The sequence below is a fragment of the Rhodococcus sp. BP22 genome, from assembly GCF_014281965.1.
In the GTDB taxonomy this organism is placed as follows: Bacteria; Actinomycetota; Actinomycetes; order Mycobacteriales; family Mycobacteriaceae; genus Rhodococcoides.
On record NZ_JACFTB010000003.1, the window covers coordinates 285,217 to 341,943 of the forward strand.

57 protein-coding genes (2 of these 57 cut by a window edge) are annotated in these 56,727 nt (G+C 62.8%); 31 read left to right on the forward strand and 26 right to left on the reverse strand.

Features of this window, described 5'->3' with window-relative positions:
* The 9 genes from H2510_RS08690 to tuf form a co-directional block, all read left to right on the forward strand.
* A protein-coding gene (locus tag H2510_RS08690; protein ID WP_186627908.1) for an acyl-CoA dehydrogenase family protein crosses the window boundary here: on the forward strand, positions 1 to 239 show its final stretch. It extends 922 nt beyond the left edge of the window; the window shows 239 of its 1,161 coding nt (coding positions 923–1,161); the start codon falls outside the window, past its left edge; it ends in the stop codon at positions 237 to 239.
* Positions 239 to 1,003, forward strand: coding sequence for an enoyl-CoA hydratase family protein (locus H2510_RS08695; RefSeq protein ID WP_186627910.1), 765 nt, complete (start codon positions 239 to 241; stop codon positions 1,001 to 1,003). Before H2510_RS08690 ends, H2510_RS08695 begins: the two co-directional genes overlap by 1 nt.
* A gap of 5 nt (positions 1,004 to 1,008) precedes the next feature.
* Positions 1,009 to 1,644 carry a TetR/AcrR family transcriptional regulator gene (locus H2510_RS08700; RefSeq protein WP_186627912.1) on the forward strand — a complete coding sequence of 212 codons (636 nt, stop codon included), beginning with the start codon at positions 1,009 to 1,011 and terminating at the stop codon, positions 1,642 to 1,644.
* Between the two features lie 33 nt (positions 1,645 to 1,677).
* The gene (locus H2510_RS08705; protein WP_186627914.1) at positions 1,678 to 2,196 is read left to right on the forward strand and encodes a DUF3558 domain-containing protein; all 519 of its coding nucleotides are present in this window, start codon (positions 1,678 to 1,680) and stop codon (positions 2,194 to 2,196) included.
* Positions 2,193 to 2,711: a DUF3558 domain-containing protein gene (locus H2510_RS08710; protein WP_315901300.1), complete on the forward strand. Its 519-nt coding sequence runs from the start codon at positions 2,193 to 2,195 to the stop codon at positions 2,709 to 2,711. The genes H2510_RS08705 and H2510_RS08710 overlap by 4 nt, the downstream gene beginning before the upstream one ends.
* Before the next feature lie 305 nt (positions 2,712 to 3,016).
* A complete protein-coding gene (rpsL, locus tag H2510_RS08715) occupies positions 3,017 to 3,391 on the forward strand; it encodes a 30S ribosomal protein S12 (RefSeq protein ID WP_072805599.1) in 375 nt (124 codons plus the stop codon).
* On the forward strand, positions 3,391 to 3,861 hold the full coding sequence (rpsG, locus tag H2510_RS08720) for a 30S ribosomal protein S7 (protein ID WP_072805598.1): 471 nt from the start codon (positions 3,391 to 3,393) through the stop codon (positions 3,859 to 3,861). Before rpsL ends, rpsG begins: the two co-directional genes overlap by 1 nt.
* 132 nt (positions 3,862 to 3,993) lie before the next feature.
* Complete coding sequence (gene fusA, locus H2510_RS08725) at positions 3,994 to 6,096, forward strand: elongation factor G (RefSeq protein WP_186627918.1); 2,103 nt, start codon at positions 3,994 to 3,996, stop codon at positions 6,094 to 6,096.
* 121 nt (positions 6,097 to 6,217) lie between these two features.
* Positions 6,218 to 7,408 carry an elongation factor Tu gene (gene tuf / locus H2510_RS08730; RefSeq protein ID WP_136171228.1) on the forward strand — a complete coding sequence of 397 codons (1,191 nt, stop codon included), beginning with the start codon at positions 6,218 to 6,220 and terminating at the stop codon, positions 7,406 to 7,408.
* A 160-nt stretch (positions 7,409 to 7,568) separates the two neighbouring features.
* Here the strand turns inward: tuf and H2510_RS08735 are convergent, their stop codons facing one another.
* Genes H2510_RS08735 through H2510_RS08755 form a run of 5 tightly spaced genes read right to left on the reverse strand, consistent with a single transcriptional unit; the run spans position 7,569 to position 9,978 of the window.
* The gene (locus H2510_RS08735; RefSeq protein ID WP_186627920.1) at positions 7,569 to 8,129 is read right to left on the reverse strand and encodes a hypothetical protein; all 561 of its coding nucleotides are present in this window, start codon (positions 8,127 to 8,129) and stop codon (positions 7,569 to 7,571) included.
* Entirely contained in the window at positions 8,126 to 9,061 is a 936-nt protein-coding gene (locus H2510_RS08740) for a DUF6286 domain-containing protein (RefSeq protein ID WP_315901301.1), read from the reverse strand. Before H2510_RS08740 ends, H2510_RS08735 begins: the two co-directional genes overlap by 4 nt.
* Entirely contained in the window at positions 9,054 to 9,239 is a 186-nt protein-coding gene (locus H2510_RS08745; protein ID WP_186627922.1) for a DUF2273 domain-containing protein, read from the reverse strand. Before H2510_RS08745 ends, H2510_RS08740 begins: the two co-directional genes overlap by 8 nt.
* On the reverse strand, positions 9,236 to 9,538 hold the full coding sequence (locus H2510_RS08750; protein ID WP_186627923.1) for a hypothetical protein: 303 nt from the start codon (positions 9,536 to 9,538) through the stop codon (positions 9,236 to 9,238). The genes H2510_RS08745 and H2510_RS08750 overlap by 4 nt, the downstream gene beginning before the upstream one ends.
* The gene (locus H2510_RS08755) at positions 9,535 to 9,978 is read right to left on the reverse strand and encodes an Asp23/Gls24 family envelope stress response protein (RefSeq protein WP_084346097.1); all 444 of its coding nucleotides are present in this window, start codon (positions 9,976 to 9,978) and stop codon (positions 9,535 to 9,537) included. The genes H2510_RS08750 and H2510_RS08755 overlap by 4 nt, the downstream gene beginning before the upstream one ends.
* 145 nt (positions 9,979 to 10,123) lie before the next feature.
* Between H2510_RS08755 and H2510_RS08760 the strand changes: the two genes are divergently transcribed.
* The 4 genes from H2510_RS08760 (at position 10,124) to H2510_RS08775 (ending at position 14,453) form a co-directional block, all read left to right on the forward strand.
* Positions 10,124 to 11,269: an NAD(P)/FAD-dependent oxidoreductase gene (locus H2510_RS08760; RefSeq protein WP_186627925.1), complete on the forward strand. Its 1,146-nt coding sequence runs from the start codon at positions 10,124 to 10,126 to the stop codon at positions 11,267 to 11,269.
* The gene (gene ilvA / locus H2510_RS08765) at positions 11,262 to 12,476 is read left to right on the forward strand and encodes a threonine ammonia-lyase (RefSeq protein ID WP_222438464.1); all 1,215 of its coding nucleotides are present in this window, start codon (positions 11,262 to 11,264) and stop codon (positions 12,474 to 12,476) included. Before H2510_RS08760 ends, ilvA begins: the two co-directional genes overlap by 8 nt.
* Positions 12,477 to 12,693: 217 nt before the next feature.
* A complete protein-coding gene (locus H2510_RS08770; protein ID WP_186627929.1) occupies positions 12,694 to 13,662 on the forward strand; it encodes an ATP-binding cassette domain-containing protein in 969 nt (322 codons plus the stop codon).
* A complete protein-coding gene (locus tag H2510_RS08775; protein WP_084346093.1) occupies positions 13,659 to 14,453 on the forward strand; it encodes an ABC transporter permease in 795 nt (264 codons plus the stop codon). The genes H2510_RS08770 and H2510_RS08775 overlap by 4 nt, the downstream gene beginning before the upstream one ends.
* On the opposite strand, the gene H2510_RS08780 is transcribed toward H2510_RS08775, so the two are convergent.
* The 3 genes from H2510_RS08780 to H2510_RS08790 all read right to left on the reverse strand — a co-directional run bounded on the left by H2510_RS08780 (position 14,443) and on the right by H2510_RS08790 (position 16,957).
* A complete protein-coding gene (locus H2510_RS08780; RefSeq protein ID WP_186627930.1) occupies positions 14,443 to 15,696 on the reverse strand; it encodes an acyl-CoA thioester hydrolase/BAAT C-terminal domain-containing protein in 1,254 nt (417 codons plus the stop codon). The two genes, H2510_RS08775 and H2510_RS08780, sit on opposite strands and share 11 nt — an antisense overlap.
* A 106-nt stretch (positions 15,697 to 15,802) precedes the next feature.
* Positions 15,803 to 16,297, reverse strand: coding sequence for a transcription elongation factor GreA (gene greA / locus H2510_RS08785; RefSeq protein WP_084346091.1), 495 nt, complete (start codon positions 16,295 to 16,297; stop codon positions 15,803 to 15,805).
* 237 nt (positions 16,298 to 16,534) lie between these two features.
* Positions 16,535 to 16,957: a DUF4307 domain-containing protein gene (locus H2510_RS08790; protein ID WP_186627932.1), complete on the reverse strand. Its 423-nt coding sequence runs from the start codon at positions 16,955 to 16,957 to the stop codon at positions 16,535 to 16,537.
* A 136-nt stretch (positions 16,958 to 17,093) separates the two neighbouring features.
* Between H2510_RS08790 and mca the strand changes: the two genes are divergently transcribed.
* Genes mca through H2510_RS08805 form a run of 3 tightly spaced genes read left to right on the forward strand, consistent with a single transcriptional unit; the run spans position 17,094 to position 20,290 of the window.
* The gene (gene mca / locus H2510_RS08795; protein ID WP_186627933.1) at positions 17,094 to 17,969 is read left to right on the forward strand and encodes a mycothiol conjugate amidase Mca; all 876 of its coding nucleotides are present in this window, start codon (positions 17,094 to 17,096) and stop codon (positions 17,967 to 17,969) included.
* Entirely contained in the window at positions 17,970 to 18,278 is a 309-nt protein-coding gene (locus tag H2510_RS08800) for a hypothetical protein (RefSeq protein WP_186627934.1), read from the forward strand.
* A 2-nt stretch (positions 18,279 to 18,280) separates the two neighbouring features.
* Positions 18,281 to 20,290, forward strand: coding sequence for a thioredoxin domain-containing protein (locus H2510_RS08805; protein ID WP_186627935.1), 2,010 nt, complete (start codon positions 18,281 to 18,283; stop codon positions 20,288 to 20,290).
* A 6-nt stretch (positions 20,291 to 20,296) separates the two neighbouring features.
* Here the strand turns inward: H2510_RS08805 and H2510_RS08810 are convergent, their stop codons facing one another.
* Positions 20,297 to 20,962: a hemolysin III family protein gene (locus tag H2510_RS08810; protein ID WP_186627936.1), complete on the reverse strand. Its 666-nt coding sequence runs from the start codon at positions 20,960 to 20,962 to the stop codon at positions 20,297 to 20,299.
* Between the two features lie 126 nt (positions 20,963 to 21,088).
* Between H2510_RS08810 and H2510_RS08815 the strand changes: the two genes are divergently transcribed.
* On the forward strand, positions 21,089 to 21,871 hold the full coding sequence (locus tag H2510_RS08815) for an isoprenyl transferase (protein WP_084346085.1): 783 nt from the start codon (positions 21,089 to 21,091) through the stop codon (positions 21,869 to 21,871).
* Positions 21,872 to 21,879: 8 nt separating this feature from the next.
* Here the strand turns inward: H2510_RS08815 and coaA are convergent, their stop codons facing one another.
* Positions 21,880 to 22,803 carry a type I pantothenate kinase gene (coaA, locus tag H2510_RS08820; protein ID WP_186627937.1) on the reverse strand — a complete coding sequence of 308 codons (924 nt, stop codon included), beginning with the start codon at positions 22,801 to 22,803 and terminating at the stop codon, positions 21,880 to 21,882.
* 169 nt (positions 22,804 to 22,972) lie between these two features.
* On the opposite strand from coaA, the gene H2510_RS08825 reads away from it, so the two are divergent.
* The 3 genes from H2510_RS08825 (at position 22,973) to H2510_RS08835 (ending at position 27,197) form a co-directional block, all read left to right on the forward strand.
* Positions 22,973 to 24,169 carry a DUF885 domain-containing protein gene (locus H2510_RS08825; RefSeq protein WP_186627938.1) on the forward strand — a complete coding sequence of 399 codons (1,197 nt, stop codon included), beginning with the start codon at positions 22,973 to 22,975 and terminating at the stop codon, positions 24,167 to 24,169.
* Positions 24,170 to 24,213: 44 nt separating this feature from the next.
* Positions 24,214 to 25,497 carry a serine hydroxymethyltransferase gene (glyA, locus tag H2510_RS08830; RefSeq protein WP_186627940.1) on the forward strand — a complete coding sequence of 428 codons (1,284 nt, stop codon included), beginning with the start codon at positions 24,214 to 24,216 and terminating at the stop codon, positions 25,495 to 25,497.
* 374 nt (positions 25,498 to 25,871) lie between these two features.
* On the forward strand, positions 25,872 to 27,197 hold the full coding sequence (locus tag H2510_RS08835; protein WP_186627942.1) for a PhoH family protein: 1,326 nt from the start codon (positions 25,872 to 25,874) through the stop codon (positions 27,195 to 27,197).
* A gap of 41 nt (positions 27,198 to 27,238) precedes the next feature.
* On the opposite strand, the gene H2510_RS08840 is transcribed toward H2510_RS08835, so the two are convergent.
* Both H2510_RS08840 and H2510_RS08845 read right to left on the reverse strand, forming a co-directional pair.
* On the reverse strand, positions 27,239 to 27,646 hold the full coding sequence (locus H2510_RS08840) for a limonene-1,2-epoxide hydrolase family protein (protein WP_186627943.1): 408 nt from the start codon (positions 27,644 to 27,646) through the stop codon (positions 27,239 to 27,241).
* The gene (locus tag H2510_RS08845; RefSeq protein WP_186627945.1) at positions 27,643 to 29,271 is read right to left on the reverse strand and encodes a serine hydrolase; all 1,629 of its coding nucleotides are present in this window, start codon (positions 29,269 to 29,271) and stop codon (positions 27,643 to 27,645) included. Before H2510_RS08845 ends, H2510_RS08840 begins: the two co-directional genes overlap by 4 nt.
* A gap of 129 nt (positions 29,272 to 29,400) precedes the next feature.
* On the opposite strand from H2510_RS08845, the gene H2510_RS08850 reads away from it, so the two are divergent.
* Positions 29,401 to 30,258, forward strand: a complete 858-nt coding sequence (locus tag H2510_RS08850) for an acyl-ACP desaturase (RefSeq protein ID WP_186627946.1) — start codon at positions 29,401 to 29,403, stop codon at positions 30,256 to 30,258.
* Between the two features lie 117 nt (positions 30,259 to 30,375).
* Here the strand turns inward: H2510_RS08850 and H2510_RS08855 are convergent, their stop codons facing one another.
* Together H2510_RS08855 and glpX are read right to left on the reverse strand one after the other, a co-directional pair.
* Complete coding sequence (locus tag H2510_RS08855; protein WP_186627947.1) at positions 30,376 to 31,779, reverse strand: class II fumarate hydratase; 1,404 nt, start codon at positions 31,777 to 31,779, stop codon at positions 30,376 to 30,378.
* 64 nt (positions 31,780 to 31,843) lie between these two features.
* Entirely contained in the window at positions 31,844 to 32,884 is a 1,041-nt protein-coding gene (gene glpX, locus H2510_RS08860) for a class II fructose-bisphosphatase (RefSeq protein WP_186627948.1), read from the reverse strand.
* Between the two features lie 122 nt (positions 32,885 to 33,006).
* Here glpX and H2510_RS08865 point away from each other — a divergent pair, with 122 nt between their 5' ends.
* A complete protein-coding gene (locus H2510_RS08865) occupies positions 33,007 to 33,576 on the forward strand; it encodes a DUF4245 domain-containing protein (protein WP_186627949.1) in 570 nt (189 codons plus the stop codon).
* Between the two features lie 19 nt (positions 33,577 to 33,595).
* On the opposite strand, the gene H2510_RS08870 is transcribed toward H2510_RS08865, so the two are convergent.
* The 3 genes from H2510_RS08870 to H2510_RS08880 are packed head-to-tail and all read right to left on the reverse strand — an operon-like array spanning position 33,596 to position 35,647.
* A complete protein-coding gene (locus H2510_RS08870; RefSeq protein ID WP_084346075.1) occupies positions 33,596 to 33,811 on the reverse strand; it encodes an exodeoxyribonuclease VII small subunit in 216 nt (71 codons plus the stop codon).
* A gap of 10 nt (positions 33,812 to 33,821) precedes the next feature.
* Complete coding sequence (gene xseA, locus H2510_RS08875; RefSeq protein ID WP_186627950.1) at positions 33,822 to 35,075, reverse strand: exodeoxyribonuclease VII large subunit; 1,254 nt, start codon at positions 35,073 to 35,075, stop codon at positions 33,822 to 33,824.
* Positions 35,072 to 35,647, reverse strand: coding sequence for a lipid droplet-associated protein (locus tag H2510_RS08880; protein WP_186627951.1), 576 nt, complete (start codon positions 35,645 to 35,647; stop codon positions 35,072 to 35,074). Before H2510_RS08880 ends, xseA begins: the two co-directional genes overlap by 4 nt.
* Positions 35,648 to 35,743: 96 nt before the next feature.
* Between H2510_RS08880 and H2510_RS08885 the strand changes: the two genes are divergently transcribed.
* Entirely contained in the window at positions 35,744 to 36,754 is a 1,011-nt protein-coding gene (locus tag H2510_RS08885; RefSeq protein WP_186627952.1) for a 4-hydroxy-3-methylbut-2-enyl diphosphate reductase, read from the forward strand.
* A gap of 27 nt (positions 36,755 to 36,781) precedes the next feature.
* Here the strand turns inward: H2510_RS08885 and H2510_RS08890 are convergent, their stop codons facing one another.
* Complete coding sequence (locus tag H2510_RS08890) at positions 36,782 to 37,783, reverse strand: DUF6542 domain-containing protein (protein ID WP_186627954.1); 1,002 nt, start codon at positions 37,781 to 37,783, stop codon at positions 36,782 to 36,784.
* 20 nt (positions 37,784 to 37,803) lie between these two features.
* On the reverse strand, positions 37,804 to 38,970 hold the full coding sequence (locus H2510_RS08895) for a DNA recombination protein RmuC (RefSeq protein ID WP_084346071.1): 1,167 nt from the start codon (positions 38,968 to 38,970) through the stop codon (positions 37,804 to 37,806).
* 136 nt (positions 38,971 to 39,106) lie between these two features.
* On the opposite strand from H2510_RS08895, the gene H2510_RS08900 reads away from it, so the two are divergent.
* Entirely contained in the window at positions 39,107 to 40,306 is a 1,200-nt protein-coding gene (locus H2510_RS08900) for an exonuclease SbcCD subunit D (RefSeq protein WP_186627955.1), read from the forward strand.
* A gap of 10 nt (positions 40,307 to 40,316) precedes the next feature.
* On the forward strand, positions 40,317 to 43,307 hold the full coding sequence (locus H2510_RS08905) for an AAA family ATPase (protein ID WP_186627958.1): 2,991 nt from the start codon (positions 40,317 to 40,319) through the stop codon (positions 43,305 to 43,307).
* On the opposite strand, the gene H2510_RS08910 is transcribed toward H2510_RS08905, so the two are convergent.
* The 5 genes from H2510_RS08910 to H2510_RS08930 all read right to left on the reverse strand — a co-directional run bounded on the left by H2510_RS08910 (position 43,286) and on the right by H2510_RS08930 (position 49,055).
* The gene (locus tag H2510_RS08910) at positions 43,286 to 44,497 is read right to left on the reverse strand and encodes an AI-2E family transporter (protein ID WP_315901302.1); all 1,212 of its coding nucleotides are present in this window, start codon (positions 44,495 to 44,497) and stop codon (positions 43,286 to 43,288) included. The genes H2510_RS08905 and H2510_RS08910 overlap by 22 nt on opposite strands.
* A gap of 68 nt (positions 44,498 to 44,565) precedes the next feature.
* Positions 44,566 to 45,090: a methylated-DNA--[protein]-cysteine S-methyltransferase gene (locus H2510_RS08915; protein ID WP_315901303.1), complete on the reverse strand. Its 525-nt coding sequence runs from the start codon at positions 45,088 to 45,090 to the stop codon at positions 44,566 to 44,568.
* Positions 45,087 to 46,532 (reverse strand): AlkA N-terminal domain-containing protein, encoded by a 1,446-nt coding sequence (locus H2510_RS08920; protein WP_186627961.1) that lies wholly within the window; start codon positions 46,530 to 46,532, stop codon positions 45,087 to 45,089. Before H2510_RS08920 ends, H2510_RS08915 begins: the two co-directional genes overlap by 4 nt.
* A 65-nt stretch (positions 46,533 to 46,597) precedes the next feature.
* On the reverse strand, positions 46,598 to 46,795 hold the full coding sequence (locus H2510_RS08925; protein WP_397517338.1) for a YbdD/YjiX family protein: 198 nt from the start codon (positions 46,793 to 46,795) through the stop codon (positions 46,598 to 46,600).
* Positions 46,770 to 49,055: a carbon starvation CstA family protein gene (locus H2510_RS08930; protein WP_186627963.1), complete on the reverse strand. Its 2,286-nt coding sequence runs from the start codon at positions 49,053 to 49,055 to the stop codon at positions 46,770 to 46,772. Before H2510_RS08930 ends, H2510_RS08925 begins: the two co-directional genes overlap by 26 nt.
* A gap of 175 nt (positions 49,056 to 49,230) precedes the next feature.
* On the opposite strand from H2510_RS08930, the gene H2510_RS08935 reads away from it, so the two are divergent.
* The 3 genes from H2510_RS08935 to ychF all read left to right on the forward strand — a co-directional run bounded on the left by H2510_RS08935 (position 49,231) and on the right by ychF (position 51,429).
* The gene (locus H2510_RS08935; RefSeq protein ID WP_136171259.1) at positions 49,231 to 49,557 is read left to right on the forward strand and encodes a CD225/dispanin family protein; all 327 of its coding nucleotides are present in this window, start codon (positions 49,231 to 49,233) and stop codon (positions 49,555 to 49,557) included.
* A 93-nt stretch (positions 49,558 to 49,650) separates the two neighbouring features.
* Positions 49,651 to 50,196 (forward strand): pyridoxamine 5'-phosphate oxidase family protein, encoded by a 546-nt coding sequence (locus H2510_RS08940; protein WP_186627965.1) that lies wholly within the window; start codon positions 49,651 to 49,653, stop codon positions 50,194 to 50,196.
* Positions 50,197 to 50,349: 153 nt separating this feature from the next.
* Complete coding sequence (gene ychF / locus H2510_RS08945) at positions 50,350 to 51,429, forward strand: redox-regulated ATPase YchF (protein ID WP_084346062.1); 1,080 nt, start codon at positions 50,350 to 50,352, stop codon at positions 51,427 to 51,429.
* Positions 51,430 to 51,680: 251 nt separating this feature from the next.
* Here the strand turns inward: ychF and H2510_RS08950 are convergent, their stop codons facing one another.
* A complete protein-coding gene (locus H2510_RS08950) occupies positions 51,681 to 52,025 on the reverse strand; it encodes a cupin domain-containing protein (RefSeq protein ID WP_186627967.1) in 345 nt (114 codons plus the stop codon).
* 269 nt (positions 52,026 to 52,294) lie between these two features.
* Here H2510_RS08950 and H2510_RS08955 point away from each other — a divergent pair, with 269 nt between their 5' ends.
* Positions 52,295 to 53,299 carry an NADP-dependent oxidoreductase gene (locus tag H2510_RS08955; RefSeq protein ID WP_186627969.1) on the forward strand — a complete coding sequence of 335 codons (1,005 nt, stop codon included), beginning with the start codon at positions 52,295 to 52,297 and terminating at the stop codon, positions 53,297 to 53,299.
* 3 nt (positions 53,300 to 53,302) lie between these two features.
* On the opposite strand, the gene H2510_RS08960 is transcribed toward H2510_RS08955, so the two are convergent.
* On the reverse strand, positions 53,303 to 54,469 hold the full coding sequence (locus tag H2510_RS08960) for a winged helix DNA-binding domain-containing protein (protein WP_186627971.1): 1,167 nt from the start codon (positions 54,467 to 54,469) through the stop codon (positions 53,303 to 53,305).
* Positions 54,470 to 54,531: 62 nt separating this feature from the next.
* Here H2510_RS08960 and H2510_RS08965 point away from each other — a divergent pair, with 62 nt between their 5' ends.
* Positions 54,532 to 56,433 (forward strand): alpha-amylase family protein, encoded by a 1,902-nt coding sequence (locus H2510_RS08965; RefSeq protein ID WP_186627972.1) that lies wholly within the window; start codon positions 54,532 to 54,534, stop codon positions 56,431 to 56,433.
* 67 nt (positions 56,434 to 56,500) lie between these two features.
* Positions 56,501 to 56,727 carry the 5' portion of a VOC family protein gene (locus tag H2510_RS08970; RefSeq protein ID WP_186627973.1) on the forward strand. 136 nt of this gene lie beyond the right edge of the window, so 227 of the gene's 363 nt are visible here — the first part of the coding sequence; its start codon is at positions 56,501 to 56,503; its stop codon lies off the right edge, out of view.

Consider the following 56,727-nt stretch of genomic DNA (forward strand, 5'->3'; position numbering starts at 1 on the left):
GTGGCGATGACTTCGGCGCTGCGGAGGCCGCGAACATGGCCAAATACTCTGCAGCAGAGGCGAGCATCAAAGCGCTCGATCAGGCTATTCAGACCCATGGCGGCGCAGGCCTGACCGAGGAATACGGACTGGCTGCAATGCTCGGTCAGGCCCGCATCGGTCGCGTTGCGCCGGTCAGCCGGGAGATGATCCTGAACTTCGTATCCCAACATTCGCTGGGCCTGCCGAGGTCGTACTGATGGCAGTGCAGGTTCACACCGAAGATGCAGTCACCACGCTGACGCTGGACACGCCACACAATCGAAACGCGTTGTCCACCGTTCTGGTGGACGAGCTCACCGCCGGACTGGTCGATGCAGGCAAGGACACCGGTATCCGTGCAGTCGTACTCGCGCACACGGGCAATACTTTCTGTGCCGGAGCCGACATGTCCGAGGCGGGCGGTTCGGTAGAGGGCAGAACCGCCCAGATGCTCGGACTGCTACGTCTGATCCTCGAGACACCCAAGCCGGTCATCGGGAAGATCGACGGCCATGTGCGCGCCGGAGGAATGGGACTCGTCGGTGCCTGTGACATCGTCGTGGCCGGGCCCGCCAGTACGTTTGCGCTGACCGAGGCGCGGCTCGGGCTCGCCCCGTCCGTCATCTCGCTCACCGTCCTTCCTCGACTCGCTTCGCGGGCGGCGAGCCGATACTTTCTGACCGGTGAGAAGTTCGGGGCCCACGAAGCAGAGGCCATCGGGTTGATCAGTGCAGCCGGTTCGGATCCGGAGTCGATGATCGAAGAACTTGTGGCATCGATTTCTCAGGCGTCACCGCAAGGGTTGGCGGAGTCGAAATGGTTGACCACCGCCTCGATACTCGCCGAATTCGATCGTCGAGGTGAGGAGCTCGCCGCACATTCGGCGAGGCTGTTCGAATCGGAGGAGGCGCGGGAAGGGATGATGTCCTTTCTACAAAAGCGTCCACCGAGTTGGGCGATACCGAACACAGGGAAGAAGTAGTAAAGATGGCGTCGCCGCGTGAACCCAAGCAGGACCGAAGTAGGGCCACGCGGTTGAGGCTGCTCGAAGCAACGATCGACTCCCTCGCCGAGCAGGGTTGGGGCAGCACCACGGTAGCCGTCGTGGCAGAACGAGCAGGGGTGTCCCGCGGTGCTACTCAACACCACTTCCCGACGCGCGAAGACCTGATCACCGCCGCCCTCGAGTACATGTTCGATACCCGAATGGAGCATGCCGGACGTGAATCGGTGGCCCTGCCCGTCGGGCCGGCCAGAACCGAGGCCGTGGTGGATCGGCTCGTGAACTACTACACCGGCCCACTGTTCAAGGCAGCGCTGCAGGTGTGGACCGCGGCCGCCGCGGATCCAGAGATGCGCGCAAGAGTCCTGCCACTCGAGGATAAGTTCGGTCGCGTCGCACATCGCACTGCCGTCGCACATCTCGGCGTCGATGATCGCGATCCGCAGACTCATCGGTTGGTACAGGCGACGCTGGACCTGGCCCGGGGCCTGGGGTTGGCAGACGTGCTCAGCGACGACTCGCGAAGACGAGCGGAGATCGTTCGGGCCTGGTCAGGCGTGCTCGACGCGTCCCTTCGGATTCGCCAGGACGACACGGCGGCCGCCCTACACGAGGGTTAATTCTTCCGACGGACATTCAGTAGAGTCCTGGGCATGCGGGGGAGAGTGGCCATCGGCCTGGCGGTGTGCGGCATGTTCCTGGGCGGCTGCGGAACCGGTGACGACGCTGCGCCGTCGAGCCAAGATTCGGCCGAAGCCTCCGCCGCTGAGCCTGGACCGTTCTTCGGCCAGTGCGGTTCGGTCGCGGACGAGGAAGTGCGTGGAGCGTTCGCGGTGACGGCGTTCACGATGATCACCCGTAACTCGGTGGGATGCGAATGGGAGGTTGCGGGTTTCTCCGGGCCGTCGGTCAGCTTCTCCTGGTATCGGGGCAGCCCCATCGACAGGGAGCGCTCCGGATCGGAATTGATCGGTAGACCGGCCGAGGACATCGAGATCGACGGTCACCCCGGATTCTCCGCCGCCACGGAGGGCTCCCTGTGTGAAGTCGGCGTGCAATTCGGTAAGGACTTCATGCATTGGTCGGTCTCGTACGGGGACCTGCGACCGTCGGCCGACCCATGCGGTGTCGCCGAACAACTCGCGACCCTGACCGTGGAGAGGTCCCAGTGAAAAAAGTCTTGATTCTGGCAGCGGCTCTCCTTCTCGCAGGCTGCAGCACAACCGTGCAGGGGACTCCGCGGGCGGCAGGTTTCGACGGTTCGGGAGGCGGGGATCTGCCCAACCTGTTGACCGAATGCGATTGGGTTCTCGACGACCAGATCGCGGCAAGCGTCGGCGGCGACGCCATCGCGCGTGGATTCTTCGGAGCCATCTGTCGCTGGGACGTCAGTGGCCCCAACGGCATCGTGAAGGTCACGTCCAACTGGTTCGAGAATGGATCGTTGGCCACCGAACGTGAAACCAACGAGAAGATGATGTACAGCGTTACCGACATTTCGGTGAAGGGACGCAACGCAATTCGTAGTCAGCCGCCCAAGGATCCCGACTCGTGCGGTGTCACGGCAGGCGGGCCCGACGCAGGCATCGTGGGGTGGTGGGTCCAGTACCTGCCAGGGTCGGGTCATCCGGACCCTTGTGCGGCGGCGACCGAGTTGATGGAACTGACTCTCGACCTGAGTCAGTAGATGTCCAAGCCCAGCCAGTAGCACAGCGGGGGTCGTTTTGACCCGAGGCGACGCCGCCGGGTATCGTAATGCGTCGTGTCCGGCATGCCCGGGCCGTCTGTGTGCCTATGCGAGGTACAGCCGTGCTCATGTTCGGATTCGAGCAAGCGATACGGCTGCCGTGTGGGGGTATGCGACACACCCGACCGCGGGGTGCAAGAGACCCGCGGAGGTAGTAAGGGTGAGGAGCAGTGTTCTCTTGCTCCAACTGCTAGATCCCTGAGTCTCGATCAAGATGAGACTCGTAACACGAAGAAAGCCGGTTCATGCCAACTATCAACCAGCTGGTCCGCAAGGGTCGCACCGATAAGGTGCGGAAGCTCAAGACCGCTGCCCTCAAGGGAAGCCCACAGCGTCGTGGCGTGTGCACTCGCGTGTACACCACCACTCCGAAGAAGCCGAACTCCGCTCTCCGTAAGGTCGCGCGCGTGCGCTTGACCAGTGCGGTCGAGGTCACTGCCTACATCCCCGGTGAAGGCCACAACCTGCAGGAGCACTCCATGGTGCTCGTTCGCGGTGGTCGTGTGAAGGACCTCCCGGGTGTGCGCTACAAGATCATCCGCGGCTCGCTCGATACCCAGGGCGTCAAGAACCGCAAGCAGGCTCGTAGCCGCTACGGCGCCAAGAAGGAGAAGAGCTAATGCCACGCAAGGGCCCAGCACCCAAGCGGCCGCTGATCAACGACCCGGTTTACGGCTCCCCGTTGGTCACGCAGCTCGTCAACAAGATCCTCATCGACGGCAAGAAGTCGACCGCTGAGCGCATCGTCTACCAGGCACTCGAGCAGGCGCGCGAGAAGACCGGCACCGACCCCGTCGTCACGCTCAAGCGTGCACTCGACAACGTCAAGCCGGCCCTCGAGGTTCGCAGCCGTCGCGTCGGTGGCGCCACCTACCAGGTGCCCGTCGAGGTTCGCCCCGGCCGTTCCACCACGTTGGCATTGCGCTGGCTGGTCACCTTCTCGCGTGCTCGTCGTGAGAAGACAATGGTCGAGCGTCTCGCCAACGAGTTGCTCGACGCCAGCAACGGCCTCGGTGCCGCTGTGAAGCGTCGCGAGGACACGCACAAGATGGCAGAAGCCAACAAGGCGTTCGCGCATTACCGCTGGTGATGCTTGTCGGGAAGGCGCGGAGCTTCACAGTCCGCGCACTTCACCGGCGCTTTACCTAGTACCTGGCCCCGTGCGAGAAATGCAGCGCTGGACCAGCCCCACCTCTTCGACTTATAAGACGGGATGAATTCCGTGGCACAGGAAGTGCTGACCGACCTTAACAAGGTCCGCAACATCGGCATCATGGCCCACATCGATGCCGGTAAAACCACTACCACCGAGCGCATCCTGTTCTACACCGGGGTGAACTACAAGATCGGTGAGACGCACGACGGTGCGTCGACGACAGACTGGATGGAGCAGGAGCAGGAGCGTGGCATCACGATCACGTCCGCTGCTGTCACGTGCTTCTGGAACAAAAACCAGATCAACATCATCGATACGCCCGGCCACGTCGACTTCACGGTCGAGGTCGAGCGTTCACTCCGCGTGTTGGATGGCGCCGTAGCCGTATTCGACGGCAAAGAGGGCGTCGAGCCTCAGTCGGAGCAGGTGTGGCGTCAGGCAGACAAGTACGACGTTCCGCGTATCTGCTTCGTCAACAAGATGGACAAGCTCGGTGCAGATTTCTACTACACCGTGCAGACCATCAAGGATCGGCTCGGTGCCACGCCTCTGGTCATCCAGCTGCCGATCGGCTCAGAGAGTGAGTTCGAGGGCGTCGTAGACCTCGTAGAAATGCGGGCACTGGTCTGGAGTGGCGAGACCAAGCTGGGCGAGGAGTACGAGGTTCGCGAGATCCCCGCTGACCTCAAAGAGCGCGCAGACGAGTACCGCACGTTGCTGCTCGAGACCGTAGCCGAGTCCGATGAGGCGCTTCTGGAGAAGCACTTCGGCGGCGAAGAGCTGACAGTCGAAGAGATCAAGGGCGCCATCCGCAAGATGACGGTCAACAGCGAGCTGTACCCGATTCTGTGTGGATCCGCGTTCAAGAACAAGGGCGTCCAGCCCATGCTCGACGCGGTCATCGACTACCTGCCGTCACCGCTGGACGTCGAGTCCATCACCGGCCAGGCAGTCGGCGATGAAGAAAAGTTGCTCACTCGCAAGCCTGCAGCCGACGAGCCGTTCGCGGCTCTCGCATTCAAGATTGCGACGCACCCGTTCTTCGGCAAGCTGACCTACATCCGGGTTTACTCCGGTCACGTCGAATCCGGAGCTCAGGTCATCAACTCGACCAAGGGCAAGAAGGAGCGTCTGGGCAAGATCTTCCAGATGCACTCCAACAAGGAAAACCCGGTGCCGTCTGCCAGCGTCGGTCACATCTACGCCGTGATCGGTCTGAAAGATACGACTACGGGTGACACCCTCTGTGATCCGCAGAACCAGATCATTCTCGAATCCATGAGCTTCCCGGATCCGGTCATCCAGGTCTCGATCGAGCCCAAGACCAAGTCCGACCAGGAACGTCTGGGAATGGCTATCCAGAAGCTGGCCGAAGAGGATCCGACCTTCTCCGTCAAACTGGACGAGGACACCGGTCAGACCGTTATCGGCGGTATGGGCGAGCTGCATCTCGATATCCTCGTCGACCGCATGAAGCGCGAATTCAAGGTCGAGGCCAATGTGGGTAAGCCGCAGGTCGCGTACCGCGAGACCATCCGCAAGACGGTCGAGAAGCACGATTACACCCACAAGAAGCAGACCGGTGGCTCCGGCCAGTTCGCGAAGGTCGTCATCAAGCTCGAGCCTTTCGAAGGCGAAGACGGCGCGACGTACGAGTTCGAGAACAAGGTCAGTGGTGGGCGTGTGCCGAAGGAATACATCGGTTCGGTCGACGCCGGAGCTCAGGACGCCATGCAGTACGGCGTTCTTGCCGGATACCCCCTGGTCAACGTCAAGCTCACGCTCCTCGACGGTGCGTACCACGACGTCGACTCGTCGGAAATGGCCTTCAAGGTCGCCGGCTCACAAGCGTTCAAGGAAGCCGCTCGCAAGGCCGGCCCTGTCATTCTCGAGCCCGTCATGGCCGTAGAGGTCATCACGCCCGAGGATTACATGGGTGAGGTCATCGGCGACTTGAACTCCCGCCGTGGTCAGATTCAGGCCATGGAGGAACGCAGCGGTGCCCGTATCGTCAAGGCACAGGTTCCGCTGTCGGAGATGTTCGGCTACATCGGAGACCTTCGGTCGAAGACTCAGGGCCGCGCTAACTACTCCATGGTGTTCGATTCCTACGCTGAAGTTCCTGTGAACGTCGCGAAGGAAATCATCGCGAAGGCAATGGGAGAATAATTTCTTCCTAGCTGGGCACGCTGTATCTGTTCCACCGCACGACCCCTGCAGTTCACAAGAGCTGTACGAGACAACCGCACTGCTGCATTAACGCAAGCACCAATCAGTCCAGGAGGACATAGTGGCGAAGGCGAAGTTCGAGCGGACGAAGCCGCACGTCAACATCGGAACCATCGGTCACGTTGACCACGGCAAAACGACGCTGACGGCAGCAATCACCAAGGTTCTGCACGACAAGTACCCGGACCTCAACGAGGCCTCGGCCTTCGATGAGATCGACAAGGCTCCGGAGGAGAAGGCTCGTGGTATCACGATCAACATCTCCCACGTCGAGTACCAGACCGAAAAGCGCCACTACGCACACGTAGACGCGCCCGGCCACGCCGACTACATCAAGAACATGATCACCGGTGCTGCGCAGATGGACGGCGCAATCCTGGTGGTAGCGGCAACCGACGGCCCGATGCCGCAGACGCGTGAGCATGTGCTCCTCGCCAAGCAGGTCGGCGTTCCGTACATCCTCGTCGCCCTGAACAAGTCCGACATGGTCGACGACGAAGAGATCATCGAGCTTGTCGAGATGGAGGTCCGCGAGCTTCTCGCTGCGCAGGACTTCGACGAGGATGCACCGGTTATCAAGGTGTCCGCACTCAAGGCACTCGAGGGTGACCCCAAGTGGGCCGAGAGCGTTCTCGAGCTCATGCAGGCCGTCGACGATTCCGTCCCGGACCCGGTCCGCGAGACGGATAAGCCGTTCCTCATGCCAGTCGAGGACGTCTTCACCATCACCGGCCGTGGCACGGTTGTGACCGGACGTATCGAGCGCGGCTCGGTCAACGTCAACGAAGAGGTCGAGATCGTCGGCATCCGCCCCGGCTCGACCAAGACCACGGTCACCGGTATCGAGATGTTCCGCAAGCTGCTCGACTCGGGCCAGGCCGGCGACAACGTCGGACTGCTCGTTCGTGGCATCAAGCGCGAAGATGTCGAGCGTGGACAGGTTGTCATCAAGCCGGGCACCACGACTCCCCACACGGAGTTCGAGGGCAACGCTTACATCCTGTCCAAGGACGAGGGCGGCCGTCACACGCCGTTCTTCAACAACTACCGCCCGCAGTTCTACTTCCGTACCACGGACGTTACGGGCGTCGTGACCCTTCCCGAGGGCACCGAGATGGTTATGCCCGGTGACAACACCGAGATGACTGTCGTGCTGATCCAGCCGGTCGCCATGGACGAGGGCCTGCGTTTCGCTATCCGCGAGGGCGGTCGTACCGTCGGCGCCGGTCGCGTCACGAAGATCATCAAGTGATCTAGCTTCACTCGAAAAGAGGCGCCCATCTCCGAAAGGAGATGGGCGCCTCTTTTTGTGTGCTCGTTACCCGGACCCGCTACACATCCCGCTTCACATCCCGCTTCATGGTCCACTCATACGATCAGATAGCTACAAGGGATCACTCACGCGCATCGAGCTACTTGGACGGCACCGCAGCGTTCACATGCATCTGGATCCGAAGAGCGACTGCTCCGCCTTCGACGGACTCGGCAACGAACTCCGCCTTCTTCTCGACGGCCCGTGTGAAGGCGTCGATGTCGATGGCAGGGGATGCCGACACGGTGACCGCTAGCGTTGCGGTCCCTCGGTCGTCGATCGCTCGGCCCCTGGAGGATTCGACTTCGGGGAACGTCGAGAGATCAGCGGCGATCCCGCGTGCCAGTGCGCCGAGGTCGACTCGGACCGCGAGGGCTTCCTCGGCGTAGATCTGCATCGTCCCGGTGCGCCGCGGCGACAGGTTACCGATAATCAGTGCAATTGCACCGATGGCGCTGACGATGGCAGTCGCGGCAAGTGCTGCCTCCCACCAATCTTGCGCAGGTAGTCCCGCGATCGTGGCCCGATCGAATCGAGACAGTGTGCGCACCGCGAGCGGAAGGTCGAAGTACCAGGCGAGCGCGAATGCACCGGCCCCGAGCAGCGCGATGCCGAGTAGAACGACGAGCAGACGGTCGACGAATGCAGTTGCGCGCTTCATCTGCGTGCCTGGTGGAGTCGGATTCGGGTTTCTCTGGCGTCGGCCAGTACCGACAGCGTCGGTGTCACAGCGTCACGGACAGCCTTGGTCAGCGCTTCGTCTTCGCCTGCTTCGGTTCGGTGTACCTCGACGGTGATGCGCTTCTTCGTGACCGTCGTGCGAGCAGATTCGACGCCGGGTACCTCCCCTGCGTGATCGCTGCACATGCGTGCGACGTCGGTTGGTCGCATCCACACCATCGGCGATTGCGATGTCGGCGACGTAACCCCGGTGTGTGTCTGCGTGCGGGGCTTGGCTCCGATGACGAGAAGTATCAGCCCGGCAATCATCGCCGCTCCCGAAGCGGTGATCATCCATGGCGCCCAATGCAACTCGGAAATCCAGTCGACCGCGTTGCGGATCCAGGGAGCCCCACCGATCGTGTCGTGCACGATCAAGAATTCGCGACCTGCGACGAAGGCCAGTGCCAGCAGGCCGAAGGCGAGCACAACGGCGACGGGGAGTGCGCCCGGACTTGCCGTCGGTGGGCGCGGCCTAGGTGTCGTAAAAGCCGTGTCGTCCGAGACCTGTTGTTCCACAGCTTCTCCGGCGGATGTGGCTGCGACCATGACGTTGAGCCGATACAAGGGCAGGCCCACGATGTTGTCGAGGGCACGGGCAACCTCGGTGTAGACGGCCTCGGAGACGTCGGCGATTCGGCACGGCCACGTCAGGCTGACGTAGAGGTTGATCGAGACGGAGTACTCGCCGACCGATGCATCTGCGCGCGGCAGGTCCCGGCCAGTCAAGCGTGATATTCCACCGACGCTACGGACGACGGCAGGCACTGTCAGGGCCGCTGCGACGGCCACGCGTTCGATGGCACGCTCCTTGATGACGAGAGTTCCTCGCCCGCCAGTGTCGGCCGATGCGGCGCGGGCTGTATCAACCACGGCCGCGACCGCGGCTACGCAGCAACGTAGAGAGGTCGAGTCGACCATCGAAGTGAGCACCGATCGCGACCCCTACGGCCCCGAGGAACAGCGCGAGTACGAATCCACTGAACCCGCCGATGATTCCAGCAAGCGCCAACAGCAAGCCCGTGAGCAACCCCGCGAGTGTGTACGTCATGGATGACTCCCTGTCGGTTGTATTGCGACGTCTTCGACGGTGACCACGATCGGTACCGACACGTGTGGCCCGACGGCATCGTGCACTGCGCGTGCGACCGCGTGCACGTCGCTGGGGTATTCGACGCTGATGTGGATCTCGCAGACTTCGGCGTCGATGCGGATTCCGACGATCCTACGACCGGGCAGGTACGTCGCGATCTCACCGAACTCGCCCGGATGCAGTGCGCTGACACCCGCAACACTCAGCGTGATCGACGCGATCGTGTCAGCGAGCTCGATCTCGCGCGGCGCGCTCACTGCACACGCGGTCGGAGGTCCGGATCAGGTCCGGTTTCGGTGTCGTCGAAGAGCATGACGTCGTAGACGGTGACGTTGACCTCGGTGACCTCGAGGCCCGTCATCCGTTCGACGGCAGTGATGATGTTGCGGCGAATACCTGCGGCCAGTTCGTGCAGCGCTACGCCGTATTCGGCGACGATGCCGATGTCGATCGCGGCCTGCTTCTCGCCCACCTCGACGGCCACTCCCTGGCTGTGGTTGACCCGGGCACCCGGTATCCGATCGCGGAGAGCTCCGACCGCTCTGGCTGTGCCGCCACCGACGTCGTAGACGCCGTCGATCTCGCGGGTGGCGATGCCGGCGATCTTTGCGACGACGGCATCGGCGATGATCGTTCGCCCCTGCGTGGTGGTCAGTGCTGCCGAACCCGCTGCAGCGAACCTGGGGTCTGTGGTCATACCTCTAATCGTAGTGATGCTGCCCCGGCGCGGCTACACAAAGCACAACCGGATTCGCGGGGCCCCCACGGCATCCGCGGGTTGTCTGCGGGAGCCGAAGCGGCCGGCCAGCGCCGAAATCCTCGCCGTCTGGTAAAGATCAGTCATGGCAATTGTGATCGTTGGAGCAGGGTTGGCGGGTCTGCGGACCGCCCAGGAACTACGCAAACTCGAGTACGGCGGCGACATCGTGCTCGTCGGTGACGAGAACCATTTGCCGTACGACAGACCTCCACTGTCGAAGGAGGTCATTCGCGGCGAACGTGAGGACACCACCTTCGAACCCGCCGAATACTTCCACGAGCACAACATCGAACTGCGTCTGGGCTCGGCTGCAGTAGCAGTGAATACCGCCGCACAGACTGTGGAATTGGCAGACGGATCGACTCTGGCCTACGACGAACTCGTGCTTGCGACGGGCCTGCATCCGCGGCGGATTCCCTCGCTACCGGATCTGGCGGGCGTGCACGTGCTGCGCTCGCGAGACGACGCCGCGGCACTACGCAAAGACGTCGAATCCAGCAGCCGTGCTCTTGTCGTCGGTGCAGGTTTCATCGGATGTGAACTCGCGGCAGGATTTCGGCACGCGGGTGCCGACGTCGTGATCGTCGAACCGCAACAGACACCGCTCGGTTCGGTGCTCGGTGCCGAGGTGGGCGAGCTCGTCGCTCGATTGCACCGGGAGGAGGGCGTCGATCTCAGGACCGGCATCGGCATCAAGACGCTGCGCGGATCCGATCGAGTAACCCATGCCGTGCTCACCGATGACACCGAACTCGAGGTCGACACCGTTGTGATCGGTGTGGGATCGACACCTGTCACAGCCTTCCTGGCGAGCTCGGGAATCGAGATCGCCGACGGTATCTCCGCGGACGCCGTCGGACGCACGAGCGATCCGCATGTGTGGACGGTCGGCGATGTCGCTGCATGGACCGTCGGCGAAGCGAAGAAGCGGGTCGAGCACTGGAGCAACGTCGGCGATCAGGTTCGGGTCATGGTGCCCGCAATCCTCGGTCACGAGGCAGCCCCGGCGCGTCCACAGGTGCCGTACTTCTGGAGTGACCAATATGATCTGAAGATTCAAGCGCTCGGAACGCCTTCTGCCGACGATTCTGTCAAGATTATCGACGATGACGGCAGAAAATTCTTGGCCTACTACTTCCGTGACGGAATTCTTACCGCTGTTGTCGGTGCCGGGAAAGCTGGAGGAGTGATGAAGATGCGTGCGAAGATCGGGCAGCCTTTTGAGTGAACTTCTCACGGCCCGTGATATCGCCGACGCGGAGGACGTTCTCGAGCCTGTCGTGCGGCGGACGCCTGTCGTGGCGTCGCGGATACTCTCCGATCTGACCGGTCACGAGGTGCGTCTCAAGTGCGAGAACTTGCAACGCACCGGCTCCTTCAAGCCGCGCGGGGCCTACAACCGGATCTCCCGGCTCACCGCATCCGAGCGCGCCAACGGAGTCGTCGCTGCGAGCGCAGGCAATCATGCACAGGGAGTCGCCTGGGCGGCAACCGAATTGAACATCGCCTCGACGGTGTTCATGCCGACCGGTGCCTCGCTACCAAAGCTCGTCGCCACCAAGGCCTACGGAGCCACGGTGAATCTCGTCGGCGATACCGTCGACGAGGCACTGACCCACGCGCGTGAGTTCGCGGAGCGGACCGGCGCCGTCCTGATACATCCGTTCGATCATGCCGACATCGTTGCTGGGCAGGCGACACTCGGAACCGAACTGCTCGGGCAGATGCCCGAGGTCGGCACCGTCCTCGTTCCGACCGGCGGCGGCGGTTTGCTGGCCGGCGTCGCCGCCGCGTTTCATTTCCACAAACCCGGTGTACGGATCATCGGGGTGCAGGCCGAGGGCGCGGCTGCGTGGCCGGCTTCGCTGAGTGCGGGCCACCCGATCGCAGCGGCATCGATGTCCACGATGGCCGACGGCATCGCGGTGGGGTTACCGGGGGCAGTGCCGTTCGCCCACGTGGCCGACTGGGTCGACGCCGTCGTTACCGTCAGCGAGGACGCGCTCTCGCGTGCGTTGCTGCTCTGCATCGAGCGGGCCAAACTCATCGTCGAGCCTGCAGGTGCAGCCGCGGTGGCCGCACTGATGAGCCGCGACGACCTCGAGCTTCGGGGTCCTGTCTGCGCGATCCTGTCCGGTGGCAACATCGATCCGCTGTTGCTGACCCATGTCATCACCCATGGGCTGCGCGCTGCAGGCCGATATTTGGCTGTCCGCGTCACGATTTCGGATCGACCGGGAGGCCTGTTGTCTCTGCTCGAGGTCGTCAAAAAACTTGGTGCGAGCGTCGTCGACGTCGTGCACTCGAGGACCGGTGGCCAGCTCGGCTTGGAGGAGGTCGAAGTCCTGCTCACCGTCGAAACTCGAGGTCCTATTCACCGTCAGGAGATTCTCGATGCGCTCGACGCATCGGCATTCGGGGTCGGAACGCTGTAGGACCGGCCTGCGCAAGAGTTCACGGACAAATCTGCGGAGCGGTACTTGTTCCCCCGATACTTGTCGGTGACTGCCCGTACGATCCGAGCGTGCCCTCAGGTCGGGGCGAACGTGCCCGATTAGTTTTCGACGCGCCAAGAGTCTGCAGTGTTCGAGACCTCCGTGTCTGCAGTAACGAGAAGTACGTGTTCATGACAAAGACAGGGGAGGGTACGTCGTGGCAAATGCCGTCGAAGTAGACAACCTCGTACTCGAGTACGGGAAGAACGTCGCGCTCAACGGAATCAGCTTCTCGGTGCCGGAGGGAACGGTTCTCGGAGTTCTGGGACCGAACGGCGCAGGCAAGACGACGGCGGTTCGCATCTTGGCGACGCTGTTGAAGGCGACGTCGGGAACCGCGAAAGTATTCGGCCTCGACGTCGCAAAGCAAGCAGACGAGGTCCGGTCCGCCATCGGGTTGACCGGCCAGTTCGCTGCGGTCGATGAGTACCTCACCGGTTACGAGAATCTCGAGATGGTCGGTCGCTTGTTCGGGCTGAAGAAGGCCGAGGCGCGCTCGCGCGCGGACAATCTGCTGGAACGGTTCGATCTGCTCGATGCTCGCGACCGCACAGCCAAGCAGTATTCGGGCGGTATGCGCCGCAGGCTCGACATCGCTGCCAGTCTCATCGGTCGGCCGCGGGTGCTGTTTCTCGACGAGCCCACAACCGGTCTCGATCCGCGCAGCCGAATCGGCATGTGGGACTTCATCTCCGATCTGGTCAAGGATGGTACGACCATTCTGCTGACCACGCAGTACCTGGAGGAAGCCGACCGGTTGGCAGACAAGATCATCGTCCTCGACAAGGGGTCGATCATCGCCGAGGGCACCGCTGATCAGCTGAAGGCGCAGGTCGGCGGCGAGCGTCTCGAGTTCGTACTCACCGATCCTGACGATCGGGCACGCGCTCATGAATTGTTGGCTCCGATCGGTGTCGACGAACCGCAGTGGGACGCGCAGGCCCGCCGAATCGTCATGTCGGTCGACGGTGGCGCGGACGACTTGACGACAGCCCTGTTGAAGCTGCGCGAAGCGGCTATCTCCGTGGTCGACGTCGGCTTGCGGCGCCCCAACCTGGACGACGTGTTCCTCAGTCTCACCGGCCATGCGACCGTGTCGGACGCTGCAGTGGAGGTAGACAAATGAGTGTCGTGCGCGATTCTCTGATCATCGGCAAACGCAATTTGATCAAGATCAAGCGGGTTCCGGATCTGCTGGTCTTCGCGACGCTGTCGCCCATTATGTTCGTGCTGCTGTTCGCGTACGTGTTCGGCAGTGCCGTCGACATTCCGGGCGGCGGCGACTACAAGAGCTTCTTGATGGGTGGCATCTTCGTTCAGACGATGATTTTCGGTGCCACGATCACCGGATCTTCGCTGGCAGAGGATTTGCAAAAGGGCGTTATGGACAGGTTCCGTTCGCTGCCGATGGCACGCTCGGCCGTGGTCATCGGACGAACTGCCGCCGACGTGGGCAACAACTTGGTGACCATCACGATCATGTCGATCACCGGTTTGATCGTCGGCTGGCGCATTACGACGTCGTTCTTCGAGGCCTTGGCGGGGTACGTACTGCTGCTGTTGTTCGCTTACTCGATCTCGTGGGTGATGGCGTTCGTCGGGCTGTCGGTACGGTCACCGGAAATCTTCAACAATGCGTCGTTCATCGTCATATTCCCCGTCACCTTCATCGCGAACACATTCGTGCCTATCGACGGCTTCCCGCCGGTGCTCAAAGCGATTGCCGAATGGAATCCGATCTCCTCGACCGTCCAGGCGGTACGCGAGTTGTTCGGCAACACAAGTCCTTTGGCGCCGCCGCCGGATGTGTGGCCACTGCAGAACCCAGTGCTCTATACGCTCATCTGGGTTGTCGTGCTGCTGGTGGTCTTCGTGCCGTTGTCGGTGCGTAAGTACGAGAGAACGCTTACTGCTTGAGGCTGGTCTCGAGGAAATCCAGAACCTCGGTCCACATCCGGCGCTGCGCCTTCGCGGTGCCTGCGGGCGTTCCACCGGACACAGTGTTGTAGTTACGGTCGACGGTCGTGGGCGTCGCGGGGGGACGCAGAACGTGACCGGCATTCGGCAGGATCAGCAACCGGTCCGTATTGCGTTTACGTCTGGCGATCAATGCGCGCGCCATCCGGTCGGACGGGTACGCCGCGTCGTCATCGCCGGCGATCGCAAGCAGCGGAGCGTCGATCCTCTCGACGGGGATGGTCGCGTCGTATACGTCTTTGTCGTTTTTCAGTCCGGCAGCGTACGCGGGTCGTAGCGACAGGGCTTGCGAGGTCGGTCCGGTCGAGAAGACCCTGCGGGCCGCCGTCTTGATCAGCTGTCCGATGAGCCGTTCGCTTCGAATGGGCATGTACGGCAACGGTTCACCGCCGACGGTAAGCGAAGACGTGCGGGGTGGAGGTCCACCGTTGGACCGGGCTTGCAGGACCACGTGGGAGGGCGCCATCGCGATGACGCCGCGGACCGGAAGGCTCGGAGTGCGGGCCAAAGCGGACAATGCCACCGACACCCCGACCGAGCAGGAGTAGACCGCAATGCGATGTCCGTCGACGCGTTCGTGGCCGGCAAAAGCTGCCATTCCTGCGGCGATCGCTTCTACCGGAATTTCCTCGAACTGCTCGGGGAGGCCGATGTCGTCCATATAAGACAGCACGGCTGCCACGTATCCATGTGAAGCGAGCAGTGCCGCGGTGGGCGCTGCCGTTCGTGCGCCCGTGGTGCCGGGGAGAACGATGACCCCGGCGAGCACATGGTCGCCGGTATCGGGCAGGTAGATCCGCAGTCGCCACCCGACGCCCGCGAGATCCTCGCGGACCAGGTCTTCGCCCCAGGTGCGACGCACTGTGGTGCTGGACGAGCCCTCCACCGCGTGCACCGAGATTCGATAGTCGAGTCCGCCGTCCGATCCGGCGAAGGTGACGGGTACGACGCCTTCGTCGACGAAGAGCATGTTCCACCACGGTCGATCGGGGTCGTTGATCAACAGTCGACCGTCGGCATCGATGTTGTAGTCCTGATGTGACACCCAGTGGTGGTTGTTCGCATCCACCGTCGCGACATCGAGATGGACTGGAAGTCCGGGTGCAACGCCCAGGACACGGAAGGTGGTGGGGCCGTCGATTGGGCCCTCGGCTGGGTCGACCTGCAGGGACACGGCATCCATTGTCCAAGTGTGCGCCGTGACCGCGTTCGGTGTCGGTCATATAACGCAAGTTTCCCCGGTCGGATGACTACCGACCGGGGAAACTCGACTGAACCGAAACGAATGTCTACGAGTGGTAAGGCTCTGCGCTGACGAGCGTGACCTTCATGATCTTGCCGTTCGGCAGCGTGTACTGACGGGTGTCGCCGACCTTGGCGTTGATGAGTGAACCACCCAGCGGCGAGCTAGGGGAGTAAACCTCGAGCTTGGAGTCGGTGGAACCCTCTTCGCGGGTGGCGATGAGGAAAGTCTCGGCGTCGGACTCGTCACCGTCGTAGTAGACCTTCACCACGGACCCGGGGAGCGCTACACCGGACTGGGTGGGCGCCTCGCCGACCTTGGCGGAGTTCAACAGTTCCTGCAGCTGGCGAATACGGGCTTCCTGCTGGCCCTGGTCCTCGCGTGCAGCGTGGTAGCCGCCGTTCTCTTTCAGATCGCCCTCTTCGCGTCGCTCGTTGATTTCGGCGGCGATGATCGGACGATTGGAAATGAGTTGGTCGAGTTCGCTCTTGAGCCTGTCGTGGGACTCCTGGGTAAGCCAGGTCACCTGGGTCTCGGTCATCTCGATCACTCCCTTGTAGTAGAAGTCGCGGTGGACTCCCAGTTTTATGCGGACGGCGCACGCGGCAAACCCGGGGATTGCAGTGTGCAGATCCCCTACGTTGTAGGCCCGTTTTTTGAGCCACTGGAGCGCAGCGTCAGCCGCGGGCCACAGTGCCGCCCTGGCCGTCAATGCAGCAATACACGGCTCCAAAGCGGAACCGTGTACCGGCCTATCTTACCACGAGCAGGCGCTAGGTCAGCCTGCACGCAAATAATCGGGGACTTTCAGGCTGCATCCGTAGATGTCGCCGACGGCGGGCGGTTGAGAAGTACGTATCTCCGACACTACCTCGACCTCGCGTGCGTCCGAGCCGGGTACGAGTACTTCGCGACGTCCGGTTTCCGATCCGTCACGCGAACGCGCCCGCACGATACAGACCGCGTCGTCCTGCGGATCTGCGCGCGTGACGCTGAAACGAATGGAGACGGTGGAATCGTCGAGCAGGTCGAACGCGAGGGCCGTTCCCTCGATGTCTTTCACCGAAAACTTCACGTACCCGATGTATGCGATCCCCAGGCCGGCGAGGAGCACCACGATAAGCAGCAGGTTCTTGGTGCGGCGGGAGACCGAACGTGACGTCGACGCGGGATATCGGCCTTCGGGGAGCGTGGAAGTCATGCATGCTTTCGTCGTGAAGGTTGGGGGAACTCGGTGTTCGCTGGTGGATCTACGGCAGCCGGTGCGCGTTGTGTCGGCGCCAAGTGGAACTATATGTGTAGGGAAGAAGCAGGCGAAGCTGAGGTGAGGAAAGAACGTGTCCGGACTACGGCTCATGGCGGTGCACGCCCATCCCGACGACGAATCGAGCAAAGGCGCAGCGACGACTGCTCGGTATGCCGCCGAGAACAACGATGTCCTGGTCGTGACGTTGACCGGTGGTGAACGAGGAGACATCCTCAATCCAGCGATGGACATCCCCGGTGTGAACGATCGCATCGAGGAAGTGCGGCGGGAAGAGATGGCTGAGGCGGCCCGCATTCTCGGGGTCCGTCAGCGATGGCTCGGTTTCATCGACTCGGGTTTGCCCGAGGGCGATCCGCTGCCCCCGCTCCCCGAGGGGTGCTTTGCGCTGGTTCCCCTCGAAGAGTCCACCGAGGCTCTGGTCAGAGTTATTCGCGAATTCAAACCGCACGTGATGACTACGTACGACGAGAAGGGCGGATACCCGCACCCGGACCACATCATGTGTCACGAGGTGTCGGTTGCGGCCTACGAAGCCGCTGGTGATCCCACGAAGTTCCCCGACGCCGGGGAACCGTGGACGCCACTCAAGCTCTATTACTCGCACGGTTTCCTCCGTAAGAGGATGCAACTGTTCAACGACTGGTTCGTCGACCGCGGCGAAGAGAGCCCTTTCGCCGACTGGTTGAAACGGTGGACCACGGACCGCGACGAAATTATGGAGAGAATCACCACTCAGGTCACCGCCGACGAATATTTCGAGCAACGCGACGACGCTTTGCGGGCGCATGCGACGCAGATCGATCCGAATGGGGTGTTCTTCGCCGTACCCGTCGATGTGCAGCGCAAGCTCTGGCCCACCGAAGAGTTCGAACTGGCGCGGACGCGGGTCAAGACGTCGTTGCCCGAAACCGATCTGTTCGCCGGCATCGAAACGAAGGACGTCTGAGTGATCATCTCGCTATTGGCCCAGCAGCCGACCGGCCCGGAGTTCGGTAAATCCTCGCCCGTCGGGCTGGTGATCATCGTCGCGCTTCTCGTCGGTACGGCTCTGCTGATCTGGTCGATGAACAAAAAGATCAAGAAGTTGCCCGAAACTTTCGAGAAGGAAGACCCGAGGCCAGATCAAGAACTCGACGAGGGGACCGATCGCGGCGCTCTGACGGTAGATCTACCCAAGACGTCGACCACGGACAAGACGTCGACCACGGACAAGGCGTCGACCACGGACAAGCGGGCCGACAAGGACGAGACTTAGCCGTGCTCGGTGCCAACGCACTCGGAGTATCGACCAGCCCTTACCTGCTTCAGCACGCGGACAATCCGGTGCATTGGCAGCAATGGTCGCCCGAGGCGTTGAACTCTGCAGTAGAACGCGATGTTCCGATCCTGCTCTCGATCGGGTATTCGGCCTGTCACTGGTGTCACGTGATGGCGCACGAGTCCTTCGAGGACGAGACGGTCGCGGCGCTGATGAACGCCAACTTCGTGTGCATCAAGGTCGACCGCGAGGAAAGGCCGGACCTCGACGCCGTCTACATGAACGCGACGGTGGCGATGACGGGCCAGGGCGGCTGGCCGATGACGTGCTTTTTGACACCCGACACCGAACCGTTCTACTGCGGTACTTACTTTCCGCCCAGACCTCGCGGGGGGATGCCCTCGTTCGAGCAGTTGCTGACCGCGATATCGGACACTTGGAGTACGCGTCGGGAAGAAGTGTTCGACGCATCTGCTGCGATCGTTGCTGCCCTCCGAAACAACTCCGGACAGATGCCGACATCGCAGCGTCCGATCGACTCCGACCTGATGGCAGAGGCCGTGGCCTCGGTACTCGAGGACGAAGACGTCGATCGTGGTGGCTTCGGCGGGGCACCCAAGTTTCCGCCGGGTGCACTGTTGGAGGGCCTACTGCGTCATTACGAGCGCACTGGCTCGGCAGCGGCACTCGAGACGGTCGAACGTACCGCGGCCGCAATGGCTCGCGGCGGAATCTACGACCAGATCGGTGGCGGGTTCGCGCGCTACTCGGTCGATGCGGAATGGGTCGTGCCGCACTTCGAGAAGATGCTCTACGACAACGCGCTTCTACTTCGGTTGTACGGGCACCTTGCCAGAGTAACGGGGGATCCGCTGGCCGTTCGCGTAGCCGAGGCGACCGCGGGCTTCCTGCTCCGCGAACTGCGAACCGACAACGGGTGTTTCGCCTCCGCTCTCGATGCCGACACCGACGGTGTGGAGGGATCGACCTACGCGTGGACACCGGAACAGCTCGTGGACGTTCTCGGATTCGAAGATGGCGTCTGGGCTGCAGGCCTGTTCGTCGTCGACAGCGCGGGGACATTCGAAGCGGGCATGTCGGTTCTGCAGTTGCCCGAGGATCCCGACGATCTCGAGCGGTACACGCGTGTGGCCGAACGTCTGCTTTCGGTTCGGGATCAGCGCCCACAGCCAGGCCGTGACGACAAGGTGGTCACCGCGTGGAACGGCCTCGCAATCACAGCACTCGCCGAAGTGGGCGCGGGACTGGGACGTTCGGAGTGGGTGGACGCCGCTGTCGCCTGCGGTGAACAGATCTTCGCGACACACTTCGAGAACGGACGACTGCGACGCGCCTCGCTCGGCACACACGTCGGCGTCGCAACAGGTGTGCTCGAGGACTACTCCTGCCTCGCCGTCGCATCGCTGGCGCTTCTCCAGGCCACCGGAGAGGAGATCTGGTCGATTCGGGCGCAGGCGATTCTCGACGCTGCGATCGAGCACTTCGCCGACCCGGATCATTCCGGCAGTTGGTTCGATACCGCCGATGATGCCGAAGTATTGGTGACGAGGCCGCGAGACCCACTCGACAATGCAACCCCGTCGGGAGCGTCGACGGTGACGGAGGCTCTTCTGACGGCAGAGGCACTTGTGCCGCCCGAGATGTCGGCTCGATACGGAGAGCTCGCCTCGGCCGGACTCGCCCGTGCGGCTCTGATTCTGGAACGGGCACCACGATCGGGAGGGCACTGGCTCACCGTCGCCGAGGCGTCTGTGCGGGGACCACTGCAGGTGGCCGTGTCGAGCGTCGGGAACAGCAGGCTGCTCGCCGTTGCTCGGGCGCACGCTCCCGGAGGTACGACGATCATGGCCGGAGCGGAGAACTCCAGCGCGCTGCTGGCGGATCGACCCATGATCGACGGTAACGAGGCGGCGTACGTATGTCGCGGCTTCGTGTGCGACCGCCCCGTCACCACCGAGGTCGAACTCATCGCCGCATTGCAGCGCTGACCCTGGCTAGAACAGCACCAACCACACGGCGACGAGGTGGCAGATCGCGGCAAGCACTGTGGCCGCGTGGAAGAACTCGTGATGCCCGAACGTAGTGGGCCAAGGATTGGGCCATTTCGTCGCGTACAGGATCGCTCCGACGCTGTACAGGACGCCGCCGACGAGCAAGAGAATGAAGGGTGCGAAGCCCACTTGCTCGATCAGCGTCGGTGCGACCGGCACGATGGCCCAGCCGAGAATCAGGTACAGCGGTACGCCCACCCAGACGGGTGCGAGAGGCCACAGCATCTTGAGTGCGACGCCGCTGAGTGCACCGATCCAGACGACGATCAGCAGAGTTCTGCCGGTTGCTGCCGGGAGTCCGAGTACGGCGAACGGCGTGTAGCTGCCGGCGATGAACAGAAAGATCATCGAGTGGTCGGCGCGCTTCATCCACGTGCGAGTGGCGGGGGTCTTCCAGTGGATTCGGTGGTAGGTAGCGCTGACTCCGAAAACGCCGCAGACGGTGCTCGCGTAGACAGCGGTTGCGATTCCGGCACTGACGGAGACCAAGGTGAAGGCCAACGTGACCAGGACGATGCCCGCCACAATGGAGACCGCGAAAGCGTAGAGATGAATCCACCCGCGCATCCGAGGTTTCGCGGGTAGTTGGTCGATCCCGAACATCGTCATGCGATCACTTCCTCTCGACTCCGAACTTACGCAACCGTAGGTTCGGTGATTACTCTACCGGCGAGTAGCTTCGTTTCGTCGGCGTAAGGTTGTGCTCCGTGGTGATCCGACTGTGGTGATGTCTCGGTGAAAATTCTCCCGACGAACGTTCGTAACGTGCTGTACAACGTGTACGAGCGGCGCTTGCTCATGCAGCTCGACGGCATGCGCCATCCGCGTCACGTTGCAGTGATGTGTGATGGAAATCGCCGGTGGGCACGTGAGAACGGCTTCACCGACGTCGCGCACGGGCATCGCATGGGTGCACTGAAGATCGCCGAGATGCTCGGTTGGTGCGACGCCGCGGGAATCGAGATGGCCACCATCTATCTACTCTCGACCGAGAATTTGTCCCGCGACCCCGACGAGCTCGATTCACTGCTCGAGATCATCACCGACGTCGTCGAGGAGATCTGCGGACCCGAGCAGAATTGGGGAGTCAAGATCGTCGGCACCCTCGAGCTCCTTCCACCTTCGACGGCGCGCAGGCTCGAAGAGGCCGCCGCTCATACCGCGGGGCGAACCGGAACGCATGTCAACGTCGCAGTGGGCTACGGCGGTCGTCAGGAAATCGCCGACGCAGTCCAGTTATTGGTGAGAGAGAAGATCGCCGAGGGACTCACCGGAGACGACTTGGTGAAATCCATCGACGTCGACGGCATCGATACTCACCTTTACACCTCCGGCCAGCCCGATCCAGATCTGGTGATCCGCACTTCGGGTGAACAACGGCTCTCCGGATTTCTGCTGTGGCAGAGCGCGTACTCGGAAATCTGGTTCACCGAGGCTTACTGGCCCGAATTTCGCCGAGTCGACTTCCTTCGGGCGCTGCGTGACTATGCAGCCAGGCATCGTCGATTCGGAATCTGAATACCGATCTACAACTTGCGTAATCGGAGCCTGTTGATGGCGTGATCGCTGTCCTTGCGCAGCACCATCGTGGCCCGAGGGCGCGTCGGCAGAATGTTCTCGACGAGGTTCGGCAGATTGATCGAGTGCCAGAGATCCTCGGCGGCCATACGTGCCTGCTCGTCGGGCAGATTCGCGTAGTGATGAAAGTGCGCGTCGGGATCGGCGAACGACGTCTTACGCAGCGCGAGAAAGCGCTTCACGTACCAGCGTTCGATGTCCTCGATTCTGGCGTCGACGTAGATCGAGAAGTCGAACAGATCCGAGACCATCAAACGTGAACCGGTCTGCAGAACGTTGAGGCCTTCGACAATGAGAATGTCCGGCTGACGAACCATGTGGAACTGGCCCTTCAGAATGTCGTAGGACACGTGCGAATAGACCGGTGCGGCAACCTCTTCGGCTCCCGATTTAACCTCGGTGACGAAGCGGAGCAGCTTGCGCCGATCGTAGCTCTCGGGAAATCCCTTGCGATGCAGGATGCCGCGGCGCATCAACTCTGTCGTCGAATACAGGAAGCCGTCGGTGGTGACCAGGTCGACGCGCGGATGGTGGTCCCACCGCGCGAGGAGTGCTTGCAGAACTCGGGCCGTGGTCGATTTTCCGACCGCGACACTGCCGGCGACCCCGATGACGAAGGGCACCTGACGATCCGGGTGCTTCTCTCCGAGAAATGTTGCAGTGGCCGCGAACAGCCGTTGCCGTGCGGCGACCTGGAGGTGAATGAGTCGGGCCAGAGGGAGATACACCTCGGCGACTTCTTCGAGATCGATCTGCTCACCCAAACCGCGGAGGCCGACGAGTTCCTCCTCGGTGAGCACCAGTGGCGTCGACTGCCGAAGAGTGCGCCACTGGGCGCGATCGAACTCGACGTAGGGGCTGGGTTCGCTCATTCGGAGGTACACACCTCGTGTGCCTGGTGCGTACCTGGGAGTACGCACCAGGCGCACGAGGGACACTGAAGTCGCATGGCTTCAGATTGTGCTTGGTGCCACTGATACTCACACGGGCGGGGTAGTTCACTGTTCGTTCATCTCACTGCGGCCACTATCGTCGGATCTTATGAACGCCGATTCCCTCGTCCGTGAGTATCTACAACTCGGTCTGAGTTTCGACCGACTCGAAGAGGGCTTCGTCGACGCGTACACCGGTGATCCCGAGTTGCGTCGACAGACCGAGAATGCGCCTGCTCCCGATCCTGCTGCCCTCGCGCGGCAAGCCGTCGCATTGCGGGCCGAGTTGGCCAATACCGATCTGTCGGCGCAGCGTGCCGAGTTCATCGATGTCCACCTGCGCGCGCTGGAATGCTCGGGCCGCAAGTTTGCAGGCGAAGACATCGGTTTCGTCGACGAGGTCTTCGCATACTTCGATGTCCGCATCGAACCCGGGGACCAGGACCACTATGCGCAGGCACACCGAAAGATGGACGAGGTGTTGTCGGGTCCGGGTTCGCTCGCCGAGCGATTGGCTGCTCATCGCACCAGAGACGTCATCCCGGCCGATCGACTGCAGGAATGCGTCGACGCCTTCTCGAGTGCCTTGCGTGACCTCGTGCGAGCAGAGTATTCACTGCCCGAGACCGAACAGGTGCGTTACGAGGTGGTGGGGGACAAGCCGTGGTCGGGATTCAACTATTACCTCGGAGACTTCAAGTCCACCGTGGCCATCAACTCCGATCTCGAACAGCACATGGCGAACCTCCCGCACCTCATCGCGCATGAGTCCTACCCCGGACATCACACCGAGCATTGCCGGAAAGAGATGGGCCTCGTCGGTGCCGGGCAGCAGGAACAGACCCTGTTTCTCGTCAACACTCCGCAATGCCTGATGGCGGAGGGGCTTGCCGATCTGGCGCTCGAGTCGATCGTCGGACCGGGGTGGGGACTGTGGGCGCAGGAAATCTACGCCGACCTCGGCCTGCGGTTCGACGGGGACAAGGCCGAGCGACTGTCGACGGCGTCGGGCCAGCTGCTCGGGGTGCGGCAGGACGCGGCATTGTTGCTGCACGATCGACACAAGAGTCAGGATGACGTCGCTGCGTACCTGGAAAAATGGGGCCTCGCATCGCCCAAGCGTGCTCGGCAGAGTCTGAAGTTCTTGTCCTCGCCGTTGTGGCGTGCCTACAGCAGCACATACGTCGAGGGCTACAAACTTCTCGGTGGTTGGTTGGCTCAGGGCAAGACCGTCAGCGAGCGATCGGCGTTGTTCGGACGCCTCCTCGACGAGCCGCTGACACCGGGGCAATTACGCATCTCGTAAACTGAGGGCGCCCACATTGCTGCCCTCATTTGGAGACCCCTGTTATGACTGACGTCAACAACCTGTCCCTTGCCGAACTCGATCCTGAGGTCGCCGAGGCCATGGCAGGCGAACTGGGGCGTCAGCGTGACACGCTCGAGATGATCGCATCGGAGAATTTCGTTCCTCGTGCCGTTCTACAGGCACAGGGCAGCGTGCTGACGAACAAGTACGCCGAGGGTTACCCGGGCCGTCGCTACTACGGTGGCTGCGAGCATGTCGATGTCATCGAGGACCTGGCCCGTAACCGTGCCAAAGAACTCTTCGGCGCCGAGTTCGCCAACGTCCAGCCGCACGCCGGTGCGCAGGCCAACGCGGCAGTGTTGATGGCACTGATCAACCCGGGCGACAAGATCATGGGCCTCGATCTGGCACACGGCGGCCACCTCACGCACGGTATGAAGCTGAACTTCTCCGGCAAGCTGTACGAGGTCGAGTCCTACGGCGTCAGCAAAGAAGACCACCGCATCGATATGGATCAGGTCCGCAAGCAGGCCATCGCGGCCAAGCCGCAGGTCCTGATCGCCGGCTGGTCCGCCTACCCGCGATTCCAGGACTTCGAAGCCTTCCGTTCCATCGCTGACGAGGTCGGCGCATTGCTGTGGGTCGATATGGCGCACTTCGCCGGACTCGTCGCAGCAGGGCTGCATCCCTCGCCCGTTCCCTACGCCGACGTCGTTTCCTCGACCGTGCACAAAACACTCGGCGGACCCCGGTCCGGCCTGATCCTCGCGAAGAAGGAATGGGCTAAGAAGCTCAACTCCGCAGTGTTCCCCGGCCAGCAGGGCGGCCCACTCATGCATGCGATTGCCGCCAAGGCCGTCGCTTTCAAGATCGCTGCGACGCCGGAGTTCAAGGAGCGCCAGGAGCGCACCCTCCTCGGAGCTTCGCTCCTCGCGGATCGCCTGAACGGCAAAGACATCGCGGACAAGGGAATCTCGGTTCTCACCGGCGGCACCGACGTGCACCTCGCGCTGGTGGACCTGCGTAACAGCCAGCTCGACGGCCAGCAGGCCGAGGACCTCCTTCACGAGGTCGGCATCACCGTCAACCGCAACGCCGTACCGTTCGATCCGCGCCCGCCGATGGTCACCTCCGGCCTGCGCATCGGCACCTCGGCCCTCGCGACGCGTGGCTTCGGCGAAGCAGAGTTCACCGAGGTAGCCGACATCATCGGCACCGCCCTCGCCACCGGCGAAGCCAGTGACTCGTTGAAAGAGCGCGTCGTCAAGGTCGCACAGAGCAAGCCGCTCTACGACGGCCTCGAAGACTGGGGCCTGATCGGCTGATTGCCACCCTCTTCGCTCGGGGTCGGCTGGTCTGATCCGATCGCCTTTTGCTCGCTTGAATGGTTCATTCATACGATTGATTCGTATGAATGAACCATTCAAGCTGGGGGATGGGGAACTCCCAGACACGGTGCGACGGGTTAACGCGTTGTTCACCGACACGCCCCCTGCTCTCCGCGCCAATCCTCGGAATCGGCGGTACCGTCGGCAATAACAGACAGCGGGGAAGCTGACTGTGCGGGAGGTTCTGATACGTGACTGAGCTAGTGAGTGCGAGAGGGCCGGCACCCGGCCCTCGTGTCAGCTGACACGTCAGGACCGACCGGCCGAGCGACAAACGTTCGCGTGGCGTCGCGCGAACATAGGAGCCCCACGTGGCCACTTCACGCTCCGTTTCCGCCCCTCTTCGGACATTCGTGCTGGACACCTCGGTTCTGCTGTCGGATCCTTGGGCTGTTGTTCGCTTCGCCGAGCACAATGTGGTGCTACCGCTCGTGGTCATCAGCGAGCTGGAGGGTAAACGCCATCACCACGAGCTGGGATGGTTCGCACGGGAGTCGTTGCGCATGCTCGACGACCTTCGCGTCGAACACGGTCGGCTCGATCAACCTGTTCCGATCGGCACCCAGGGCGGCACACTGCAGGTCGAGCTCAATCACACCGACGCAGCCGTTCTGCCTGTCGGTTTTCGTACCGACTCCAACGATTCGCGGATCTTGGCGTGCGCACTCAACCTGGCGGCCGAGGGCAAAGAAGTAGTGCTCGTCAGCAAGGACATCCCGCTGCGAGTGAAAGCCGGTGCGGTGGGATTGCCCGCCGACGAGTATCACGCCCACGACGTCGTGCCTTCGGGTTGGACCGGCATGGCCGAACTGGAAGTGCAGCCGGCCGACATCGATCGGTTGTTCGCGGACGGTGTCATCGACCTGGACGATGCACGAGAAATGCCGTGTCACACAGGAGTTCGCTTGCTCGGGGGCCGTTCGAGTGCATTGGGACGCGTCACAGCGGACAAGCAGGTGCAGCTCGTGCGCGGCGAACGGGAAGCATTCGGTTTGCACGGACGCTCCGCCGAACAGCGGGTCGCGCTCGACTTGCTGCTCGACGAGAGCATCGGCATCGTCTCGCTCGGCGGCAAGGCCGGTACAGGAAAGTCTGCGCTGGCACTGACCGCAGGTCTGGAGGCCGTGCTCGAGCGTCGTACTCATCGGAAAGTTGTTGTCTTTCGCCCTCTGTACGCGGTCGGCGGTCAGGAGCTCGGGTACCTACCCGGCAGTGAGAGCGAAAAAATGGGCCCGTGGGGGCAGGCCGTGTTCGACACCTTGGAAGGGCTTGCAAGCCCAGAGGTGATGGAAGAGGTCATCGCGCGAGGAATGCTGGAAGTATTGCCGCTCACGCATATTCGTGGACGGTCGCTGCACGATTCCTTCGTCATCGTCGACGAGGCTCAATCACTCGAACGCAATGTTCTGCTCACGGTTCTGTCCAGGCTCGGTAGTGGCTCCCGCGTCGTTCTCACCCACGACGTGGCGCAGCGTGACAATCTCCGCGTAGGACGGCACGACGGCGTCGCCGCGGTGATCGAAAAGCTCAAGGGCCACCCGCTTTTCGCGCACATCACCCTCACCCGAAGCGAGCGTTCGCCGATCGCGGCACTGGTTACGGAGATGCTCGAGGAGTTCGGGCCCTCAGGGGCGTAGACGCATGGAGTGGAAATGCGTTCGGCGGGACGCATTTCCACTCATGGGCGCAGCCGCCACAGCCCACGCACCAACGCTTTCGCGAAGTCGAGATTGTCGAAATAGTCCCGCCACACGAGGATCTTGCCGTCGCGCAGCTCGAAAGTGCCGCACACCCAGAACTCGACACGCAATCGGCGCCAGATCAGTACATCGGTTCGTTCGGTGAGCACCACGTTGCCGTCGGGAGCTGCGGCGATGTTGCGGATGGTGACGTCGAATCCGTAGTTCGGCTTCGCCATGACCGCCAGTGCTTTGCGGACTCGGGCTATGCCACGCACTTTCGGAAATCCCACGTTGTGCCAGACGATCCCGTCGTCGAGGAGTGCCGCCACGCGATCGACGTCGCGCTCCGCCAGCGCCGCCAGCATGTCCTCGACGGTCTTGGTCGACTGAAGTAGATCTGTCACTTGGTGAATCTCCCCAATCCGTTCCCGTCGAAGTACTCGAGGGTGACGGTGTTGCCGTTGAACGTCGCCTGGGACACGGTGCCGTCGGGTGCGTTCTCGCTCCGCACATCGAAGGTGAAGGTATCACCGTCCCAGTGCTTCAGCTCGTACGAAGTGTCCTTGGGGCCGATGGCCAGAGTCAGGGTGCCGTTGTCGTCGGTGACCGTCGCAGGACCCCAGAACGAGTTCTGATACACCCCGGCATAGGCCGGGAGTGGTTGCGCGGGAGCAGGATCGGTGGGCGGTGTCTTGCCGACGAGTTCGCCCATCGGTTCGTCCATTCCCTCGAACGCATTTTTGTAGATCGTTCGCCAATCCTGTCGAACCTCGCCGAATTGCACGAGATCGGCGAACTCGGCCGATACCGTCTCGGCGATGCCGATAGGTGCAGCGTTGGTCAGTACGACGATGGAGACATCGAGCGAGGGGATAGTCACGAAATTCGTGCCTGCGCCGAGCTCGAATGCTCCCGAATGACTCACCTGTGTGCGGCCGGCCCCCGAGTTCGAGACGTTGAAACCGTATCCGTAGTAGCCGGCCCGCGTGTCCGGAGTGCCGGACGGGGACGAGATGATCTCAGCCGTCACTGCGGGCAGCAGGGCATCGGGTTCGACGACCTGCTTGCCGTCGAACGTGCCGTCGGCGGCGAGCATCGTCATCCACTTCGCCATGTCGTTCGCCGAGGAGCTCACCCCACCTGCAGGCGATTGTGCGTCCGGTTCTCGCTGAAACTTGGCCTCGTACGCGCCGTCGACGAGCACGTGTGGGACCGCGCGGTCGGTGCGAGCCATATAGTCCGCGAATCGCGAACTGGTCGACGCCATCCAGAGGGGGCCGTAGATCGCGTCCTGGCTGAGGGTCTCCCAATCCTTGCCCGACGCCTGCGCTACCGCCTCGGCCCCAGCGGTGACGCCGAAGTTGGTGTAGTTGTACGTCGAGCGGAACGGATCCAGGGGGATGTCCTTCAGTCTTGCGAGTACTTGGCGGCGGTCGTAGCCGATTTCCTCGAGGTTGTCGCCTGCGTGATCGGGCAACCCGCTGCGATGGGCGTAGAAGTCGCCGACCGTGACGTTCTGGGTCACGTACGGATCCGCGAGCGCGAACCACGGCAGCTCCGAGACCACAGGAGTTGTCCAATCGACCACTCCGCCACCGACCTGCGAAGCGACTACCGTCGAGCCGACAGATTTGGACAACGATGCCAGTTGAAATACCGTATCGCCGTCGACCGCATCGTCCTTACCGACCTCGCGCACCCCGAATCCCTTGGAGTACACGACTTCTCCCTTGTGTACGACGGCGATAGCCATCCCAGGGATTTTCGAGGACTCCATCAGTTCGGCGGCAATGCCGTCCAGTTTGCCTACCGCGTCGTCGATCTGGCCGTCGGGAACGTCGACGCCGGGCACCTGGCCGGGCGAGAGCCCGGAGTCCCCCTCCGACGACGCTTCTGCGGTGGCGGTGGCGGTGGCGGTGGCCGTGGCGGTCGCCGTTTCGGTGTCACCGGAGGAATCGGAGGAGCACCCGACGAGGGCCGTCATCGAGGTGGCGAGAGCGAGGGCCAGATACATCTTCTTCGAGCGCATCACAGGAGTCCTCTCCAGGAGCGAATGGATTACGAAGAGCGTAGACCCTGCTCGCGTGGGATTTGGGAGAATTCACAGAGGTCAGGGGCGCGAAGCTTGACGTTCGGGGAGAGGCGCTACGGTATTCGGATGCCTACGAACTTCACTGACGGTGACCTGTTGCTCCGATTGGAGCCCGCCGTGGAAGAGAATCTGCGCCGACACATCGAAGAAGCTGAGGATTGGCACCCCCACGATTTCGCGCCGTGGGACGACGGCAAGAACTTCGCGTTCCTCGGTGGCGAGGACTGGTCGGCCGAACAATCCCACCTCAGCGAGGTCGAGATCCTGTCGGCTACGGTCAGCGTCCTCGTTGCTGACAATCTGCCCGCCTACCACCGTGAACTGGCCCGTGCACTGACCGGCCAGGGCGCATGGTGGAAGTGGACCGGCCGGTGGACGTCGGAAGAGAATCGTCAGTCGATAGCGCTGCGCGACTTCTTGGTCTTGACGCGCGCGGTCGATCCGGTCGCTCTCGAGCGTGTTCGGATGGAAGAGATGACGAAGGGCTACGACGCGCCCAGCCTGCACGTTCTTGATATCCTCGCGCATTTCGCCGTGGACGAGTCCGCCGCTGTGCTGCGAAACAACAATACGATCGCGCTCGGTGGCGACCCTGTCCTGGCCAAGATTTTGTCGAAGATCGCCCAGGACGATGCCCTCCAGTCGAAGTTCTACGCGAACATCGTCACCGAAGCGCTCGGCGTTGTTCCGGATCAGACAGTGCGCGCTATTGCCGACCGCATCAATGGGTATTCGATCCCCGTGGTGGATCTGCCGGGTAAGGGCAACAGCACCGAATTGCTCGCCGACGCCGGTATCTACACGGTGGAGCAGCAGAGCGAGAAGGTGTTCAAGCCATTGCTGGCGGAGTGGAACATCTTCGGCCGCGACGACCTCGGCGACGAGGGCAACAAGGCGCGCGACGAGCTGAGCGCGTTCGCCTGAGCTGGCTTTACCACCCCTGAAAGCGTGAATGGCTCGTTCATACGAAGCAATCGTATGAACGAGCCATTCAAGCTAAGGCAGGGCGGCTACCGCCGATGCCGGCAACTAACGGTGAGGTCAGTCCTTGACCTTCGCCATGGCCAGCACGTCGAGCCGCTTGTCGAGTTCTTCCTCGCTGAGCTTGTCGCCGATTAGCCCACGGTCGATGACCGTCTGACGGATCGTCTTCTTCTCCTTGAGCGCCTGCTTGGCGACGGCCGCGGCCTCCTCGTAACCGATGGCGGAGTTCAGCGGCGTCACGATGGACGGCGAGGACTCGGCGAGGGTCTTGAGGTGCTCGACGTTGGCGGTCAGCCCGCTGATGCACTTGTCGGCGAACAGTACCGAGACATTGGCGAGCAAGGTGAAGGACTCGAGCACGTTGCGTGCCATCACCGGGATGTAGACGTTGAGCTCGAAAGCACCCGAGGCGCCACCGAACGCGACGGCTGCATCGTTGCCGACGACCTGCACGGCGACCTGTGTAACCGCTTCGGGCAGAACAGGATTGACCTTGCCTGGCATGATCGAGCTACCCGGCTGCAGGTCGGGAAGTGACAGCTCGCCAAGTCCGGTGAGTGGTCCCGAACCCATCCAACGAATGTCGTTGGCGATCTTGGTCAGTGACACCGCGATGGTGCGCAGTGCGCCGGATGCCTCGACGAGTCCGTCCCGAGCTGCCTGCGCCTCGAAGGCGTTCTTGGCTGCGGTCAGGGCTTCGATTCCGGTCGACTCGACCAGTGCTGCAACAACTTTCGGTCCGAAACCGTCGGGAGCGTTGAGGCCGGTGCCCACCGCAGTGCCGCCGATCGGGAGTTCACCCAAACGTGGCAGGGTCGCCTCGATGCGCTCGATACCGGCTTCGATCTGACGGGCGTACCCGCCGAATTCCTGGCCGAGAGTGACCGGAACAGCATCCATGAGGTGCGTGCGTCCGGACTTGACCACTGTCTTCCACTCGACGGCCTTCGCGGCCAGCGCGGAATGCAGGTGCTTCAGTGCAGGCACGAGCGAAGTGATCGCAGCCTCGGTCGCGGCGACGTGGGTAGCCGTCGGGAAAGTGTCGTTCGACGACTGCGACATGTTGACGTGGTCGTTGGGGTGAACCTCCACGCCCTTAGCCTTGGCGATCGACGCGATGACCTCGTTGGCGTTCATGTTGGAGCTGGTTCCCGAACCGGTCTGGAAGACGTCGATGGGGAACTGGTCGTCGTGCAGACCTTCGGCGATTTCGTTCGCAGCTGCGATGATCGCGTCGGCAAGCGTGCTGTCGAGCAGTCCGAGGTCCCTGTTGACCTGCGCGCAGGCTGCCTTGAGCAGACCCATCGCGCGGATCTGAGTGCGCTCGAGCGGACGACCGGAGATGGGGAAGTTCTCGACTGCTCGTTGCGTCTGGGCGCGCCAGAGTGCATCGATCGGTACGCGAACCTCTCCCATGGTGTCGTGCTCGATCCGGAATTGCTGTTCGTCTGTCTGCGTCATGAGCCTTACTTTGCCAGTTAGGTATAGGTAATTGTCGTGCTGGGTCAGCGCACTCGCCGAACGGTCAGAAAGAAGGAGCCTGACCGCTCGTGTCGCCGTCGAAATCGACCGAAGAGTACTCGCGCAGCTTCTCGAGGCGGTGGTACGCGTCGATCATTCGAACGGTGCCGGACTTGGAGCGCATCACGATGGACTGAGTGTGCGCGCCGCCGCCCGCGTAGCGCACGCCGCGCAGCAGGTCACCGTCGGTGACGCCGGTAGCGGTGAAGAATACATTTTCACCCGACACCAAGTCGATGGTGTTGAGAACTCGATCGAGGTCGTGACCGGCGTCGATCGCTTTCTGCTTCTCTTCGTCATCCATGGGGGCGAGGCGGCCCTGCAGGGCGCCGTCCATGCAACGCATCGCAGCGGCCGCGATGATGCCCTCGGGGGTGCCGCCGATGCCGATCAGAAGATCCGTACCGGAATCGGGACGTGCGGCCGCGATTGCGCCTGCCACGTCACCGTCGGAGATGAGCCGAATACGTGATCCGGCGTCGCGAACGGCCTGAATCAGTTCTGCGTGACGAGGGCGGTCCAGGATGCACACGGTGACATCGGATGCGGATCCCTTCTTGATCTTGGCAATCCGAGCGATGTTCTCGGCTACCGGCGCGGTGATGTCGATGACATCGGCGTAGTCGGGTCCGACGGCGATCTTCTCCATGTAAAACACCGCAGAGGGGTCGAACATGGCGCCGCGTTCAGCGACGGCCAGTACGGAGATCGCGTTCGGCATGCCCTTGGCCATCAGCGTGGTTCCGTCGACCGGGTCGACGGCGAAGTCGACCTCTGGTCCGTTGCCGTTGCCGACCTGCTCGCCGTTGTAGAGCATCGGCGCTTCGTCCTTCTCGCCTTCGCCGATCACGACGACGCCGCGCATGGAGACCGAGCTGACCAGCTGACGCATGGCGTCCACCGCTGCTCCGTCGCCGCCTTCCTTGTCACCACGTCCCACCCAGCGGCCCGAGGCGAGTGCGCCGGCCTCTGTGACTCGTACGAGTTCTAGGGCGAGATTGCGATCCGGCGCCATTGCGCGCGTGGACTCGGTGCTGGTCGTCATCGGTTTGTAGCCTCCTGGTAGGTGGGGGTCTTACCCAGCGCGATTGTCTCATTCAGTGCCGTTGTCCGCAGCGGAGGGCATCCGCCGACCCGGCATCGACCTCCAGCGGGGATACTGGAGCAGTGGCGAACAGTAAACCCCGGATCCTGAACAACAACCGTGACATGGTCTGGTCACTCATTCCGCTCGTGATCGCCTGTTTGTTGATTGCCGGAATCGCCAGTCAGTGCACGTTGAGCCCAGGCGGACCGACGCAGGGACCGATCCCGAACTTCGACGTCGCCGCGGCAATGCAGTACGACGCGTCCGAGCTCGACTTCCCGATCCGCAACCCCAAGGTTCCCGACGACTGGACGCCGAACTCGGGAAGCCGCGGATCCATCGCAGGCGATCAGGGTGGAGACACCAGCACCGTCGGATACATCTCCGATGCCGGGCGCTACAACCGGCTCACGCAATCGAACGCAAGTGAAGACGTGCTCGTGCCGTTCGCGGTCGGTGAGCCTCGATTCGCCTCGGGAACTCAGTCGATCGACGGCAAGGAGTGGGTCGTCTACACGCAACAGAGCGAAGAGCCGGTGTGGGTGACCGACCTGGGTGACGTGCGCCTGCTCATCACCGGTAGCGGATCGTCCGAGGAATTCACCACGCTCGCCGCTGCGACTACCCAAGCGACGCCCCTGACGCCCTGAACGTAAGCCTCGTCGAGCGTCAGTCCTGGTCCTTCACGTGCGCGAGGGCATTCTCGACGCGCTTGCGTGCACCAGCGAGGTGCTCTTCGCAGCGGGTCGCGAGCAATTCGCCTCGTTCCCACAAGGCGAGCGATGCGTCGAGATCGAGGCCACCCTGTTCGAGAACCTTCACCACGTCGACCAGTTCGTCACGGGCAGCCTCGTAGCCCATTTCTTCGATCGGTGTTTCAGTCAAGAGTTTTCTCCTATCGAACTTTGCCCATGACCGCGGCAGTCACTGCGCCGTCGGCCACTCGTACTCGGATCTGTGTTCCCGGTGGTGCGTCGTCGACCGAACGCAACACCTCGGGATCGCCACCGGCGACCATGCGTTGCACGACGGCGTAGCCACGCGCCAGCGTCGCTGCGGGCCCGAGGGCTTGCGATCGATTTCGTAAGTGTTCGACCAGGGTTTCCTGTTTCGCGAGTTCGCGCAGAACGTCGCGTCGGGTTGCCTCGCGCAGACGCGTGATCTCCTCGCCGCGTCGCTCGATACCAGCGATCGGGTCGGCAAGGACCGGTCGATGTCGGATCATCTCGAGCCCACGCGCTTCTCTGGCAACCCAGTTTCGGAGCGCAGCAGCAGTTCTGGACCTCAGGTCGGCGACGAGATTCTGCTCGGCGACGGCGTCGGGCACCACCAGCTTGGCGGCGTCGGTCGGAGTCGCGGCACGCAGGTCGGCGACGTGATCGCTGAGCGGGCTGTCCGGTTCGTGTCCGATGGCGCTGACGATCGGTGTGGTCGCGGCCGAGATCGCGCGGCACAGCGCTTCGTCGGAGAACGGCAGCAGATCTTCGACGGAACCGCCCCCGCGGGCGAGGATGATGACGTCGACGTCACTGTTGTCGTTGAGTTCCTTCAATGCGCCGAGGATCGCGGGCACTGCCTGCGGGCCCTGTACCGGAGTATGTCGGACTTCGAATCGCACTGCCGGCCAACGCCTTTGTGCAACAGTCAGAACGTCCTTCTCGGCGGCACTTGCGCGCGCGGTGATCAGGCCGATCGTGCTGGGGAGAAACGGAAGTGGCCGTTTGAGGCGCGGATCGAACAGGCCTTCGGCAGCCAGGAGGCTGCGTAGACGTTCGACTCGGGCAAGGAGTTCGCCGACGCCGACGGCCCGAATGTCGGTGGCACGCAACGAGACTGTGCCTCGGCCGGTGTAGAAAGACAGCTTGCCGTACAGGATGACCTGCGCGCCTTCGGTCAGTGGGACCGGTGACCGCTCCAGCAGTTGCGGCGAGCAGGTGACCGAGAGTGACATGTCGGCAGACGGGTCACGCAAGACGAGAAACGCGGTCCGTGTACCTGGCCTGGCATTGATCTGGGTCAGTTGGCCCTCGACCCAGACGCTCCCGAGTCGGTCGATCCACCCGGCGACCTTCATCGCTACGGTGCGGACCGGCCACGGTTCTTCGGCGCTGCTCGGACCGGGGCCTGCAGTCTGATTGGTTGCGCTCACTTGGCTTTGGCTGTGGTGATTCGGTTCTCGAGCATCGTCAGGAACGGAGCACGTGCGCGCGAATCGGCCTCGTAGTCGAGGAGCGTCTCCAAGTCGTCGAGCGACAGGGTGCGCAGACGAGCACGTAATTGTGCGAGCGCTAGGGCGTCGTAATCGACGAGGTCGACGATCTCGGGTCGCTCGGTGGACGTCACGACCTGCACTTCTTCCTCGACCTCGGCCGGCGGAGTGGAGTACAGCGCAAAACGACCGGCCGCAGCGACAGGCTCGTGGTCCGGGACGTCGACCTCTTCGTTCTCGTTCAGCGAGGGCGGGGCATGGTCGTCGTCGAACACAGCCCAAGACGGCTGCTCCTGATCGGGGGTTCCGACGAGAGGTAGCGACGCGATGATCTCGTCACCCTTGATCGCGAGAGCAGTGACCTGCTGTTGAAGGCGCATCGAGCTGGCCAGTATTTCGCTGACGACCGTCATCGGAAAGGTGACCGCGGTACCGGGGAGCTTGCGCGCCTCTTCGACGACGGTCACCACCACGCCCGCGGCCACACGTGCAGCAAAAGGGACACGAGTCATATTTACAGCCTGCCTGAAGTCCAGGCATTTGGGTAGCCGACAGGCGGGTCGCCCACTAGTCGGAATCGCGGCGCCCTGCTCACGTACCCTGTAGTCATGTCTTCGGCTGTTCCACTGAACCTGGGTATCGCACGTCCATCGGGCGCTGATTCCGCCCCTTACACCGGAGGAAAACGAGTACTCCTGGCAGAGCCTCGCGGCTACTGCGCCGGCGTCGATCGCGCGGTCGAGACCGTGGAGAAGGCGCTGGAGCAGCATGGTGCTCCGGTGTACGTCCGTAAAGAGATCGTGCACAACCGGCATGTCGTCGAGACGTTGGCCGATCGCGGCGCCGTATTCGTCGACGAGACCGACGAGGTGCCTGAAGGCGCACTGTTGGTGTTCTCCGCGCACGGCGTATCGCCCGCGGTGCACGCTTCGGCTGCGGAGCGTCAGCTCCGCACCATCGATGCCACCTGCCCCCTCGTCACCAAGGTTCACCAGGAAGCCAAACGGTTCGCCCGCGACGACTACGACATTCTGCTGATCGGCCACGAAGGGCACGAGGAAGTGGAAGGCACTGCGGGTGAGGCACCTGAACACGTGCAGCTCGTAGACGGCCCGGACTCTGTCGACGCCGTCACCGTGCGTGATCCGAACAAGGTCATCTGGCTGTCGCAGACCACACTCAGCGTCGACGAGACGATGCTCACGGTCGCACGTCTACGTGAGCGCTTCCCGACGCTGCAGGATCCGCCGAGCGACGACATTTGCTACGCGACACAGAACCGTCAGGTCGCGGTGAAGGTGATGGCACCCGAGTGCGATCTGGTGATCGTCGTCGGATCGACGAACTCCTCCAACTCGGTCCGGCTCGTAGAAGTGGCACTCTCCGCTGGTGCGCGCGCCAGCTACCTCGTCGATTACGCGAAGGAGATCGACCTGGCCTGGCTGGACGGAGTGCAAACCGTCGGCATCACGTCGGGTGCGTCGGTGCCGGAGATTCTTGTCCAGGGAGTCATCGATCTGCTGTCCGAGCACGGTTATGCCGATGTGCAGCCCGTGACCACGGCCAACGAAACTCTCGTCTTCTCACTGCCACGCGAGCTTCGGCCGACCAAGGCCTGATCGGCTTCGGCCCTCGGGCGAGCCGAGTCAGGGTTCGGTGCGGTCCCGGTAGCGAACCTGCGGGACCGGATGCGGGGGGACGTGTGCGCTTGCCGGTGCCGAACGCGGCGCTGAATACGGATCGATGTCAGTTTGGCGGGGCGTCCGTGGCTGCGGCGGTCGGGGTGCTGCCCGCCTCGGCGGGAGCGGCGCCCGATCTGCGTCGCCCGGTTCGGGGCGGTACGGGTCAGCGCTATACGGGTCAGCGCGATTGATGTCAGCGGCCGGGCGGTCGTAGGAGGGCTCGACGCGTTCGCGGCGCGCACGACGGCCCTCGGTGCTCGGACGGCCTTCGGTGCTCGGACGGCCTTCGGTGCTCGGACGGCCTTCGGTACTTGGACGGCTCCCGCGGACCTCGGCGCTCTGCCGGCGTGCGACAGGACTTCTGCGCCCACCGTCGGTCGAGTGGCCGTCGGATGCGGGTCCCCGTCCGGAAACCCGATCCTCTGGACTGCGCGCTGAATCCGGTGCGTTCTTCGTCTTCGCCCCGGACGCTCTCGTACGGTCTCGTGTTTGCCTGGCCCTGTCACGAACCGAGCGAGAGGGGGCGTGGGTGGACTGCCGCTTGAGGAAGATGCGTGCACTGCCGATCCCGATCGCCAGAACAGTGCCCAGCAACATCAACGGAAACCGATTGACCAGGGGAATAGCGGCATTCAGCAGAATGTCCTTCACTCCGGTTCCTGGATTCTCGGTGAAGTACTGATATGCCATGGGGACCGCTACGAACAGGATCAACGGAGCCTGGACCAGCGCCGTGAAGAGGCCGCGATATCGGACCAGGACAACTGCGGCAACTACACCGATGATGTAAAAACAGGCGAAGGCAGAGGTCAGCTCGGTTCCGCGGGCTGCGTCGATGACGAATCCGAGAAAACTGGCACCGCCGGCGATTGCCACCGCCCCCCACGCAGGGACGCCGGGCACTGATGCGAGGGCTGAACGTTGATCCAGCGGAACCCCAGAACGGGCTCGTTGGGATGTAGACACCCACCGAGATTAGCGGCTGATCACCCGACTGCGTCGCTGACGTGACCGAACTGGTGCAACGGATGCGACGAATCGGACACTTTCGGTCGGCTGTCGACCCGGCGGACCTCGACGACTTCGGTATCGAACAGCTCGAGCTCGGATAGTTTGCGTGCTGTCACTGTGACCCTGGAATCGACCGAAGACACGGTGGAGTTGAAGGAGTCGACTGCCTTGCCGAGATGCCCGCCGAGCTTGTCCAGGTGCGCAGCAACGACTCCGAGTCTGGAATACAGCTCTCGCCCGAGCATCTGAATTCGAGCGGCGTCCTCGGCAAGCGACTCCTGCTTCCACGTGTACGCAACCGTGCGTAGAAGAGCGACCAAAGTAGTGGGAGTGGCAAGTATCACATTTCTGGTGAACGCGTATTCCAGCAGCGACGAATCGGACGTGAGCGCGGCGTCGAGAAACGGATCACCTGGAACGAAGAGAATCACGAACTCGGGCGTCGGTTCGAACGAGCGCCAATATTCCTTGGCCGACAATTGATCGACATGTGTTCGCAGGTGCCGAGCATGCCGAGTCAACTGCTTGCTTCGAGCATCGGCGTCTTCCTCCTGCGCGGCATCGAGATAGGCCGCGAACGGAACTTTGGCATCCACCACAATCTGCCGACCGCCTGCCAACCGGACGATCATGTCCGGGCGAACCCCGTCCCGGGTGACCTGGGTGTCGAAATCGCAGTGCTTGACCATGCCGGCGAGCTCGACGACCCGTTCGAGTTGGATCTCACCCCAACGTCCACGAATCTGCGGTGCGCGCAACGCGGTGACCAGTTGGGACGTCTGCGTGGATAGATGAACCGATGCGCGTTGCATCCCGGTCACCTGCTCGGTCAGACCCGCGTATGCGCGGATTCGACTGTGCTCTACCTGTCTTACCTGCTCGGTGAGCGCGTCTACGGCGTCGTGCAGCGGTTCCACCAGATGTGACACCTGTTGGCCGATTGCTCCTGAATGCCTACGGGCCGAATCCTCGTTGACGGCGTCGAGAGACCGTCGCAGCAGCGCCTCGTTGTCGCGGAGTGCCGCCAACTGTGCCTCGGCACGCACCGCACGATCTCCGAACCTGCTCGAGTGCAACAACCATCCGATGGCTGCCCCGAGAGCGAAGGCGAATGCCATTCCGACAGCGGTAAGTGCGTTCATGCCGCAGATGATGCCCGACGGTACCGACAGACTTCTCGGATCAGCCCGAGTGCCCGTCTACCCCGCAGGGGCGCAGGGGCCGACTGGCCGTAGCGGTTGAGCGCGTTTGTCGGTGGCCTCCGTTAGCGTCGTATTCATGAAGATCCTGCACACCTCGGACTGGCACATCGGCCGCACGTTCCACGGCGTCGACCTGCTTGCCGACCAGGCTGCTGCGCTGGCGGCCATAGCGGATCTGGTTGCCGCACAAAGAATCGACGTGGTGGTCGTGCCGGGTGACATCTATGATCGCGCCGTGCCGAGCGCGGATGCGGTCCTCGTGTGCAACAGGGGACTGGAAGCCATCCGTGCGGCGGGGGCTGTCATCGTGGCGACCTCGGGCAATCATGATTCGCCGGCGCGGCTCGGTGCGGGCGCAGCATTCGCCTCGGCAGGCGGTTTGCATCTGATGACCCGGGTGGGCGATGTAGGTACTCCGGTGGTGATCGACGACGAGTTCGGCCCGGTCGCCTTCTACGGAATTCCTTACCTGGAGCCGGAAACCACGCGGATCGAACTCGACGTTCCCGGTGCGCGGTCGCACGCGGATGTGTTGGACGCGGCGATGGAGCGCATCACCGCAGATCTCGACGGCCGACGGAGCGGTGCGGATCACGTGCGATCGGTGGTGCTGGCGCATGCGTTCGTCGTCGGCGGTGAAGCGACGGGTTCTGAGCGTTCGATCTCGGTAGGTGGGGTCGAGACCGTTTCAGCATCTGCATTCGACGGTGTCGATTATGTTGCGCTGGGCCACTTGCACTCTCCACAGATGCTGACCGAGCGTGTTCGCTATTCGGGCTCGCCGTTGCCGTATTCGTTCGGTGAACGGTCTCACCGGAAAGCTGTATGGATACTCAAGCTCGATGCGGACGGTCTGGGCACGGTCGAGCGAGTAGATCTGCCGGTCGTCCGTGGTTTGAGCCGGATCGAAGGCACCGTCGAAGAGCTGACCACTGCAATCGAATTCGCTGCTGCCGAAGAGCATTACGTATCGGCCGTCCTGACCGATCCAGTTCGTCCGGTCGATGCCATGCGCGCGCTGCGTACCCGCTTCCCGCACGCTGTTCACCTCGAATGGTCCCGCCCCGCAGGAACTTCCGAGCTCCGATACCGCGATCGTGTCCGCGGCCGCACCGATATCGACATTGCCACCTCGTTCGTCACCGACATGCGAAGTACTCCCGAAGCGCGGGAGGTTTCGTTGCTCGAACGGGCATTGGCTGCGGTGCAGCGCGAGGACGTTTCCCGTGACGACGAGCGTGTCGAGCAGTACGAGTTGTCCGGACGCAGCGCATGAGCCGACCGGCATGAGACTGCATCGACTCGAGATCACAGCATTCGGTCCCTTCGCTCGAACCGAATCCGTCGACTTCGACGCCCTCGGTGCCGACGGGCTATTTCTGCTCCACGGTCAGACCGGTGCTGGAAAAACAACTGTTCTCGACGCCGTCGCCTTTGCCCTGTATGGAACGGTTCCGGGTGCGCGCAGGGAAGGCAAGCGTCTTCTGTCCGACCATGCTGCGCCCGGTGCGGTACCCAGAGTGCTGCTCGAGGCCACTCTCGGTGGCAGACGCGTCCGGATCGTTCGCTCTCCCGAGTACCTGCGGCCCAAGAAGGGCAAGAGGACGGGTACCACCAAGGAAAATCCGAAGGCCAGCCTGACGTGGCTCGACGGCGATGGGCAGAACTTGACCCGCCTCGACGAGATCGGTGAGGCAGTGGGCGCCGCGCTCGGGATGAGTGCAGATCAGTTCTTTCAGGTCGTCCTCCTGCCGCAAGGTGAGTTCGCTCGGTTCCTGCGTGCAGACAGCGAAGAGCGCGGAAATCTCCTCGAGAGGTTGTTCGACACCAGTAGGTTCGGGGATGTGGAACAGTGGTTCGCCAACGAAAGGCGTTCCAGTGCAGCGTTGATGGAGTCTTCGCGCATTGCCATCGACAAATTGCTCGGTCGGATCGCCACGGCCTCGGGTGAGGAAGAAGAACTCGACCGGGAACCGATGGAGTGGGCCACCGATGTCCTGGGGCGTGCTCGCGGTGCGCACGCCGCCGCGTCGACAGCGCTCGCAACTGCGCGCGGCAAGGCCGAGCTCGCCGCCGCGGCACTCGATCGCCACAAAACTCTCCTCGTGTTGCGGCAACGCCGAGACCTCGCGCGGAAGCAGTTGGCCGAATTCCACCGGGCAGCCCCCGAACGCGACGCGATTCGCCGAGAAGTCGAACGGTCTGCTGCTGCAGGCCCTATTGCGACGCTCGCCACCGAGTATGCGAAAACCGCACGGGCCTACGACCTCGCTGCGCGTGACGCAGAGTCGGCGCGTGGCTCGTTGGCGATGGTCGATGGATCCGAGATGGTCCTTGCTGCGTCGTCCTCGGATGCAGACAACGCACGGGCGGTCGTCGCCAACGCTGTGCGCGAGTGGACGACCGCGGTGGCCGGCCTCCAGGAGATGCGGCAGTTGGCTCTTCGCGCCGATGCGGAGGAGGCCGTTGCTCGCGAGCTGACGTCCGAGTGCGTTGCCGTCGAAAAGGCTGTCGAAGCAGCACTCGTCCTCAGGGAACAGTTGCCTGCGGCGATCGCCGAAGCAGAACTCGCGGTGACCACCGCGGTGCATTCTGCCGCGAACGTGCCCGCGCTCGAGTCCGAATTTGACACTCTCTCCGATGCAGTCAAGGCGGCAATCGAACTCACGAAGACACGAACCGCACTCGCCGCGGCCGAGTCGGCTCGCGAAGGGGCGCATACGGCGCACAACGACGCTTGGGAACATTTACTCGATCTGCGAGACCGACGTCTCACCGGGATGGCCGCGGAGTTGGCAACCGAGCTTGTCGACGGCAGCCCGTGCGGCGTCTGCGGATCCCGGTCTCACCCGGAGCCTGCGTCGGCCGCCGATTCGACGGTCACGAAGGCAGACGAAGCAGAGGCGAAAATTGCCGAGCGTAGAGCGGCCGCTGCCAAAGATCTTCGGACTGCGGAGGCGGCCGATCTGGTCCGGCTGGTCGATACCCTCATTGTTCGCTCAGGTGGCCGCGGTAGCGATGAGCTGGCGGTGGCCCTCGACGAGGTGACTACTCGGTTGACGGCGGCAAAGGCAGCTGCTGCTTCACTCGACGACCTTCGGGCGGGATTGGCTCACCTCAGGTCCGAGGATCACCGGCTCGCCTCCGTCATTGCCGAGCATCGATCCACTGCAGCGGGCCTCGCAGCACGGGCGGCGCAGGTTCGGAGTGCCGTCGAGGGGATGCGCGCACGTGTCGCCGCCGCTGTCGACGGTGACGAGACGCTCGATCAGCGTGTGGCGCGCCTCGAGAAGCTGATCGCACTTTCCACCGACCTTCAACACAAGAGGGTCGCTGCCGCTCGCGCGGCCGACATCAGCGCGGCGATCGCCGAGCGATTGGCAGCGCAGGTGTCGGAATCCGGCTTCGATTCCGCCGAGGACGCAGCGGCCGTGGTGATCCCTGCCGAGCGAGTCCGGAGCATCGAGAAGCAACTCGCTGATGCACACGACATTCGCGCCCATGCCGAGCTGGTTCTTGCCGAACCTGCGATCGCAGCCATCGAAGACACCGACACCGAACCTGCTGAGACGACACCCTGGCAGGAGGCTGCCGACGCTGCTGCCCTCGAACTCGATGCTGCCGTTGCACGCCAGGCCGAATGCAAGCGGCGCTTCGAGCAAGTGGAAGAACTGGCCGCCCAGTTGTGGGCTGCAGTCGACCACGCGGCACCGATGCAGGCCAAACACGACCAGTTGGCTGCACTGACCGACGTCGTTGCAGGCCGAGGACAGAATGCTCGAAAAATGTCACTCCGGTCGTACGTGTTGGCCTCGCGCCTCGAGGACGTCGCCGAGTCGGCGTCGACGAGGTTGCAGCGTATGTCAGCGGGACGATACGAGTTCGTTCACTCCGACGAAGCCGAATCTCGCGGGAGGCGAGGCGGATTGGGCCTCGACATCCGCGACGACTACACCGGTGTCGTCCGTTCGGCGAAGACGCTGTCGGGAGGAGAGTCGTTCCTGGCGTCGTTGGCGCTTGCTCTCGGGCTGGCGGACGTCGTGGCCGCAGAATCCGGCGGAGTCGTCCTCGACACCATGTTCATCGACGAAGGCTTCGGCACGCTCGACGCCGACACCTTGGAATCGGTCATGGGGGTTCTCGACGAACTCAGGGCCGGCGGGCGTGTGGTAGGAATCGTCTCCCACGTCGATGAGATGCGTCAACGAATACCGAGCAGGCTCCACGTCATCCGTGAACGGGACGGGTCGAGACTTCAGCTCTTTTCGGCGTCCTGAGCTGACTTTTTCTTCTCGTCCGAGTCGTCCTCCTCGTCGGTCAGTAGTTCGTCCGGATCCGGTGCCGACTCTTCGAGCTCCTCCTGGCTCGCCTCGTTCGAGTGTGCGTCGGCTTGCTCGGAGACATAGCGAATCAAGACCGCGGCTACGGCTGCGGCAGGTACCGCGAGGAAGGCACCGACAATGCCGAACACCGAACCGCCACCCGTGACGGCCAGCAGCACGATCGCGGGATGCAGATTCATACTGCGGCTCTGCAGAACCGGTTGCAGAACGTTTCCTTCGAGCTGCTGAACGGCGAAAATGATGGCCAAAACGATCAGCGCGGTGGTCGGTCCGTTGGCGACAAGTGCGACCAGGACAGCCAAGGCGCCTGCAACGAACGCGCCGACGATGGGGATGAAGCCGCCGAGAAAGGTGATCGTGGCCAGGACGAGCGCCAGCGGCACATTGAGAACGATCAATCCGAGTCCGATGAAGAATGCATCGATGAGGCTCACCACTGCCTGGGTTCGGATGAACCCACCGAGCGTCGCCCACATGCGTGCCAGGATCTCGGCGAGATGTCTTCCTGCACGACCGCCGGCGAAGCCGTGCAGCCATGGAGTGAACTTCGGGCCGTCCTTGACGAAGAAGAACGTCAGAACAAGGACGAGTGCCAGGGTGATGAGAATCGAGCTTGCGGCCGAAACACCACTGAAAACGCCCGACGCAATGGCGGTTCCGCTTTCCTGCAAGCGGGAGGTGATGGCCGACACGGCATTGTCGATCTGCTCGTCCTGCAGGTTGATCGGCGGGCCCTTGAGCCAGTCCTGTACCTGGGACACGCCCTGCGTCGCTTTGTCCACGAGCTCGGGCGCCGAGTCCACGACGGACGGGACGATCAATGTGATGACGCCGCCGATGACGAGGAAGAAGACGACGAGCGATGCTGTCGCCGCGAGAGCGGCTGGGATTCCGATGCGCATGAGCCACTTGGTCGGCGGCCATAGAACGGTTGCCACGATGATCGCGAGCAGTGAAGGGAGGATCACTACCCACAGCGCCGAGATGATCCAGCCGAGTACCCAGGCACCGGCCGCTACCGATACGAGGATCAGGGACCACTTTGCCAGCCACACTCCACCGACGCCGATGAGGTCGCCGCGATCGCGCCCAGGCTTACCGTTGGGCACTGTCTGTTCCGTCACGTCGGTTGTCCTTTTCGGTGGCTTCGGACTCGGGTACCCGAGTGACTCTAACGTCTCGATTGGCTGTACTACCCAACTGTCGGCGCGCTCAATCCTCGGGCCGCCTCGTGTGCCAGAAGCCAGGTCTTCGCAGGTAAACCCCATCTGAAACCGCCGAGGGCCCCACCGATGCGAAAGACCCGGTGACACGGAACGAACAGTGCCGCTGCGTTGCGCGCGCAGGCCGATGCCGCGCCGCGAATGGCAGCCGGTCGGCCGGCCATATCCGCAAACTCCGAGTACGTCACCGGCGATCCGGCGGGAACGGTCCGAAGTACCTTCCACGCATGCATCAGAAATTCTCCGGATTGTTGTGCGACGGGTATGTCGTCGATGACCGAGAGCTCGCCGCGGTGGTAGTCCTCGATAGCCATGGTGATACTGCCGAGATTCGATACCATCCGGATATCGCTGGGCCGCAACGACTTGTGAATCAGCGGTTGCAGGTCTTCGATGGTTGCAGTCCATCCGGACGCCAGCACGCAGCCTTCGGCGTCGACTATGGCGGTGAACGGTCCGATCGGGGTGTCGGTGGTGGCGGCAGTTGCAGTCACAGTCCTCTTCTTTCGAGCGCGATGTTCCACAGGTGCATCGAGACGTACGAGCGCCACGGCGCCCATCGGCTCGTACCGGTGAGGGGGATGCCGAGCGCTTCGGCGCCCTGACGGACAACGAGGTCGGTGTCGAGCAGCACGTCCGGGTCGGCCAGCAATCGCATCACCACGTATCGGGCGGTCCACGGGCCGATGCCTTTGAGTGCGAGTAGGTCTCGTTCGAGGTCCTCGGCCGATCGCGCGACGTGCAGCTCGATCTTGCCCGATGCGATCGCGTCGGCCACCCCGATGATCGCGCCTACTCGTGCCTTGGGGCCGGTGAGTACTTCGTGTCCGTGTTCGGCGACGGCGGACGCGTCGGGGAACAGTCGGGTGATGGTGCCGCCGCCCGGGTCTTCGATCCGCTCGCCCAGTGCCTCGACCAGGCGCGCGGTATGCGTGGCAGCCGCACCCAGCGAGATCTGTTGGCCGATCATGGTCCGTAACAGCAACTCTGTGCCGTCGATATTTCCGACGACGCGTATGCCCGGGTGTGCCGCAACATTCGGTGCCAGAGCAGGATCCGCGGACAGGGCGGCATCCACGGCCTCCGGGTCCGCATCCAGATCGAGCAGGCGTCGGACCCGGGCTACGGCGGGGGCCAAGTCGCGCATATCGTGCAAGCTCAACGTCGTGTCGACGTAACCGTCCTCGATCCGAAGTCCGACGACGCCATGTCCGTGTGGGAGTCGAAGGGATCGGCGGTAGGTTCGATCGTCGAAGGACTCGACGCCGGGTACAGCGTGGCCGCGAAGGAACCATTCGAGCCAGGCTCGGTCCAACGGCCTGCGGTAGGGGAGCCGAAGTGTGACGGTCCCGTTGCTGGACAGGGTCTTCGTTCGGGTGGCTTCGGCGCGCAGCGTGGTGGGGTTCACCGCGAACACTTCACGGACCGTGTCGTTGAACTGGCGAACGCTGGAGAACCCGGACGCGAAGGCGATGTCGGTCATCGTCATCGTCGTGGTCTGGATCAACGTCCGAGCCGTGTGCGCGCGATGCGCACGCGCCAATGCCAACGGTCCTGCTCCGATCTCGGCGCTGAGAACCCGCGTCAGTTGGCGGGTGGAGTACCCGAGCGAATCGGCCAGCGAATCCACGCCGCCGCGCTCTACCATGCCGTCGGAAATGAGCCGCATAGCGCGGGAGGTCAAGTCCGAGTTGATATTCCATTGTGGTGAGCCAGGGGTGGCGTCGGGCTGGCAGCGTCGGCAGGCGCGAAAGCCGGCCTGCTGCGCTGCCGCGGCTGTCGCAACGAACTGCACGTTTTTCGCCTTGGGCGTGACTGCCGGACACGACGGGCGGCAGTAGATACCCGTCGTGCGGACGGCCGTGAAGAACTGCCCGTCGAAGCGGGTGTCACGTGCAGATACGGCCCGATAGCACCGCTCGAAGTCCAACTCCATGCGATCCACTGTGTCACCGGTGGACGCGCTGCGCTAGCGGAAATCAGCCATCGGTGTGTGCAGTATCAACAGCAGCGTGCCCCGGGGTGTGCATCGGCCTCGGCGTAGCGGTCCCGCCAGAACTGGCGCTCCGATGGAACCGGCTCGTCCGGATGCACCCGTCGCATATGGGCGAGGTAGTGCTCGTAGTCCTTGTCACCCATCACCGAGGTGATCCACCACCACAGGCCGTGCATGTCAGTGCTGCCCGGCGTGTGCGGCACCGGGTGCTCGGACGGTGCCGTCGGCGATCAGTTTGTCCCAATCCTGCTGGATCTCTTTCTCCGCAGCCGTCGGGATGAAGCCCGCGGGGGCGAAGATCTTCGAGGGAACTTCGGGATCCTCGTTGTTCGGAAGCCCTCCTGCCCGAATGGCTTTGATGCACACCACGAGGCCGGCTACGGCAACGATCAGAACCAACACCGCGAAGATGATCGACAGTGTGCCCTGGATAAAGGTGTTGCGGATGACGGCATCGATCGCCTCGGACGTCTTCGCGCTCTGGAACTCGGTAAGCCCCTGAGCCTTCGCGTCGACGAAGATGCTGTGCTGCTTCCAGTAACCGATGGCAGGGATGTCGGAGAAGATCTTCTGGTACGACGCGGTCATCGTGACGATGAGATCCCAGATCAACGGAACGCCTGGGATCCACGCCCATTTGTAGTATCCGCGCTTGACCACGATGGTCATCACGACGGTGAGAGCGATCGCGGCAAGGAGCTGGTTGGCGATACCGAACAATGGGAACAAGGTATTGATTCCGCCGAGTGGATCGGTGACGCCCATGAGCAGGATTGCACCCCACGCCGCAACAACTACGAACGAGCACAGCCACGCGCCAGGACGCCACGACGGGTCTTTGAACTTCTTCGCCGACGCGCCGGGAAGGTTGCCGATGCTGTCGGAGAGCATGAATCGTGCGACGCGGGTTCCGGCGTCGACTGTGGTGAGGATGAACAGTGCTTCGAACATGATGGCGAAGTGGTACCAGAACGACTTGAGGCTTGCGCCCCCGAAGACTTGGTGCAGGACCTCGGACATTCCGAACGCGAGGGTGGGTGCGCCGCCGGTGCGCGAGATGATCGATTCTTCGCCGACGGCTGCTGCGGCCTGGGTGAATTGATCGGGCGTGATGTCGGTACCGCCGAGTCCGAGACCGTTGACATAGGTGGCCGCACTTTCGGCTGTTCCACCGGTGAGTGCTTCTGGCGCATTGAGGGCGAAATACAAATGCTGGTCGAGGATGCATGCGGTGACGAGGGCCATGATCGCGACGAACGATTCGGTGAGCATGCCGCCGTAGCCGATCATCCGCATCTGCTTCTCTTTCTCGAGCAGCTTCGGAGTCGTGCCGGAACAGATCAGCGCGTGGAAGCCGGAGAGAGCGCCGCATGCAATGGTGATGAACAGGAACGGGAAGAGTGAGCCCGAGAACGCCGGGCCGTTGCCTTCGGTCGCGAACGACGTCATGGCCGGCATCTGAATCTCCGGGCGGGCGATGAGGATACCGATAGCCAACAGGGCGATGGTGCCCACCTTCATGAAGGTCGACAGGTAGTCACGTGGGGCGAGGAGCAGCCACACCGGCAGGATCGATGCGGCGAGACCGTAGCCGATGAGAAGCCAGGCGACAGTAACTTTGGAGAGGGTGAACCAGTCGGTGCCCCAGCCGGTTTCGGCGACCCAGCCGCCTGAGATGATCGCGAACAGTAGGAGTGCTACGCCGATGAGCGAGACCTCGGACACCTTTCCTGGGCGGAGAAATCGCAGGTAGACGCCCATGAAGAGTGCGATAGGGATGGTCAGTGCGATGGAGAACACTCCCCATGGGCTCTCTGCCAACGCGTTGACGACAACGAGCGCAAGCACCGCGATGATGATGATCATGATGACGAAAACGCCGATCAGAGCGGCGATTCCGCCGACCACACCGAGTTCGTCGCGAGCCATCTGGCCGAGGCTGCGCCCGCGACGGCGCGTCGAGATCCACAGGACGAGAAAGTCCTGGACGGCACCAGCGAACACGACTCCGATGATGATCCACATCGTGCCGGGGAGATAACCCATCTGGGCAGCGAGAACTGGGCCGACGAGGGGGCCCGCGCCTGCAATTGCGGCGAAGTGGTGACCGAACAACACCCGACGGTCCGTCGGCATGTAGTCCTTGCCGTTTTCGAGGATCTCGGCAGGCGTCGCCCGGTCGTCGCGCGGGTGGATGATCTTGTTCTCGATCAAACGCGCGTAGAAGCGAAAGGCAATGACATAGGTGCACACGGCCGCAATCACGAACCACACTGCGTTGATGTTCTCGCCGCGGATGATTGCGACCACGACCCACGCGAGGCCACCGAGCAAGCCGACAACGACGAACATCAGTCGCTTCGTCGCCGTCATCGGACTGGTGTCCACAACGCCTACCGGTGGTAAATCTGGATCCGTTATCAACAACTCGACGTGGGGATTACCAGGCGGTTTCAGTGTCATGTGATGGACTCCATGCCTCGTGGGTGTGACTGTGATCACCCTAAGCAGGTAGGTGGCTCGCGTCGGGGATTTCTGGCATGGACATGGGCCCGAAGGTCGCTAGTGCGCGCCGAACGGTACTGCCGGCAACTTCGTCGTACTATTCGTCTTCATCGATCATCGGGGGATTTCGCAAATGTCAGGTCCGTTCGAGCAGCCGCAGTACCAACAGCAGGCCTATCCGTCCGCGCAGCCCTATGCACAGCCCTATGTGCAGGCACCGCCGATGCCGCCGTCCAATGCAGGTTGGGCAGTGGTCGCTGTCATCTTCTTCTGGCCGCTGGCGATCTCGGCGTTCAACCATGCACTGAAGGTTCACCCACTGTGGTTGATCGGCGACATTCAGGGCGCGGAGTACTCCTCGAAGCGCGCCGGATTCTTCGGCAAATTGTCACTCGGGCTCTTTTTCGGATTCTTCCTGCTGTACATCCTGTTCATCGCGCTGATCGTCGCCAATAGCTAGCGGTCACACCCGGACTCGGCAGAGTCGGTTTCTCGTTGCGCAGCCACGAAACTATCGCTCGTGAAGTTCTCCCTCGTAGTTATGCTCTGCGCCATGGGGAAAATATTCGAGATCATCGACGACAATCTGAAGGCTTGGATCGATGCGCGACCGATGTGGTTTGTTGCAACTGCCCCGCTGGACGACGACGGACACGTCAATGTCTCACCCCGCGGCCATGATTCGTTCTCGGTGCTGAGCGATCACCGAGTCGCCTGGGTCGACTACACCGGAAGCGGAGTGGAAACCATTGCGCACATTCGAGAAAATGGTCGAGTGTGTGTCATGTTCGCCTCGTTCGACAGTCGTCCGCGAATCGTCCGTCTACACGGCAAAGGGTCGGTCTCGCTGCCGGGCGACGCAGTATTCGAGACAGTGGTGGCGCTCCATCCGACCAATCCGAGTACACGAGCAGTGATCACGGTAGATGTGAGCAGAATCAGCGATTCTTGTGGCTGGGGCGTTCCCGTCATGGACAAGATCGGCGAACGCGAATTGATCCGTCTCCATGCAGAGAAGAAGGGCGAGCAGGGGATGGTCGAGTACCGCGCTCAGAAAAACATGACGAGTATCGACGGCCTCCCTGGGCTTCCGATGTAAGCCTTCCAACTGCAGGACGCGCGGCGTTGCCTGCGTAGTTTCCCGATATTCCGCCACGGGATGGCTTGTCTCAGAGACATCGCTTCGGCTCACCGACTGTCACTGCTGGCCGGGCACTGTCGGGACATTGGGCCAAAGTAGACTCCATAGACCGTGAGCCTCACCCTCGGAATCGTCGGACTGCCCAACGTCGGCAAGTCCACCCTGTTCAATGCGCTGACCAACAACGATGTGCTGGCCGCGAACTACCCGTTCGCGACCATCGAGCCCAATGTCGGCGTCGTTGCGCTGCCTGACCCGCGGCTGGGCAAGCTCGCCGAGGTCTTCGGTTCGGAGAAGCTGGTGCCCGCACTGGTGTCGTTCGTCGACATCGCAGGGATCGTCAAGGGCGCCTCCGAGGGAGCCGGACTCGGCAACAAATTCCTCGCGAACATCCGCGAAGCCGACGCCATCTGCCAGGTCGTTCGCGTTTTCGCTGACGACGACGTGGTGCACGTCGACGGCCGCGTCGATCCGTCCGCCGATATCGAGGTCATCGAAACCGAACTGGCCATCGCCGACCTGCAGACCTTGGAGAAGGCAATCCCGCGCGTGGAGAAGGAGGCGCGGATCAAGAAGGACCGCAAGCCTGCGCTCGACGCCGCCATTGCCGCCCAGGCAGTGCTCAACGAGGGCAAGACGCTGTTCTCCCAGAAGGACAAGCTGGACTTCGAGCTGCTCAAGGAATTTCAGCTCCTCACCACCAAGCCGTTCCTATATGTCTTCAACGCCGACGAGAGTGTGCTCACCGACGATGCGAAGGTCGGCGAACTCGCCCGACTCGTCGCACCCGCAGACGCCGTGTTCCTGGACGCGAAGATCGAGTCCGAACTGCTCGAACTCGACGCCGAATCTGCCGCGGAACTGCTCGAATCCGTCGGCCAGACAGAACCGGGTCTCGACGCCCTGGCTCGCGCCGGCTTCCACACCCTCGGGTTGCAGACCTACCTCACCGCAGGCCCGAAAGAGGCCCGCGCGTGGACGATCAACAAGGGTGCCACCGCGCCTCAGGCCGCCGGCGTCATTCACACCGACTTCGAGCGCGGATTCATCAAGGCCGAGGTCGTCAGTTTCGACGACCTCATCGAGGCCGGATCCATGGCCGCAGCCAAGGCTGCAGGCAAAGTCCGGATCGAAGGCAAGGAATACGTCATGGTCGACGGGGATGTCGTGGAGTTCAGGTTCAACGTCTGACCGAGGTTCACGCAGCGGTCTGAGTGGACTGTCCCGCGGACCTGGGACTACGGGGTGTTCGCCAAGGACGTCTGTTCATCCACGAAGATGCGGGTCTTCGTGGATGTCACGCATCACCGCGTGTGGCTCCTCGCCGCCGACCGGCCAATCGGCATTCGGAATGTGCATCATCGCTCAGTCGTCGAACGAGTTCAGGTATCGCGTCAACGCAGGGCTACTTCGGTGCTGGTGTCCACTTGGCGAGGGGAGGCCTACTGCCTCCTGACTACATCGACCGAAATCTCCACAGCCGGAATTTCCCCTCTGTTCTCCAGCCAGTGGAGCGTGTTCCGGTCTTCGGGCCAACCCATACCCGGGCCGTACTCGGTGGTGATCCCGTCGCGATGGTCCGTGATCGTTCCCTGCAGCACGTAGACCGTTCCTGGCCTGCCTTTGTGGTCATGTACCGGGCCGAAAACACCCCCGGGCTCCATGGTCACCATGCGCGTGCGCAACTGCCACCCGTCCATGCCCTGGATCTCGGAGCCGAGGTCAACCGTCGACAACAACTCGACGACGACCCCCTTCGTCTCTGGCCCCAGCTGCTCTTCCCTCATCGTCCTGTCCTCTCGTGCGCAGAACCCACAAAGACAACCTCAATCTGCTGATGTCGATGCGTATTCGCCAATTATCCCGCCCGTGTCCAGTCTGCAGCGGTCAGAGGACTTGCTAGCCGAGTCGGCGTTCTCCGCCTTGCTTCCTCGCAGCGGCGACGATTGAAAGTAAAAGCGCGACAACTGTTTCTAGTTGGATGTGTAAGAAACGTCCGCGCTGCAGCCTGAATCGATTACTCCGCGGACCACGACCGACTCAGTACAGTCGAAATATGCTCGGTCGAGAAGTGCGGTTGACGGCGCTGCCGGATGGAAATGTCCGCGCGGAGAACTTCGGCGTGTTCGACACAGAAGTCCCTTCACCGACAAAGACGCAGGTTCTGGTTGGTGTCAGGCGTCTCGGCCTCAACGCGGGGCTTGCTCACCGCCTCGGCGGTGAAGGCACGGCATACGGGCCTGGGATCGGCGTCGGTGATGTCCCGTCCAGTGACGCGGTAGTCGAAGTGCTCGAGTCGCGCGTCGAGCGTTTTCAGCCCGGGGACCTCGCCGTCGGCAAGGTCCCTTGGTGCACGACCACTGTCGTGGAAGCCGATGAGCTGCGCAAGATTACCGACACGGAGCCGAATGCGGGCCTCGACGCTCATCTCACGGTTCTCGGGCACGTCGGTTTCACCGCATACACCGGGTTGATTCACGTCGGTGATGTGCAGCCCGAGGACGTCGTCTACGTCTCCGGCGCGGCAGGCGGAGTGGGCAGCTGCGTCGTACAGTTCGCCAAGGCGCGTGGAGCAACGGTCATCGGTGTCGCCGGCTCCAACGACAAGGTCGTGCTCCTCACAGACACACTCGGCGCGGACAAAGCCATCAATCGACATGACGGCCCTGCGGTCGATCTTTTGCGCGATGCTGCGCCCGACGGCATCGACCTCTACTACGACAACGTCGGCGGCGAGCAACTCGAAGCCGCGCTCGAGGTACTGAACTTCGGCGGACGAGCGGTGATCTGCGGTGCCATGGGAAACGGCGGCGGTCCGGCAAACTATCGCAGGCTCATCTACCAGGAACTCACCATGAAGGGCTTCGCTGTCACGTCACACGAGGATCTTCGCGACCAGTTCGAAACCGAGGTCGGTGGTTGGTTGCGCGAGGGCAAAGTCCGCAGCCTGCACACGGTATTCGATGGGATCGATCGCATTCCCGAGGCGTTCGTGTCACTTCTGACCGGCGGCAGCTCGGGCCGGGTGATCGTGTCGGTCCCGTCGCAGCTTCAGAGCTAGCTGCTACTTCTTCCCCCGAAGCCGCTTCTCCAGCGGGGTAGGGAAGCTGGGGACAACCGCGCTCCCGTCGAGCAGGTCGGTGATCCTTCCTGCCTCGGCGGCAATCGCCTCGACTTCCGGACCGATGTCCTCGAACAGTTCGGTCACTACCTCACCGGCGGGTGTGACGGCCCAGCCGCCGACGATGCGGCCATCCGACCAGATCGTCGGACCGATGTTGCCGTACGTGTCGAACAGTGGAGCTTTGTGGGCGCCGAGGTACCAGTTGCGGTGCTTCCACCCCATTGGTGTGGGATCGAGCGCGGGAAGCAGCATCACCCCGGTCCCGCCCTTCTGCAAGACCGTGTCGGCCAGCATGATCCCATCGCCGGCGTCGAGTTCCACTTCGACGGTGTCGAGGTCGGCAACTGCGGCCCGTGTCTGAGTTTTGTTCCACCCGGTCCACCACTGAACATCGTCGAGCGTGGCGGGCCCGAACACGTCGAACCAGCGTCGTGCCAGCTCGCGGCGGCTCTCGGCCTCGTCGAGAGGCGGAATACCGCCCGGCCACCACTGATCGATCGGTGCCCATGCGTGCCTACGGGATGTCCACGAACCGCGAGGTTCCACGCGCACCATGCGCCCTTCGGCGGCCATCATCGACAACACCTGCGAAGTCACATAGCGCTTGACGTCGTATGCCTTGTCGGTCGTGGGAAGTAGCGCGGTCCTCAGCAGCGGCGCCGCAGACGACAACTCTGCACCCGTCGCCGAGCCGGCGGCCCTCAACGCATCCCCTGCCTGTTTCTCGACGTCATCGAGCCAACCCTGCACATCCTCGATGACGGGTTCGGTCGGAAGCGTCGACACCTCTTTGATCAGTCTCGCGCGCATTGTTCGGGCCACCCCGACGCTTGCTGCCGCATGGATGATCGGGACGTCGTCGTGCGCGACTACGAACAGGGTGCGGCGCATCGCCATGAGCCGCACAAGGTTTCGTCGATCGTACATGGCGGTGCGGACATCTTCGAAGGACAGCGATCGAGCACGTGCGAGCACCGACAAGTAGACCGTCGCAGGGTCGGTAGCGTGCAAGGCCAGCAGCGAAGAGACGACGTCCTCGGCGGTGGGGGAGTCCGCGAAGTGACGGGTGGCCAGATGGGCTCGGCGCTGTGCGTCGGTGATCTTCACTCCGACAGTGTGCCTCTTCGATCTCGAGGGCAGCGGCAACTCCTTCGTGCCATGATGCAGGCATGGTTGTCGCGCCGGCCCACTCCGCAGCTACGCTCGAGATCCTGGCGGGCCTCCCGGCTCACCGACGAGAAACCTTTCAGCTTAGGTACGAACTGTGGTGGCCCGATCTGCACGACGCTGTCACCACGATCTACCAGGAGCCGGACGTTGTGGTGTCCCGCCTGGTGGAAGTCGCAGCGAGAGGCTTCGCGCAGCGCCCGCCGGAGTTGCACCGGTTGGATGAACTCAGGCTTCTTCGGCCCGACTGGTTTCAACGACCGGACATGTTCGGCTACGCCTGTTATGTCGATCGGTACGGCGACACATTGACGGGTCTCGGGCAGCGACTCGATCATCTCGCCGACCTGGGCGTGACGTATCTGCACCTGATGCCGCTACTGGCGACACGGCCAGGAGACAACGACGGCGGCTATGCAGTCATGGACTACCGATCGGTCCGCCCCGACCTGGGAACCAATGAGGACCTGAGCGCACTGGCGAGAACGCTGCGTGAGCGTGACATCAGCCTCGTCGTCGATCTCGTCGTCAATCATGTTGCCCGCGAGCATGAGTGGGCAGAGAAAGCGCGTTCCGGCGACCACAAGTTCCGTGACTACTTCTTGATCTACCCCGATCGGAGTACACCGGATTCGTTCGAACGTACGCTGCCCGAGGTGTTTCCCGACTTCGCGCCGGGCAGCTTCACCTTCGACGACCACATGGGGGAGTGGGTGTGGACCACTTTCAACGAGTGGCAATGGGACCTGAACTGGGCCAATCCGAATGTGCTGCTCGAGTTTGCAGACATCGTCATGCACCTTGCGAACCTCGGCGTCGAAGTTCTTCGGTTGGACGCGATTGCGTTTCTGTGGAAGCGGCTCGGAACCAATTGTCAGAACCAGCCCGAGGTCCACGCCATCACCCAGGCCCTGCGGGCAACAGCACGGCTCGCTGCGCCGGCCGTGCTGTTCAAGGCCGAAGCGATCGTCGGGCCCCGGGATCTGATGCCCTACCTCGGTCTCGGTCAGCACACCGGTCGGGTCTCCGACATCGCGTACCACAACAGTCTGATGGTGCAGGTGTGGTCGATGCTGGCGACCGGCAGTACAGCGCTGGCTCGGCACGTCCTCGCGTCGCTGCCCCCGACGCCGCCGAGCGGCACCTGGGTGACGTACGTCCGATCCCACGACGACATCGGCTGGGCGATCGACGACGGCGACGCCACCGCACTGGGGTTGACGGGCGCAGGGCACCGTCACTTTCTCGCCGAGTGGTACAGCGGTGCATTCGATGGGTCCTGGGCCGAAGGGCTCGTATTTCAATACAACGAAAAGACCGATGACCGCCGAATCAGCGGCACCGCAGCAGCATTGACCGGACTCGGCCCGTCGAGGCTGGACCCGGACGGAGCGTTCGCCCGTATATTTCTCACGCACGCCGTCATCTCGGTGTGGGGTGGCATCCCCGTCGTGTGGAGCGGAGACGAACTGGGATCCCCCGGTGACGCGGAGTGGGCCGCCGAACCCCGGCACGGCGACGACAATCGCTGGGTCCACCGTCCCCGCATCACCGACGAAGACCGCGCGCGACGCCTGATAGCCGGCACCGACGAGCAACGCGTGTTCGACGGGATCGCGCGCATCGCCCGGGTGCGCGCAGGGCTACCGATGTTGCACGCCGAGGCGCCGGTGGACCTGCCGACCGACTTCGACGACGGCCTCTTGGTGGTCCGTCGACGCCACCCCAGTGGCACCCTCGTCGCACTCTTCAACATGACCGCCGAGCATCGGCCGTTTCCGTACTCGCATGTGCTCGATCTCGGCATCGAACATCCTCGGGAAGTTCTCGCACAGCACGATTTGATGGCCGACGAGTTCGGCTCGGTATGGATGCCGCCCTACGCCGCATGGTGGATCATCTGACTGCGCGTATCACCGGAACCGCCGCCCTTCGGCCACTGGAGACATTCTTTTCATTACGCTGTCACCCATGACACGACCTGCGATCGACATGGACTACCTCGTCCTCGACTGCCCGGACACCGCAGCACTGGCCGGGTTCTACGGCAAGATGCTCGGGTGGAACATCGTCCGATCCGAGAAGGATTGGACGATTCTCCAAGGCCCGGGCAATCTCAAATTGGCGTTTCAGCTGGCCGAGGACTTTGTTCCGCTGGAATGGCCGTCGGAGGGGATCAAGACTCACTTGGATCTGGT

What these genes read in the sequence shown, in the direction of transcription:
- H2510_RS08695 (WP_186627910.1), top strand. Translation starts at nt 239, where the DNA reads ATGGCAGTGCAGGTTCACACCGAAGATGCAGTCACCACGCTGACGCTG.
- H2510_RS08700 (WP_186627912.1), top strand. Translation starts at nt 1,009, where the DNA reads ATGGCGTCGCCGCGTGAACCCAAGCAGGACCGAAGTAGGGCCACGCGG.
- H2510_RS08705 (WP_186627914.1), top strand. Translation starts at nt 1,678, where the DNA reads ATGCGGGGGAGAGTGGCCATCGGCCTGGCGGTGTGCGGCATGTTCCTG.
- rpsL (WP_072805599.1), top strand. Translation starts at nt 3,017, where the DNA reads ATGCCAACTATCAACCAGCTGGTCCGCAAGGGTCGCACCGATAAGGTG.
- rpsG (WP_072805598.1), top strand. Translation starts at nt 3,391, where the DNA reads ATGCCACGCAAGGGCCCAGCACCCAAGCGGCCGCTGATCAACGACCCG.
- H2510_RS08735 (WP_186627920.1), bottom strand. Translation starts at nt 8,129, where the DNA reads ATGAAGCGCGCAACTGCATTCGTCGACCGTCTGCTCGTCGTTCTACTC.
- H2510_RS08745 (WP_186627922.1), bottom strand. Translation starts at nt 9,239, where the DNA reads ATGACGTACACACTCGCGGGGTTGCTCACGGGCTTGCTGTTGGCGCTT.
- H2510_RS08755 (WP_084346097.1), bottom strand. Translation starts at nt 9,978, where the DNA reads ATGACCACAGACCCCAGGTTCGCTGCAGCGGGTTCGGCAGCACTGACC.
- H2510_RS08760 (WP_186627925.1), top strand. Translation starts at nt 10,124, where the DNA reads ATGGCAATTGTGATCGTTGGAGCAGGGTTGGCGGGTCTGCGGACCGCC.
- H2510_RS08775 (WP_084346093.1), top strand. Translation starts at nt 13,659, where the DNA reads ATGAGTGTCGTGCGCGATTCTCTGATCATCGGCAAACGCAATTTGATC.
- H2510_RS08780 (WP_186627930.1), bottom strand. Translation starts at nt 15,696, where the DNA reads ATGGATGCCGTGTCCCTGCAGGTCGACCCAGCCGAGGGCCCAATCGAC.
- greA (WP_084346091.1), bottom strand. Translation starts at nt 16,297, where the DNA reads ATGACCGAGACCCAGGTGACCTGGCTTACCCAGGAGTCCCACGACAGG.
- H2510_RS08790 (WP_186627932.1), bottom strand. Translation starts at nt 16,957, where the DNA reads ATGACTTCCACGCTCCCCGAAGGCCGATATCCCGCGTCGACGTCACGT.
- H2510_RS08810 (WP_186627936.1), bottom strand. Translation starts at nt 20,962, where the DNA reads ATGACGATGTTCGGGATCGACCAACTACCCGCGAAACCTCGGATGCGC.
- coaA (WP_186627937.1), bottom strand. Translation starts at nt 22,803, where the DNA reads ATGAGCGAACCCAGCCCCTACGTCGAGTTCGATCGCGCCCAGTGGCGC.
- H2510_RS08825 (WP_186627938.1), top strand. Translation starts at nt 22,973, where the DNA reads ATGAACGCCGATTCCCTCGTCCGTGAGTATCTACAACTCGGTCTGAGT.
- glyA (WP_186627940.1), top strand. Translation starts at nt 24,214, where the DNA reads ATGACTGACGTCAACAACCTGTCCCTTGCCGAACTCGATCCTGAGGTC.
- H2510_RS08845 (WP_186627945.1), bottom strand. Translation starts at nt 29,271, where the DNA reads ATGCGCTCGAAGAAGATGTATCTGGCCCTCGCTCTCGCCACCTCGATG.
- H2510_RS08850 (WP_186627946.1), top strand. Translation starts at nt 29,401, where the DNA reads ATGCCTACGAACTTCACTGACGGTGACCTGTTGCTCCGATTGGAGCCC.
- H2510_RS08855 (WP_186627947.1), bottom strand. Translation starts at nt 31,779, where the DNA reads ATGACGCAGACAGACGAACAGCAATTCCGGATCGAGCACGACACCATG.
- glpX (WP_186627948.1), bottom strand. Translation starts at nt 32,884, where the DNA reads ATGACGACCAGCACCGAGTCCACGCGCGCAATGGCGCCGGATCGCAAT.
- H2510_RS08880 (WP_186627951.1), bottom strand. Translation starts at nt 35,647, where the DNA reads ATGACTCGTGTCCCTTTTGCTGCACGTGTGGCCGCGGGCGTGGTGGTG.
- H2510_RS08885 (WP_186627952.1), top strand. Translation starts at nt 35,744, where the DNA reads ATGTCTTCGGCTGTTCCACTGAACCTGGGTATCGCACGTCCATCGGGC.
- H2510_RS08895 (WP_084346071.1), bottom strand. Translation starts at nt 38,970, where the DNA reads ATGAACGCACTTACCGCTGTCGGAATGGCATTCGCCTTCGCTCTCGGG.
- H2510_RS08900 (WP_186627955.1), top strand. Translation starts at nt 39,107, where the DNA reads ATGAAGATCCTGCACACCTCGGACTGGCACATCGGCCGCACGTTCCAC.
- H2510_RS08905 (WP_186627958.1), top strand. Translation starts at nt 40,317, where the DNA reads ATGAGACTGCATCGACTCGAGATCACAGCATTCGGTCCCTTCGCTCGA.
- H2510_RS08920 (WP_186627961.1), bottom strand. Translation starts at nt 46,532, where the DNA reads ATGGAGTTGGACTTCGAGCGGTGCTATCGGGCCGTATCTGCACGTGAC.
- H2510_RS08930 (WP_186627963.1), bottom strand. Translation starts at nt 49,055, where the DNA reads ATGACACTGAAACCGCCTGGTAATCCCCACGTCGAGTTGTTGATAACG.
- H2510_RS08935 (WP_136171259.1), top strand. Translation starts at nt 49,231, where the DNA reads ATGTCAGGTCCGTTCGAGCAGCCGCAGTACCAACAGCAGGCCTATCCG.
- H2510_RS08940 (WP_186627965.1), top strand. Translation starts at nt 49,651, where the DNA reads ATGGGGAAAATATTCGAGATCATCGACGACAATCTGAAGGCTTGGATC.
- H2510_RS08950 (WP_186627967.1), bottom strand. Translation starts at nt 52,025, where the DNA reads ATGAGGGAAGAGCAGCTGGGGCCAGAGACGAAGGGGGTCGTCGTCGAG.
- H2510_RS08955 (WP_186627969.1), top strand. Translation starts at nt 52,295, where the DNA reads ATGCTCGGTCGAGAAGTGCGGTTGACGGCGCTGCCGGATGGAAATGTC.
- H2510_RS08965 (WP_186627972.1), top strand. Translation starts at nt 54,532, where the DNA reads ATGGTTGTCGCGCCGGCCCACTCCGCAGCTACGCTCGAGATCCTGGCG.